A 42906-nucleotide genomic window follows, 5' to 3' on the forward strand; every position below is an offset into this window, starting at 1 on the left:
GCTGGACGCCGCGCGCGCCGCCGTCGACCAGCTGGCCGGGCTGCCGCCGGCCGCGCGCACGCCCGAGCGGCTCAAGCAGGTGATCGACCAGATGTTCGCGCTGGTGCCATTGGCCCTGGACGCCGCCGCCGGCTACACGCTCGATGCCGAGCGCGCCTATCCGCGCATCGCGCGCACGCTGATCAAGGCGCGCTACGCGGTCGAGCTGCGCGAATATGCGGGTCGTCTCGGCTCGGTGCTGACCGCGCCGCTGGCGACGCGCCAGCCGCTGACGCAGGACGAGCACGCGCTGCTGCAAACGCTGCGCGGCCGCCTGGCGCAATTGCGCCAGCAGATGCAGGCGCCGGGAGAAGACAATCCGCCCGACCTGGCGCCGGTGGCGCAGCGCGTGGACACGATCTATTTCGGCGACGGCCTGCGGCTGGTGGCCGCCATCGAACAGGCCAGCCGCGCCGGCCGCCCCTACGACATGGACACCGGCCAGCTGGCGCAGCGCTACGTGCCGACCATGGCGCCGATCCTGACGCTGCGCGACGAGCTGCTGAAGGAAGCGCAGACGCAGGCGCACAGCGACCACGAACTGGCGCGGCGCGAGCTGTGGATCGCCGTGCTGTCCGGCGCCGCCATCCTGCTGGCGCTGACGCTGCTGCTGCTGATCGTGCGGCGCCGCGTCGTGGTGCCGCTGCTGCGCGCCACGCGCGCGGTGATCCGCCTCGGCAATGGCGACTACTCGCGCGACCCCGGCGGCTCGCAGCGCGCCGACGAAATCGGCGACATGCTGCGCGCGCTGTCGACGCTGCGCAACAACAGCATCGAGCGCCAGCAGTTGGAGCTGGAACGGCAAAGCCTGATCGACGAACTGCGCTCGCGCGCCAACACCGACTACCTGACCGGCATCCTGAACCGGCGCGCCTTCACCACCGCCGGCAACCAGCGGCTGCACCGCGCACAGCAGAGCAAGGAAACGCTGGCGGTGCTGCTGTTCGACATCGACCACTTCAAGTCGGTCAACGACTCGCATGGCCACGAGGCCGGCGACCAGGTGCTGATCCGGGTGGCGGCGGTGATCCGCGACGCGCTGCGCGACGGCGAGATCGTCGCGCGCCATGGCGGTGAGGAGTTTGTGGTGATGCCGGCGCACTGCAGCCACGAACAGGCGTGCGCGCTGGCCGAGCGGCTGCGCGAGCTGATCGCGCGCGAGCCGCTGACGATGGCCGACGGCCAGGTGCTGCGCGTGACCGCCAGCTTCGGCGTGGCCAGCGCCACCGGCCCGGCGGCGGCGCTGGACGATCTGCTGCATGCGGCCGACCTGGCGCTGTACCGCGCCAAGCGCAAGGGCCGCAACCGCGTGGAGAGCGCCGGCTGAGGCTTACTTCTTCTCGGCCATCGGCGGTTTCACCGGCGTGAACGACAGGTCGCGGAAGTCGTAGCTGAAGTCCGTCTCGGTGGAGATCGGCGCCATCTTCATGCGCTCGATGCTGCCGTCCGGATTCAGCGCGAAGGTCACGTAGGCGTCGGCGTTGAAGTTGCGTTCCTTCCAGCGCACGATGAAGGTGTCGTGCTGGAAGTGCTCCAGTTCTCCGCTCAGGTCCGGCGTGCGCTCGAAACGCAGGATGCGCTTGCCGCCCTCCGCGCGGATGCTGGCCTTGCCGTACCAGGCGTCTTCATACTCGCCGTCGTAGGACGCCAGCGGCAGCGAAGGCTTGGAGGCGGCCGCGCGCGCGGTGTGCTCCTTGCCCTGGCGTTCCAGCTCTTCCTTGTGCATGGCCGCTTCCTGCTCGGCGTAGACCTTGATCCAGTCGGTTTTGGTCGGCGCCTCCAGCACCTGGTCCAGGATGGTGTAGTACAGCGACGCCATGGCCGCGCTGTTTTCCGCGTTGGTCAGGATGGCGATGCCGAACTTCTTCTCCGGCACCATCAGCACCGTCGAATAGAACCCTTGCAGCGCGCCGCCGTGCATGGCGACCTTGTAGCCCTTGTAGTCGCGCAGCTGGAAGCCCAGGCCATAGGCCAGGAAGTTCGGCTTGGTCGCCGCCAGCGCCGGCTTCGGATCGCGGATGCGCATCGGCGTCTGCTCGCTCCACAGCTCGGCCGCCTGCTTGCTGCTGAACAGCTGCTTGCCGTCTTCCATCTTGCCCTGGTTGAGCAGCAGGTTCATCCAGCGCGCGATGTCCTCGGCGTTGGTGTTGATGCCCACCGCGCCCACCGCGTTCGGCACCGGCATCGGCTTCACCACCGAGATCTTGTCGCGGATCTTGCTGTGCGGCGCCGAGTAGTCGCTGGTGGCCAGCATGTCGGTCACGCTGGTCCTGGTGCCGCTCATGCCCAGCGGCGTCAGGATGCGCTCCTGCACCGCCGCGCCCCATGGCTTGCCGGTCTTCTCGGCGATGATCTTGCCGGCCACGATGTACAGCAGGTTGTCATACGCGTAGCTGGCGCGGAAGCTGGTGGCCGGCTTGACGTAGCGCAGCCGCTCGATGATGTCGTCGGTGCTGAAATTGGTGCTCGGCCACCACAGCAGGTCGCCGGCGCCCAGGCCCAGGCCGCTGCGGTGCGTCAGCAGGTCGCGCACCGTCATCTGGCCGGTGACGTAGGAGTCGTACATCTGGAAGCCCGGCAGGTGCCTGGTGACCGGATCATCCCAGGCCAGCTTGCCCTCGTCGACCAGCATCGCCAGCGTGGCGGCGGTGAAGGCCTTGGAATTGGACGCCACTTCGAACAGCGTCTTGCCGTCCACCGGCGTCGGGTCGCCCAGCTTGCGCACGCCGTAGCCCCTGGCCTCCAGCACCTTGCCGTCGGCGACGATGGCGATGGCCATGCCCGGCACGTCGAAGGTTTTCAATGCGCGGTTGACGTCATCGCTGAACGACGGCAGCGCGCGGCTGGCGACATCGGCGGTGGCCGCCGGCGCCGCCATCACGGGCGCGCCGGCCAGCGCGCCCCACACCGCCAGCGTCATCGCGGCGGCGGCAAAAGTACGAACAGTTTTCATTGTTTTTTAAAGGCTTTGTCGACCGAAGTTTGGGTAACCGGATGATAGTGCGAACGCGCCTTGGCGTACACGCCTTTCGCCCAGTCTTTCTCGTTGGGGTTCTTCAGCAGCGCGGTGTACAGCGGCACCACGAACTTCTGGCGGCCCACGCTCATCAGGAATTTGTTGAGCGGTTCGCGCACGTTGTAGCCGGCGTGTACCGACGCCAGGAAGAAGCGGTAGGCGATTTCGTTGTTGCCGGTTTTACCCAGGCCGAAGGTCTGGTCCAGCTCCTGCATCTGCGCGGCGCTGGCCTTGCCGTCGATGTCGTTCAGGAAGTGCATCCACTCCAGCGCGATCCAGTTCTTGGCCGGCAGGTCGGCGGTCGGCGTTTCGCCTTTCAGCCACGTGGTGCGCAGCGCATCGAGCGCGGCCAGGCGCGGCGAGGCCGCGTGCTTGGCGGTGGCCGGAATGCCGGGACCATACAGCCATTCATCCAGCTCCGACTGCGACATGATTTCCGGATGGGCGTCCAGCAGGTTTTTCTTCAGGTAGTCGACAAATTCACCGGTGGTCGCCGACTGGAAGGCATGCTGGTCGAACCAGCCGCGCAGGAAGGGATCGAACACGTCGCGGCCGGCGCGCTGTTCCAGCGTGCGCAGCAGCCATGCGCCTTTCGGGTAGACCAGGCCGCCGTCGGTGTAGGTGGCGGAGCTGGTGTCCGGATCGCGCGAGACCAGGGCCTGCTTGGCCGGCGTGATGTGCGCCAGCGACGCCATCGCTTCTTCCTGCTCCACCTGCAGGTTCATCTCGGCCACTTCTTCGCCGTACAGCTTTTCGACGATGCGGGTGGTGACGTAGGTGGTGAAGCCTTCGTTGAGCCAGAAGTGCTTCCACGAGGCGTTGGTGACCAGGTTGCCGGACCAGGAGTGCGCCAGTTCATGCGCGATCAGGTCGACCAGGCTCTTGTCGCCGGCGATCATGGTTGGCGTGACGAAGGTCAGGCGCGGATTTTCCATGCCGCCGATCGGGAACGACGGCGGCAGCACGATCATGTCGTAACGCTCCCAGCGATACGGGCCGTACAGGCTTTCGGCGGCGGCGATCATCTTCTCGGTGTCGGCCATTTCGCTGGCGGCGGCGTCGATGCGCTGCGGCTCGGCGTACACCGCCGAACGCGGACCGACGTTGCGCACGTCGATCTCGCCGATGGCGATCGCCAGCAGGTAGGATGGAATCGGCTGCGTCATCTTGAACTTCCAGCCGCCGGCGCCGGTGGCCTGCTGGTCGTTCTCGGCGCTCATCACCACGCGCATGCCGGACGGCGCCTCGATGCGGGCGCTGTAGGTGAAGCGCACCGCCGGCGTGTCCTGCACCGGCGCCCACGAGCGGGCGTTGATTTCCTCCGACTGGCTGAACATGAACGGACGCTTGCCGGACATGGTCTGTTCAGGCGTCAGCCATTGCAGCGCGGTGGCCGACGGCGCGGTGCGGTAATAGACGCGCACCTTCTGCGGCTGGAACGGCAGGGCGATGCGCAGCGCGCGGCCCTTCTCCACGTCCAGCTTGTCGAGCATGAAGGAGACGGCGGTCCAGCGGCCATTGGCGGCCAGCACCTGCACCTTGGCGATATTCAGTTCATTGGTGTCGAGCACCAGCGTGCGGGCCGACTTGTCGATCCAGTTCAGCGACAGCTCGGCGTAGCCGGACAGGATCTTGTGGCTGAAGTCTGCTTTCAGGTCCAGATACAGGTCGGTGGTGCGCACCTGGTCATAACGGGCGTAGCTCAACGGATCGGCATGGGCGGACAGGGACAGGCATGCGGTCAGCACGAGCGCGGAAATGGTCTTCTTGATCATGTGGCGGTACTTTCAATGTTATCTTCAGCGCGGAGCAGAATACCATAGGGTTGTTTCTGGCATGTGTTGGCCGCTGTGGTAAAATCCCTGCCGTTAGTGGGGAGTAGTCGGCTTGCGCCGCCCCGGCGCAAGAACCTGTGTCAACATAATCGGTCCGCAGACCGTGGCGCAGGTGGCCGTGCAAACAGCACAGGCTTGGCGAGACCATGATCGAGGTGCGGCCATGATGGGCCGGAGTCGCGCCTGGGTCATTGGTTAACCGTTCCGGCCCGCGTACTTCACACATCATGGAAGCTTTCTTCGTCTCTACCGGCATCGTCGCCCTTGCGGAAATCGGCGACAAAACCCAGCTCCTCGCGTTCGTCCTCGCCGCCAGGTTCCGCCGTCCCCTGCCCATTGTTGCCGCGATCTTCGTCGCCACCATCGCCAACCACGCCTTCGCCGCCGCCATCGGAACCTGGATCACCAGCCTGATGGGACCGGACCTGCTGCGTTGGGTGCTGGGCGCGTCGTTCCTGGCCATGGCGGCATGGACGCTGATCCCGGACAAGCTGGATGAAGAAGACGCGCAGCTGGCGAAATACGGCGTGTTCCTCACCACGCTGATCGCCTTCTTCATGGCGGAGATGGGCGACAAGACGCAGGTCGCCACCGTGGCCCTGGCGGCCCGCTACCACAGCCTGACCGCCGTGGTGTGCGGCACCACGCTGGGCATGATGCTGGCCAACGTGCCGGCGGTCTACTTCGGCGACAGGATCGCCAACCGCGTCTCGCTCAAGCTGGTGCACGGCATCGCCGCGCTGATCTTCGCGGCGCTGGGCGTGGCCACCTTACTTGGCGCCGGCGCCAGCCTGGGCGTCTGACGACAAGGCCGCACCGGAGGCGCGCGGCAGCAGCAGTTCCACCTGGTGGGTGCTGCCGCTGTCGCGCAGCTCCACCATCTGGTCATGCTGCGGCACGCCGTCCACCGTCAGCAGCGCCGCATCGTCGTCGCCCTGCACCACCCGGATCACATAGCTCGCGCTGGCGTAGCGATACGTCAGCGTGAAGGTGGTCCAGCCTTCCGGCATGCGCGGTTCCAGCTTCAGGTGATGCGCGGTGCGCGTCAGCCCCAGCAGCGACTCCAGGATCAGGCGGTACATCCAGCCCGAGGAGCCGGTGTACCAGCTCCAGCCGCCGCGCCCGATGTGCGGCGCCACCGCGTACACGTCGGCCGTCACCACATACGGCTCCACCTTGTAGATCGCCGTGTCTTCCGGCGTACGGCCGTGCATGACCGGATTGATCATGCGCGCCAGCTCCCAGGCCCGTTCCGTCTCGCCGAGGCGGGCGAAGGCCATCGCGGTCCAGATGGCGGCGTGGGTGTACTGGCCGCCGTTCTCGCGCACGCCCGGCACGTAGCCACGGATGTAGCCGGGATTCGGTCCGGCCTTGTCGAACGGCGGGTCGAGCAGCTGGATGATGCCCGAGTCGCGGCGCACCAGGCGCTGATTGACCTGCTCCATCGCGCCGCGCACCCGCACCGGATCGGCGGAGCCGGACAGCACGCCCCAGCTCTGCGAAATCGAATCAATCTGGCATTCCTCGTTGGTGTGCGAACCGAGCGGCGTGCCGTCGTCGAAGTAGGCGCGGCGATACCATTCGCCGTCCCAGGCGTTCTGCTCGACGTTGGCGGCGATGCGGCGCGCCTGCTCGCGGCACTCGGCGGCGAACTCCGCGTCGTTGCGCAGGTCTGCCACCTCGGCAAAGCGCTTCAGCACTTCGCACAGGAAGAACGCCAGCCACACGCTCTCGCCCTTGCCGTGCTCGCCCACCTTGTCCATGCCGTCGTTCCAGTCGCAGGAACCGATCAGCGGCAGGCCGTGCTGGCCGAACCGCAGGCCGTTGCGGATGGCGCGCTGGCAGTGTTCATACAGCGTGCCATGCTCGCTGGAGCGGGCCGGCATGTCGTAGTAGGAATCTTCTTCCTGCTTGACCGCGCGCCCTTCCAGGTAAGGCGCGGTTTCATCGAGGATGCTCAGGTCGCCGGTTGACGAGACATAGCGCCAGGCGCCCAGCGGCAGCCACAGGTAATCGTCCGAGCAGTGCGTGCGCACGCCGCGGTCCGACGGTGGATGCCACCAGTGCTGCACGTCGCCTTCCAGGAACTGGTGGGCGGCGCACAGCATCAACTGGTCGCGCAGCAGCTGCGGTTGCGTGTGGATGGTGGCCATCGCGTCCTGTAGCTGGTCGCGGAAGCCGAAGGCGCCGCCGGACTGGTAGTAGCCGCTGCGGGCCCAGATGCGGCAGGCGATGGTCTGGTACATCAGCCAGCCGTTGGCGATGACGTCCAGTTCCGGCTCCGGCGTTTCGATGCGCACGGCGCCCAGGGTTTTCTCCCACTGCGCGTGGACGGCGGCCAGCGCTTCCTGCGCGGCGCCGGCGCTGCGGTGTTTCTGTACCAGGCTGCTGGCGTCGGCGTTGCGGCGGCCGGCCACACCCAGCACGAACACGATCTCGCGTTCCTGGCCCGGCAGCAGGTCGAACGGCGCCTGGATCGCGGCGCAGGCATCCAGCCCGGCGCCGATCTTGCCCGACAGGCGCGAGCGGCGCAGCGCGGCCGGCGCCGCCAGGCTGCCGTTGCGGCCCATGAACTCGGTGCGGTCGCCGGTGACGGTGCGCAGCGCGGCGTCGCAGTTGAAGAAGGCCACGCGGCCGCTGAACTCCGTGTTGTACGGGTTCTTGGCGAACATGGCGCCGCTGACCGGATCGGTCTCGGTGATGATGTGCATGCCCGACTTGGAGCGCATGTCGCCCAGCACCCACTCGACATAGCCGAAGGCCGACAGGCGGCGCTGCACCGCCGAGTCGTTGCGCACTTTCAGCACGGTGTACTTGATCGGCGCGTCGACCGCGACGAAGGTGGTCATCTCGCTGTGGATGCCGGCCTCCGTGTGTTCGAACACGCTGTAGCCGAAGCCGTGGCGCGTGATGTAGGCGCCGTTGCCGCGCGCCGGCAAGGCGGTCGGCGACCAGAACTGGCCGCTCTGCTCATCGCGCAGATAGAACGCCTCGCCGCTGGCATCGCTGACCGGGTCGTTGTGCCACGGCGTGATGCGGTATTCGTGCGCGTTCTCGTGCCAGGTATAGGCCTGGCCGCTTTCCGAGATCACGGTGCCGAACTGCGGATTGGCCAGCACGTTGGACCACGGCGCCGGCGTGCGCTGCGTATCGCTGGTGGTGATGACGTATTCGCGGCCGTCCGGCGTGAAGCCGCCGATGCCGTTTTCCAGCACCAGGCCGCGCGCCGGATGCGTGACCGGGCCGGCGTCCGCATACTCGCCGCGATTGTCCGCCAGCAGCGGCGGCATGCGCATGGTCGGCGGCGCCGGACGCTTGATCTGCTCGGACAGCGTGCCGCGCGCATCGCTGATGATGACGCGCGCCACCGACTGCATCAGCACCCGGTCCTCGTTCGGGATCTGATCCATCAGGCGCACGAAGATGCCGCCCGGACGGTCGATGGCCTGGGCGTCGATGCCGGAGGCGATCAGGCCCATGATCTGGTCGTGCAGCGCCTGGCGGTAGCCCGACTGGTCTTCGTACCAGATCACCAGGTCCACCACCAGCCCTTTCAGGCGCCAGTAGGCGTGCGCCTGCACCATCTGGCGCGCCAGTTCGATGTTGGACGGGTCCTTGATCTGCATCAGCACGATCGGCAGGTCGCCGGAAATCGCATACGCCCACAGGCCGGACTGGCCGCGCTGGTTCTTGATCAGCGTCGAGGCGTCGGCGCGCAGGCCGGCGTTCGGGTAGATCACCGAGTTGGCCAGGCGGCCGAACAACTGGCCGTCCGCTTCGCTGGCGTTCAGCTGGCGCAGCACCACCTGGCTGTGGGTCCACGCCAGTTCGAACACGCGGTCGGCCAGATGGCGGTCCTGGTATTTGTCGATCAGGTGCAGCGCCACGTCGCGCTGCTCGGTCATGCCGGTGACGATATCCACCGTCGCGAACTGGTCGGGTTTGAGCGTGATGGTGTAGCGGATCGCCACCACCGGATCGAGCACCGAACCTTCGCCGCCGCTGAGCGGACCGTCATCCAGCATGGCGCTTGGCGCCGCCATCGTGTTGCCGCGGCCGATGAAGCGCGAGCGGTCGGTTTCGTAGGAAACGTTCACCACCGGTGCGTCGTGCACCATCATCGAATGCATCATCCACGGCATCACCTCGGTCGCGCCGCGCGGACGGCGCGTGCACAGGATGGCGTTTTCGTCGCGCAGGATTTCGGTCTGCACGAATAGCTTGCTGAAGGCCGGGTGGGCGTTGTCGGCCGCCGCCGGCGCCATGACCACCTCGGCGTAGCTGGTCACCTCGATGGTGCGCACGCGGTCGGACTTGTTGGTGATGCGGGTGCGGCGCAATTCGATATCGTCCTCCGGCGACACCACGATTTCGGTGTACAGATCGATGTGACGGTCGCTGCGGCGGAACTCGGCGCGGCCTTCGGAGAAGATCACCTCGTGCTTGCGCGGATCGACCAGCGTTGGCTGGAAGGTGGTGGACCAGAACTCGCCGTCGTCCACGTCGCGCACGTAGCAGAAGTTGCCCCAGTTGTCGCGGGTGCTGTCTTCGCGCCAGCGCGTCACGGCCAGGTCTTTCCAGCGGCTGTAGCTGCCGCCGGAGTTGGTGACCATGACGTGATAGCGGCCGTTCGACAGCAGCTGGGTTTCCGGCACCGGCGTCGAATGCTGGGTCAGCACGCGCATCGGCGCCGACTGGTCCGGCGCGGTGGTGCGGATGGCCGCCATCTCGGTGGTGTTGGAGTAGAAGGCGCCGGCCTGCGGGCTGCGTTCCTGCAGCACCAGCAGCGTCGATTGCAGCAGCGGATCGGACTCGAAGCGGCGCTGCATCGGACGGTCGTGCAGCAGGTAGCTGAGCGACAGGAAGCCCATGCCCTGGTGGTGGACCATGAACGAGCGGATCACCGCCGCGCTCTGGCCGCGCGGCAGGCGCGATGGCGTGTAGTCGATCGCTTCGTAGAAACCGTAGCGGCCCATATAGCCCAGCTCCGCCATCTTCTGCAGATTGGCGCACGAGGCTTCCGGCTGCACCATCAGGCCCATCATGCTGGCGTAAGGCGCGATCACCAGATCGTCGGCCAGGCCGCGCTTCAGCCCCAGGCCCGGCACGCCGAAGGCGCGGTACTGGTAATTCAAACTGGCGTCGACGGTGTTGTAGCCGGATTCGGAAATCCCCCACGGCACGTTGCGCTGCTTGCCGTAGTCGATCTGCGCGTCGATCACGGAATTGTAGGTCTGGTCCAGCAGCGTGCTTGGATAGTTCGGCATCACCAGCAGCGGCATCAGGTACTCGAACATCGAGCCGCTCCACGACAGCAGCACCGGCTTGCCGGCGACGATGCACAGCTGGCGGCCCAGCGCGAACCAGTGCTCCTGCGGCAGCTGGCCCTGGGCGATGGCGACGAAGCTGGCCAGGCGCACTTCCGACGCCAGCAGATCGTAATAGCTGGCATCCAGGCGGCGGTCGCTGACGTTGTAGCCGATGGCCAGCAGGTTGGTGGTCTGGTTGAACAGGAAGCCATACTCCATCTGGGCGAAGGTGCAGGCGCGCTGCGCCAGGTCGGCCAGCGCGCGCATGCGTTCATGCGCGTTGCTGCTGCCCTGCTCGAACAGCTCTGCCAGGCGTTGCTGGCGGTCGCGTTCATCCGGCGCCAGGTCGTTGACGGCGATGCCGGCGGTGGCGCGCGCCAGGGCGGCCAGTTCGCGCAGGGTCGGCATGCGGGTCATGCTGGTGTCGAAGATGGCGTCGTCGGACAGCGCGGCCCATGGCGTCATGGCGGCCAGTTCGTCCAGCGCGGCGCGGCATTGCTGCACCAGGGCGTCGGCCCAGTGCGCGCCGGCTTCGCTGTGGGCGGCGGCCTGCGGCTGGAATACTTCCGCCGTGGCGCTGACGCGCGTCAGCCAGCCGTGCAGCTGCTGCAGGTTGCCGGCGTCCGGCGCCGGCGTCAGCGCGGCGATCAGGGTGTCGGCGCTGACCGCCACCGGGGCGGCGCTGCCGGCGGCGCCGGCGTCGTTCAGCGTTTCTTCCAGCACGCGTGCGGTGGTGACGATGCCGTCGACGATCTGCGGACCGATCACCGGTTCGTCATACAGGCCGGTCAGGCCGGGCTGCAAGGTCAGCAAGTGACCGGCCAGGTTGCCGCTGTCCACCGTCGAGACATACATCGGGTGCAGCGGCTTGAGGGTAATCGTGTCGTACCAGTTATAGAAGTGGCCTTGATGGCGTTCCAGTTGGTCCATGCTGTTGAGCGTATTGGTGGTGCGTTCCATCAGCTGGCCGACGGTGATGTAGCCGAAGTCGGTCGCGGTCAGGTTGGCCAGCAGCGCCATGCCGATATTGGTCGGCGAGGTGCGGTGCGCCACCACCTGCACCGGATGCTCCTGCATATTATCCGGCGGCAGCCAGTTGTCTTCCTGGTTGACGAAGCGTTCGAAGTAGGCCCAGGTGCGGCGCGCCAGTTTATTCAGGAACTGGTTCTGCTCCGGCGTCAGCTGCGCATGCTTGCGTTCGATCGGACGGCTGATCCAGTCGGCGATGGCGGGCGACACCAGCCACGCCAGCAGGAACAGCGCGGCGGCCGGCAGGCTGCCGGGACGCCAGCCCAGCAAGGCGCCGCCGATGAACAGCGCCAGCACCGGCGCGAACCACATGGTGCGCCAGGTACTGACGGTGCCGTCGGCCTGGCGCGCCAGTGCCGAAGCGCGCCATTCCAGCAGTTTGCGGTGCGACACCAGCGAACGCCACAGGCTGCGCAGGATGGCGTCCATGCTGAAGTAGGCTTCGTAGGGCAGGAAGGCCAGCATCAGGATCGCGTGCGAGAACTGCAGGCCGCCACGACGCACCGAGGCGCGGATATGCTGGCTCCACAAGGTGTCGCGCGGACGGCGGCACAAGTCGTACACCACGCTGACCAGCGGTGGCAGGAAGATCACGGTCAGCACGGCGCCGGTCCACAGCCATGGGTCGGGCAGCCAGCGCCACGCGGTGATCAGCGACAGCACCAGCGCCGGCGCGGTCAGGCTGCGGCGCAGATTGTCGAACAGCTTCCAGCGCGACAGCAGCGACAGCGGATTCTTTTCGCGCCGGCCGCTGCGGCCCGGTACGCGGCCGGCCAGCCAGCCGAGCAGCTGCCAGTCGCCGCGGATCCAGCGCTGGCGGCGGCTGACGTCGTCGCTGTACTGGGCCGGATATTCTTCGTAGAGCTGGGCGTCGCTCAACAGGCCGGCGCGCACATAGCAGCCCTCCAGCAAATCGTGGCTGAGGATTTTGTTTTCAGGCAGGCGGCCACCCAGCACCTGCTCGAACACGTCGACGTCGTAGATGCCCTTGCCGATAAAGGAGCCTTCGAAGAACACGTCCTGATAGACGTCCGACACGGTGCGGGTGTAAGGATCGATGCCCGGCTCGCCGCCGCACATTTTTTCGTAGCGCGAAGCGTTCTCGCTCGGCAGCGCCACCGCCACGCGCGGTTGCAGGATGCCGTAGCCTTCGGTGACGCGGCCGCGCTGGACATCGACGCGCGGACGGTTCAGCGGGTGCTGCATGGTGGCGATGAACTGCGCCGCCGCATCGCGCGGCAGCTGGGTGTCGGTATCGAGCGTGATGACGTAGCGGATGCTCTCCAGCTCCGAGGTGTCGCCCACCACCAGCGAGAACTTGTCGCGCGCGCCGCCGCGCAGGAAGCGGTTCAGGTCTTCCAGCTTGCCGCGCTTGCGTTCATAGCCCATCCACACGCCTTCCTGCGGATTCCACATGCGCGGGCGGTGCAGCAGCAGGAACGGCGCGTGCGACGATGCGTCGTTGGCATACTTGTGTTGCAGGTGCGCGAAGCAGCGTTTCATCTGCTCGACCAGCGCATCGTCGTTCGGCATTTTCTCCGACTTGGCGTCGGCGAAGTCGGTCAGCAGGCAGAACATCAGGTTGGGATCGCGGTTGGCCAGGAAGCGCACTTCCATCTGCTCGAACAGCTCCTCGATATTCTCCTTGCTGTAGACCAGCGTCGGCACCACCACGATGGCGCGCGCGTCGGACGGAATGCCGTCCTTGAAATCCATGCGCGGCAGCGGATTCGGTTGCGTCACCAGCGTGGCGACCCAGTTCACCAGGTTCAGCGCCAGCTGGCTGCTGCCCAGCAGCGCCAGCACGCCCAGCACCACCAGCACGAAGCCGTGCACGCCGTGGTAGGACGCGCGTTCCAGCAGCAACGCGGTGGACACCAGCGCGATGGCGGCGATGGCGCCCAGGTAGGACGTCAGCGGCGAGGCACGCGAGGTCTGCTGCATCGCCTCCAGCCATGGGCGGCGCATGCCGGTCTGTTTTTCCAGCGCGGCCAGGCCGCCGCCGATCAGGTAGAAGCCGACGTGGCCATGGCGCGAGTCGCCATTGCCGTGATGCGCCAGCGCCAGCTGCAAGGCTTGCTGCGCCACTTCCACTTCGCTGAAGCGCGAGCGCTTGGCGATCTTTTCGATCGCGTGCCGGTATTGGTCACGGGTGGCGAATTCCATTTTGCCGTAGATGCCGGCCGGGTCTTCGCGCAGCGTCTGCTCGACCACGCTCATGGTCTCGACAAACTCCTGCCAGTCCATGGTGCCGAGGAAGCGCAGGCTGCCGATGCTGTTGGCGATCGACACCTGCTCGGCCGCCTGCTGCTGGATCTCGGCCTGGATCTGCTGTTCGATGGTCTGGCCCGATTCGGCCAGGCGGTGCGTGATCCAGGTCAGCGCCAGCGTCAGCGCCGGGCTTTGCCCTTGCAGCCGGCGCGCCAGTTCGGCCACGAAGGCGCTGGTGATCGGCGGATTGGAGCGCGCCATGTCGGCCACCATCAGAATCAGGCCGCTCGGATTTTTTTCCGCGATCTCGGTCATCTGGTCGGCCCAGGTGTTGGCCAGGTCGCGCTGGATGCGGTTTTCAGCCACGCGCGCAGCCACGCGGCGCAGGTTCTCGATCAGCGCCAGGCGCAGCATGATGGGAATCGCCCACAGCTCGCCGAGCTTGAGCGTGGCGACTTCCTGGTAGGCGTCGACAAAGCGGCACAGCGATTCCGGATCGACCCGGCCATCGCCATGCGAAATAATTTCCAATGCGATTTTGTAGACGCGCGGGCAGCCGTCCGGCGCGCCCTTGCCCAGGCGCGGCAATTCCTTGCTGTAGTCCTTCGGCAAGTGACGGCGGGCAATGCGGATCTGCTCTTCGATCAGGTAGAAGTTGTCCAGCAGCCATTCCGATGCGGGCGTGATCTGGCGGCCGGCCTTGATGGCGGCGGTCAGCTCGTCACAGGTGGAATCGATGACGGCGGCGTTTTCCGCCAGCCGCGACAACAGCCGGTCACGGCCGCCGCGCTTGCTCAGTTCATGATGCTGGGCCAGCGTTTTGCCGTGCGCCGCCATCTGCGCGGCGCTGAACAGCTCCGCGCGCAAGGGCAGGTCTTCGTCGTCCTCGTCGGACATCAGGGAGCCGGCTGGAGATTCGCGGAAGCCGAGTGTCATCTCAGGCAGCAGGGGATTGGACTTGTTCAACGTGGGCCTCGCTTCTAATTCTGCGAATTGGAAATTATGTGTCAGAGAATCGTATGGGGGCGCACGCCATGTGACTGTACGCTGACGTACATAACGAGGTCAGCAAAGAAAAAGGCCGCTTGCGCGGCCTTCGAAAGGAAGAGAAAAATTTCAGGCCGCCAACGGCAGCGGCGACGCCAGCGCCAATCCACCGTTGAGGCTGTAGGCGTGCTGATGGCCGAGACGGCGCAGACACAGCGCGGCCTTCATGCTGCGGTTGCCGCTGCGGCAGAAGAACACCAGCGGCGTCTGCTCGGCGCGCAGCCATTCGCTGGCGTACTCGGCCAGGCGACTCAGCGGCACGCTCAACGCCATGCGGCCGGCCGGCAGCGGTGCGACGGTGGCGGCAAACTCATAGGGTTCGCGCACGTCGACCAGGCGCGCGTCGGGATGGGCTTGCAGGAATGCGTCCAGCGCGGTGCTATCGAGTTGCGCGTCAGCAGCGACGATTGCCGCTGGTGCAGACATCATGCTGGTGCAAAACTGATTCTGTTCATCGCGGGTTGGGCACAGCAGCGTTTGCCCGTTGCTGATGGCGCCCAGCGCCTGCTGCGCCGGACGCGCACTGAAGGCAAAGCGCACCGCTGCGGCCGGCAGGCTGCCGCCGTCGGCCTCGCCAAGCAGGAAGGCGCGCAGTTCGTCGCCGGTGCCGCATGGCACGCAGGCCAGCAGTTGCGCGCCGAGCCTGATGGCGCCGGCGCTGGCGCCGTTGTCGAGCTGGATGCTGATGGCGTTGGCCGGCCAACCATAGGCGTCGGCATCGGCGGCGCGGTTGAAGTGACGGCCCAGCGCCTCGACCAGCACGGCGCGGCCGGCGTTGGGCAAGGTGCTGACCACGGCCTGCACCTGGTAGTTCTGGCAGCGCACATAGGATTCGATGCGCGCGGTGTGCTCCGGCAAGGGATCGATGACGATGCAGCTGCGGCTGGCGGCGTCCAGCACCATCCAGCTGCACGCGCCTTCGACGCCGAGTTGCAGCAGGCCGTCGTGCGGCACGGCGGTGCGGTCCGACGGGATCAGGCAGCTGGCGCGCAAGGCGGCGCCGCAGCGCTCGATGCGCGCACAGGCGGCGGCGATGGTGGCTTCGTCGGCCAGCGGGCCGAACGACATGCGGATGGCGCCGGCGCTGCGCCACAGCGGCAGTCCCATCGCATCCAGCACATAACTCGGCGCGGCCTTGGACGAGGAACAGGCGCTGCCGGCGCTGACGCGCACTTCCGCTGCGTCGAACACATCCATCAGCTCGCGGCTCGACAGGCCCGGCACGGAGAAATTCAGCGTGGTCGGCAGCGCCTTGTCGAAGGGATTGTTGAACACCACGCCCGGCAGCGCGGCGCGCAGGCTGTCGGCCAGGCGGGCACGGAAGCTGCTCAGTTCCGCGGCGGTGCGGAAGGTGTCGCCACGCTCCAGCGCGGCCAGCACGGCGCCCAGCGCGGCGATGCCGGCCATGTTCTCCGTGCCGGAACGCTGGCCGGCTTCCTGGCCGCCGCCCATGATGAGGGCGGTGAACGGCGTGCCGGCGCGCACGTACAGCATGCCGATGCCTTTGGGCGCATACAGTTTATGGCCGGAGAACGGCGCGTAATCGATGCGGGTAGAGGACAGATCCAGCTTCAGCTTGCCCAGCGCCTGGACGCAGTCAACCATCCACAGCGCCTGGCTGCCGGTTTCCGCCAGCACCGCCTCGATGCCGGCCAGGTCGGAGATGACGCCGGTTTCGTTGTTGGCGGCCATGGTGCACACCATCGCCGCCTGCGGTGCGACGTCGCGCAGCGCCTTCAGGCTGTGGACGCCGTTGTGGTCGACCGGCAGCTTGTGCAGCGTCAGGTTCAGGCCCAGCAGGCGGTTCCAGTGCGCCAGGCTTTCCGGCACGGCCTTGTGTTCGGTGGCGCCGTAGACCAGCAGCGTGCCGATGGGCTCGCCGGCGTCGCGCCGTTCGCGCAAGGCGACCAGCGCCGACAGCACTGCGGTCTGGATGCCCTCGGTGGCGCCGCTGTTGAACATCAGGCGGCCATTGCCGACGCCCAGCAGGCGCACGGCGCAGGCGCGCGCCTCGTCGAGGATCACTTTCGCCTTGAGGCCGGTGCCGTGAGTGCTGCTGGGATTGCCGTAGCGCTGGCCCATGGCGTCGGTGGCGGCCGCGATGGCGGCGGGCAGGACAATGCTGGTGGCGTTGCTGTCGAGATAGATTTCAGTAGTCATCCGTATAGCTTACGCAAGTATGCTGAAATAGTCGTACCAAATTTCCACGCCCAGGCATAAGATGTAGGTAATACATCCTACTTTTTCCAAGATAATAGAATGAATCAACTTGACCGTTATGACTACGCCATCCTTGACGCCCTGCAACGGGATGGCACGCTGTCCGTTGCCCAGCTTAGCGAGCAGGTAGGCTTATCCTCCACGCCATGCTGGAAACGGCTGCGGCGGCTGGAAGAGGACGGCTATATCGAGAACCGCGTCGCCATCATCAACCGCCGCAAGGTGGGCCTGCCGGTTACGGTGTTCGTCAGCGTGCGCACCACCCAGCACGACGAGAAATGGTTTGCGCGCTTTGCCGCTGCGGTGGCGGCGCTGCCGGAAGTGCAGGAGTTCCACCGCATGAGCGGCGACGTCGATTACCTGCTGAAGGTGGTCACCAGCGATATCGAAGGCTATGACCGCTTTTACAAGAAGCTGATCAAATCCGTGCAGTTGACGGGCGTATCGTCGGCGTTCTCGATGGAACAGATCAAGATCACCACCTCCCTGCCGCTGGGGCTGGTCTCGCACCAGGAGAGTGCATCCATGAGATAATGCTCATTCCAAATACTTGATTTAAACACATGCGCGCCTTCTTCCAAAGCTGGCTGCCCAGCGCCCCCACCGCCAACAGCCGCGAGCAATTGCGGGCCGCCATCGGCGCCTTGTTGGGCATCATGCTGACCGCCCTGGTCAGTCATCTGCTGTTGCAACATACACATGCGTCCGCCTTCCTGGTGGCGCCGATCGGCGCGTCGTCGGTGCTGCTGTTTGCGCTGCCGGCCAGCCCGCTGGCGCAGCCGTGGTCTGTGATCGGCGGCAACATCATCAGCGGCCTGGTGGGCGCGGCCTGCGTGCGCTGGCTGGGCGCCAGTCTGCCGCTGCCCTTGCTGGCGGGCTTGGCCTGCGGCGGCGCGATTGCCGCCATGTTCCTGGCGCGCTGCCTGCATCCGCCCGGCGGCGCGGTGGCGCTGACCACGGTGATCGGCGGCGCGGCGGTGCAGGCGGCAGGCTTTGAATTCGTGCTGATGACGGTGCTGGCCGATTCCGTGCTGCTGGTGCTGATGGCCGTCACCTATAACAACCTGACCGGACGCAGCTACCCGCACGCGCAGCAGAACGCCCATCCCAATCCGCACGCCACCGGGGATGCGGTGCCGACCGTGCGGCTGGGCTTCAAGCCCGAGGATCTGGACGCCGTGCTGTTGCAGCACAACCAGGTGCTGGACATCAGCCGCGACGATCTGGCATCGCTGTTCATGCAGACCGAGCAGCGCGCCTACCAGCGCCGCTTCGGCATTATCAGCTGCGCCGACATCATGTCGCGCGATATCGTCAGCGCCGAGTTCGGCACAGGGCTGGCCGAAGCGTGGCAGCAGATGCGCGAACACCGCGTGGCGGCGCTGCCGGTGCTGAACCGCGCGCGGCGCGTGATCGGCATCGTCACGCAGACCGACTTCCTCGAACACGGCGGCCTGGACGATTACGGCAGCATCCGCCAGCAGCTGCAACGTTTCCTGCGCAAGAGCGGCGTCACCCACACGGAAAAGGCCGAGGTGGTCGGACAGATCATGACCCAGCATCCGACCACCGCGCGCACCGACACGCCGATCGTCGATCTGGTGCCGCTGATGGCGGACTCGGGTTTTCATCACATCCCGATTGTCGACAACGAGCAGCGATTTGTCGGCATCATCACGCAATCCGACCTGGTGGCGGCGCTGTACGAAAGTCGTTTCGCGGAAGCGGCGGCCTGATACAAAATTTGTTCCTGCCGGCCGGTGCAATGACTTATGCTATCGGCCAACTTTGTCAGACAAGGAACCTTTTATGACGTATTGCCGCGCCCTCCTCCCCATCGCCGCCGCCGTGGCCTTTGCCTTCGCGTCCATCGGCCCTGCCGCCGCCGCGCCTGCCGGCAAGGTCAGCGCTGAAGTCGCCGCCTCGGCCGACAAAGCCGTGCTGGCGATTGCCAATGAATACTATGACGCGGTTGCCCGCTTCGAGCCGATCGGCGCCACCGAAAACGGCGACAACCGTTTCGACGACCAGCTGGGCCTGAGCATCGCGCCGGCCAAGCGCGCCGCGCAGTTCAAGCTGTACCGCGGCTTCGCCAAGCGCCTGCAGGCCATCAAACCGTATCAGCTGGACGTCAAGGGCCGCATCAACTACGACATCCTGGCCTATGAGCTGCAAGGCCTGATCGCCATGGAGCGTTTCCCTGAACACCTGCTGCCAGTCAACCAGATGGACAGCGTGCCGGTGACGCTGGCCAACTATGCGGGCGGCGAAGCGTCGCAGCCGATCGGCACCGTCAAGGAATACGATGCCTACCTGAGCCGCGTGTCGCAAATGCCGGCGTGGATCGACCAGGCCATCGCCAATATGCGTGAAGGCATCAAGAAAGGCGTGACGCAGCCGCAGGCCATCATGATCTCGGCGCTGCCGCAGTTCCAGCACCTGGTCAGCGATACCGCCGAGAGCAGTATCTTCTACACGCCAGTCACCAAGCTGCCGGCCAGCTTCTCCGACGCCGACAAGCAGCGCCTGACCGCCGCCTACCGCAAGGTCATCGCGGACAAGGTGATCCCGTCGCTGAAACGCCTGGCCATGTTCGTGGAGAAGGAATACATCCCGGCCTGCCGCACCTCGACGGGCCTCGGCGCGCTGCCGGACGGCGCCGCCTGGTATCAGGCCCGTGTCGCCAACGCGACGACAACCACGCTGAAACCGGATGAAATTCACGCCATCGGCCTGAAGGAAGTCGCGCGCATCCAGGCCCAGTTTGAAGTGCTGGGTCCGAAACTGGGCTATACCGGCCCGGCCGCCGGTCTGCCGGTATGGGTGGCGGCGCAACCGAAGTTCTACCCGTTCAAAACCGAAGAGGAAGTCCAGGCCGTCTATCACAAGCTGAACGACGTGCTGGACACCAAGCTGCCGTTGATGTTCACCTTGCAGCCAAAAGCCAAGCTGGACCTGCGCCTGGAACCTGAACTGAGCCGCGCCACCGCTTCCGACCACTACACCGCGCCGGCCGGCGACGGTTCGCGTCCGGGCGTGTTCTGGTCGGTGGTCAACGATCCAACCAAGTACGGCAGCCCAGGCATGACCACGCTGTTCCTGCACGAAGGCAAGCCAGGCCACCACTTCCACATCGCCCTGATGCAGGAACTGAACCTGCCGAACTTCCGCAAGTTCGGCGGCAACAACGCCTTCACCGAAGGCTGGGCGCTGTATGCGGAAACGCTGGGCAAGGAAATGGGCCTGTTCGACGATCCGGCGCAGTACTTCGGCCACCTGAACGACGAACTGCTGCGCGCCGTACGCCTGGTGGTGGACACCGGCATGCACGCGCAGGGCTGGACCCGCGAGCAAAGCATCCAGTACATGAAGGACACGCTGGGCTATGACGTGGTGGCCAAGAGCGAGACCGAACGCTACATGGCGTGGCCGGCGCAGGCGCTGGGCTACAAGGTCGGTTCGCTGAAGATCCAGGAACTGCGCGCCCGCGCGCAGAAGGCGCTGGGCGACAAGTTCAGTCTGCCGGCCTTCCATGCGGTGGTGCTGAGCGACGGCACGCTGCCGTTGGCGCTGCTGGAAGCCAAGGTCGACCGCTGGATCGCCTCGCAACAGTAAGCGCCCAGGGCGGGCCGCCCGGCCCGCCTTTTTCCCTCCTTATTTGCTGTAGCGCTTGATGCGCGCGATCACCGCCTCAGGCAGCGCGGTGATCTGTTTGGCGTGATTGGCAAAGACGATCTGCTGACGCCCCACCGAAACCGGCTTGCCGCCCGCATAAAAGCGAAACTCCAGCCAAAATGAGCACTTCTTGATGTCATAGGCGTTCAATTCACAAGACACCTCCTGGAATGGGAAAGTTTCCTGCAAATAGTCCTGCTCCGCGTGCTTGGTGATGAACACGCCCTCTTTCTGCAGCATGTCGCTCGCGATGCACTCGTAGAACCACTTTTCGCGGCAGATGCCCTGCCACTCGAAGTAGCGCGCGAAGTAGGTATTGCCGTAGGCGTTGGAATCCTTCAGGTAGATGGTCAGCGCGTGCGTGAAGGTGGGGGCGGAAACTTGCATCAGCATGATGGTGCTCCTTAAGTGAGTGGTTACCCGGCAACCGGGCAACCCCACTAGGCGGGAGTTGGCATGGTGGAAGTTTGATCTGCCGCAAACGCTGTTGCGAAATCCAAGCGGACTGGTTCTGCCCGCGCAATACTTGGCTTTTCCGACCACTTTTCCGGAACAGCGCCATGCACTCCCTCTTGCCCGCCGTGGTCTCCCTGCTCTTTCTATGCTACGGCGCGTATGTGCTGCAATCGCGCGGCGTCAACCGCATCAGCCTGACGTTCTTCCTGCTGTGCCTGACCACTTTCTGCTGGCAATTCACCTGGGCCATCCTGTTCCAGATGCGCGACGAGCACGAGGCGCTGTCGCTGGCCAAGCTCGGCTACCTGCTGATCCTGTTCCTGCCCACCACGCTATACCACTTCATCACCGAACTGACGGCGCAGCACGCCGAGCGGCGCTGGGTCGCCGTCTCCTACGCCGTGGCCGGGCTGCTGGGCGTGCTGCTGCTGGCCAGCGACCAGGTGGTTGGCGGCGTCTACCCCTACTTTTTCGGCTACTACCCCAAGGCGGGACCGCTGCATCCGCTGCACTTGCTGCAAACGGCGCTGGTGGTGGGACGGGGGCTGTGGCTGCTGTACCGGCGCCAGCGGCAGGCGGTGTCCACCGAGAAGGCGCGGCTGCGCTATTGTCTGGTCAGCCTGCTGATCTATTTCTTTGCCGCGGTGGATTACCTGTGCAACTACGGCGTGCAGTTCTATCCGCCCGGCGTGCTGTTTGTCGCCACCAGCCTGGGGCTGATCGCGCAGGCCATGGTGCGTCACAACCTGCTGGCCGATCCGCTGGAGGTGGCGGCCACCATTGCCCATGAGATGCGCACGCCGCTGGCGACCATCCGCAACCAGTCGCGCATTCTCGGCAACTGTCTGCCGGAGTTGCTGGCGGGCTATCAGAGCGCGGTCGACAGCGGTCAGGTCAAGGCGACGCTGCCGGCGGCCCAGCTGCAATACCTGCGTGGACTGAACCAGCACATCCAGGCGGAGATCAGCCGTTCCAACTTTATCGTCGACATGATGCTGGCGTCGGCGCGCGCCGGGTCGCTCGACCGTGGCGATTTTGCCAACCATTCCATCATGAAGTGTATCGACGAGGCGCTGGCCAGCTACCCGTTCGAGACGGCGATGCGCAACAAGGTGCGGGTGCACGACAGCCACGACTTCACCTTTTTCGGCTCGGACGTGTTGCTGGTTTACGTGCTGTACAACCTGTTCAAGAATGCGCTGCACGCGATCAAGGTGGCTGGGCGGGGCGAGGTGGAGATTATGCTGGCGGACCGCCAGTTATTATTCACGGATACCGGTTCGGGTATTCCGGACGATGTATTGCCGCATGTATTTGAACCGTTTTACAGTACCGGCGGCACGGGTATCGGTTTGGCGTTTTGCCAGAAAGTGATTACTGCGTTTGGCGGAAAGATTCAATGCGAATCAAAAGCCGGCGCTTATACCCGGTTTAGTTTATCGTTTCCGCTTTGGATTAATTACCCGACCAATTGATTAGAATCTTCACCGCTGACTTTTTCCAGATCCAGTTCATCGCCCAGCACATAAATCTTTTGACCGCGTAAAACTTCCAGAATAAATGGCTGTTGTTCACGCAGGCGGCGTTTAAAATCGGGAATCGAATACAGGTTGGGATTAATTTTACGACGTAATAAACGTTCGGCCACCGGCAGGCGGGATAATAATTCGCCATAGCTCGTATTATCGCCAATCAGCAATAATTCAACGGCGGTGTCCATGCCTTCCTGTTCCTTGGCGGTGGCGCCGTAGACGAAGGCTACGTTCAGCACATGCTGCAGCGGCGCCAGCGCCGAGTTCAGCACGCTGACCAGGCCGAAGGTTTTCTTGACCAGGCCGCTCAATTCGCCGAACACGATGCAGTCCTGGTTCGGCTTGAAGCGCCGCACATTGCCGATCCGCTCCGACACGATCACGCCCGACTCATGCAGCCGCTTCAACTCGCGCTGCGCCGATGCGCTGCCCAAGCCGGTCAAGCGCATGATCTCATTCAAGTGGAATCCTTGATTGACACGTACAAACAGCAAGCCCAGCAGTTTCTGCTGGGCGGGAGTGAAGAGGGCTTGAGCAATCATAGCCAAATCTTAGCATGAACGAACTATTTGCTGGCATGTAAAAGTAGGGGGATACACAGCGGGCGTTCGCAGCGTCGGCCACGCAGCCAGGCGCGGGATGGGGGCAAGGTCTGCAAGAAGTATATTGGAGAAGACCGCAAGGAGGCGCACATGAAGACCGATCCTGGTCACCACCGGTCCGGAGCAACGTGGCGCACGGGCCTGCATCGCCATTTGCGAATTCGTGTCGGCGGCACTCTTGGCTTGCTTTGACTGGCGCGTTATATTCAGCAAAATAATTTTATTATTAGTAAGGATAGTGATTTTATTCGGCGAACTCGACTTGATGGTTCAATGCCTTAAAGAAATATCTAATCCAGCAAAAAAAAACGGCACCCGAAGGTGCCGTTTTTATTGCTGCTTGAAGATTACGCTTCGTCGCTGTGCGGGGCCACCGATTCGATGGCTTCCACGTCGCCACCGGACATGGCAGCTTTTTCGGCTGCCAGCAGAGCTTGACGCTCTTCGACTTCCCACTGCTCTTTCTCTTTGCGAGCGCGGTGGAATGCCAGACCGGTGCCGCCTGGAATCAGACGACCCACGATGACGTTTTCTTTCAGACCACGCAGACCATCGCGTTTGCCCATGATGGCGGCTTCGGTCAGAACGCGGGTAGTTTCCTGGAACGATGCGGCCGAGATAAACGAATCGGTCGACAGCGATGCCTTGGTAATACCCAGCAGAACGTTTTCGTAGGTTGCAGGGATCTTGTTCTCTGCATTCACACGATCGTTTTCATCCAGCAGTTCCGAACGCTCAACCTGCTCGCCAACGATGTAGTTGGTGTCGCCGGCATTGACGATCTGAACACGACGCAGCATCTGACGCACAATTACTTCAATGTGCTTGTCGTTAATCTTCACGCCCTGCAGACGGTACACGTCCTGCACTTCGTCAACGATGTAGCGAGCCAGCGCTTCGATACCCAGCAGACGCAGGATGTCTTGTGGATCGGCCGGGCCGTCGACAATCATCTCGCCTTTATTCACCACCTGGCCGTCGTGGACCAGCACTTGTTTATCCTTGGTAATCAGGAACTCGTGCTTGTTACCGTCCATGTCGGTAATTTCCAGACGCTGCTTACCTTTGGTTTCTTTACCGAAGGCAACAGTACCAGTAACTTCCGCCAGCATGCCCGCATCTTTCGGCGAACGTGCTTCGAACAGTTCGGCCACGCGTGGCAGACCACCGGTAATGTCACGGGTTTTCTGCGATTCGGTTGGGATACGTGCCAGCACTTCACCCACCGATACCGCCTGGCCGTCTTTCACCATGATCAGCGCGCCGACCTGGAAGCCGATCGCTACGGCGTGTTCGGTGCCGGCGATCTTCACTTCATTGCCGTCTTCGTTCAACAGTTTGACCTGTGGACGCAGGGTCTTGGTCAGCGAACCACGACGCTTCGCATCGATCACCACCAGGGTGGCCAGACCGGTCACTTCGTCCACCTGACGGGCTACGGTCACGCCTTCTTCGACGTTCTCGAAACGTACCGTACCGGCGTACTCGGTAATGATCGGACGGGTCAGCGGATCCCAGGTTGCCAGGGCGGTGCCAGCCTTGACGGTCAGGCCATCCTTGACGATCAGGGTCGCGCCGTACGGCACCTTGTGACGCTCGCGCTCACGGCCGTGGTCGTCGGTGATCAGTACTTCGCCCGAACGGGAAATGACGATTTGCGCGCCCTTGCCGTTGGTCACATAACGCATGGTCGAGGTGAAACGAATCACACCGTTCGACTTGGCTTCGACCGACGATGCCACTGCTGCACGCGATGCCGCACCACCGATGTGGAAGGTACGCATGGTCAGCTGGGTACCCGGCTCACCAATCGACTGCGCTGCCACCACACCGACGGCTTCGCCGGCGTTGACCAGCAGACCGCGGCCCAGATCGCGACCGTAGCACTTGGCGCACAGGCCGAAGCGGGTGTCGCAAGTCAGCGGGGTACGGACTTTGACTTCGTCGATACCAACGCGTTCGATCTCTTCGACCATGTCTTCGTCCAGCAGCGTGCCGGCTTCGTACAGGGTGGCCTGGGTCTCTGGGTTGACGATGTCGGTGCCCGCCACGCGGCCGAGGATACGGTCGCGCAGGGCTTCGATCACTTCACCGCCTTCAACCATCGCCTTCATCACGGTACCGTTGCTGGTGCCGCAATCATCTTCGATGACGACCAGATCCTGGGTCACGTCGACCAGACGACGGGTCAGGTAACCCGAGTTTGCCGTTTTCAGTGCCGTATCCGCCAGACCTTTACGAGCGCCGTGGGTCGAGATGAAGTACTGCAACACGTTCAGACCTTCGCGGAAGTTCGCGGTAATCGGCGTTTCGATAATCGAACCGTCCGGTTTCGCCATCAGACCACGCATACCCGCCAGCTGGCGGATCTGTGCGGCCGAACCACGCGCGCCCGAGTCGGCCATCATGTAAATCGCGTTGAACGATTCCTGGGTCGACTTGGTGCCGTCACGCTTGATGACGTCTTCCACTTTCAGCTGGTCCATCATGGCCTTGCCGACTTCGTCGGAAGTCTTGCCCCAGATGTCGACCACTTTGTTGTAACGCTCGCCAGCGGTCACCAGACCCGAAGCGTACTGCTGCTCGATCTGTTTGACTTCCGACTCGGCGGTCGAAATCAGGGTGACTTTTTGTGGCGGTACCAGCATGTCGTCCACGCAGATCGAAATACCGGCGCGGGTTGCCAGGCGGAAGCCCGACTGCATCAGTTGGTCAGCAAACACGACCGTCGCGCGCAGACCGCACTTACGGAACGAGGTGTTGATCAGCTTGGAAATTTCTTTCTTTTTCAGCGCGCGGTTCAGCACCGAGAAAGGCAGACCTTTCGGCAGGATTTCCGACAGGATGGCGCGGCCAACCGTGGTTTCGTAACGGGTCACGGTGCGAACGAATTCGCCCGTCGCTGGATCTTTTGGATTCTCAACGATACGTACGGTGATACGGGTGGTCAGTTCCACTTCCTTGTTGTCGTAGGCACGGATGACTTCCGACACGTCCGGGAACAGCATGCCTTCGTTTTTCGCATTGATCGCTTCGCGGGTCGCGTAGTACAGACCCAGCACGATATCCTGCGAAGGAACGATCGACGGTTCGCCGTTCGACGGGAACAGGATGTTGTTCGACGCCAGCATCAGCGTGCGCGCTTCCATCTGTGCTTCGATCGACAGCGGCACGTGGACTGCCATCTGGTCACCGTCGAAGTCGGCGTTGAATGCCGCGCAAACGAGTGGGTGCAGCTGGATCGCCTTACCTTCGATCAGGACCGGCTCGAAAGCCTGGATGCCCAGACGGTGCAGGGTTGGTGCACGGTTCAGCATGATCGGGTGTTCGCGGATCACGTCTTCCAGGATGTCCCAAACCACTGGTTCTTGAATCTCAACCAGTTTTTTAGCAGCCTTGATGGTCGTAGCCAGACCCATCAGTTCCAGCTTGTTGAAGATGAACGGCTTGAACAGTTCCAGCGCCATCAGCTTCGGCAGACCGCACTGGTGCAGTTTCAGCTGTGGACCCACCACGATGACCGAACGGCCCGAGTAGTCGACGCGTTTACCCAGCAAGTTCTGACGGAAGCGGCCGCCCTTACCTTTGATCATCTCGGCCAGCGATTTCAGCGGACGCTTGTTGGCGCCGGTCATCGCTTTGCCGCGACGGCCGTTGTCCAGCAGCGAATCGACCGCTTCTTGCAGCATGCGCTTTTCGTTGCGCGTGATGATCTCTGGAGCGCGCAGCTCCATCAAGCGTTTCAGACGGTTGTTACGGTTGATCACGCGGCGATACAGATCGTTCAGATCCGAGGTCGCGAAACGGCCGCCGTCCAGTGGCACCAGTGGACGCAGTTCCGGCGGCAGCACCGGCAGCACTTCCATGATCATCCACTCAGGCTTGATGCCCGAGCGCTGGAACGCTTCCAGCACTTTCAGACGCTTGGCGTATTTCTTGATCTTCGCTTCGGACTTCGATTCCTTCAGTTCCACGCGCAGGGTCTCGGCATCGCGGTGGATGTCGATCGAGCGCAGCAGTTCACGGATACCTTCGGCGCCCATGAAGGCGGTGAAGTCGTCGCCGTACTCTTCGTACTTGGCGGCGTAGTCGTCTTCCGACATGATCTGGCACTTCTTCAGCGGGGTCATGCCCGGATCGGTCACGACGTATGCTTCGAAGTACAGCACGCGTTCGATATCGCGCAGGGTCATGTCCAGGACCATACCCAGACGCGACGGCAGCGATTTCAGGAACCAGATGTGCGCGGTTGGCGACGCCAGTTCGATGTGGCCCATGCGCTCACGGCGCACCTTGGCCAGCGTGACTTCCACGCCGCATTTTTCGCAGATCACGCCGCGGTGTTTCAGGCGCTTGTACTTGCCGCACAGGCATTCGTAGTCCTTGATCGGGCCAAAGATCTTGGCGCAGAACAGACCATCGCGCTCAGGCTTGAAGGTACGGTAGTTGATGGTTTCCGGTTTTTTAACTTCACCGTAGGACCACGAACGGATTTTTTCAGGCGAAGCGAGACCGATCTTGATCGCGTCAAAGGTCTCGTTCGTCTGTACTTGCTTGAATAGATCGAGCAGTGCTTTCATGTATCACTCCAGGTAGTGATGAATTCTTCAAATTGTCCCGCTGGCAGGGCCAGCGGGACGGTGCTTGTGTCTTAGTTGCGTTCCAGGTCGATATCGATACCCAGGGAACGGATCTCTTTCACCAGCACGTTGAACGATTCCGGCATGCCGGCATCGATCACGTGGTCGCCCTTGACGAGGTTTTCGTACACTTTGGTACGGCCATTCACGTCATCGGACTTCACGGTCAACATCTCTTGCAGCACATACGATGCGCCGTATGCTTCCAGTGCCCACACCTCCATCTCACCGAAACGCTGACCACCGAACTGGGCTTTACCGCCCAGTGGCTGCTGCGTGACCAGCGAGTATGGACCGGTCGAACGCGCGTGCATCTTGTCGTCGACCAGGTGGTGCAGCTTCAGCATGTGCATCACGCCGACGGTGACCTTGCGCTCGAACGCTTCGCCGGTACGGCCGTCGTACATGGTGACCTGATTCTTCGACGGCGTCATGCCCAGCTTGGCAGCGATGTCGTCAGGGTAGGCCAGGTCCAGCATGCGGCGGATTTCCGACTCGTGCGCACCGTCGAACACCGGCGTTGCGAACGGCACACCTTTTTTCAGGTTGTGCGCCAGGTTCATGATCTCTTCGTCGTCGAAGTTGTCCAGATCTTCCGGACGACCCGATTCGTTGTAGACCGTGGTCAGGTACTTGCGCATCTCCTGCACTTTGATCTGCTGCGCCAGCATCTCGCCGATACGGATACCCAGGCCTTTTGCTGCCCAGCCCAAGTGGGTTTCCAGGATCTGACCGACGTTCATACGCGACGGCACACCCAGCGGGTTCAGCACCACGTCGGCCGGCGTACCGTCCGCCATGTAGGGCATGTCTTCCACCGGCACGATACGCGAGACCACACCTTTGTTACCGTGGCGGCCTGCCATCTTGTCGCCCGACTGCAGGCGGCGTTTGACGGCCAGGTACACCTTGACCATCTTCTGCACGCCAGGTTGCAGCTCGTCGCCCTGGGTCAGCTTCTTGCGCTTCTCTTCGAAGGCCAGATCGAACTGGTGACGCTTCTCGTTGATCGATTCCTTGATCGCTTCCAGCGCGGTAGCAGCGGTGTCGTCCGCAGGGCGGATGTCGAACCAGTGGTACTTGTCCAGATCGGCCAGGTATTCCTTGGTGATCTTGGCGCCTTTGGCCAGCTTCTTCGGACCGCCGTTGACCACCTGGCCAATCAGCATTTTTTCCAGACGCTGGAAGGCATCGCCTTCCACAATACGCATCTGGTCGTTCAGGTCCAGGCGGAAGCGTTTCAGTTCATCGTCGATGATCTGCTGGGCGCGCTTGTCGCGCACGATGCCTTCGCGGGTGAACACCTGGACGTCGATCACGGTGCCGACCATGCCCGACGGCACGCGCAGCGAGGTGTCTTTCACGTCCGAGGCTTTTTCACCGAAGATGGCGCGCAGCAGCTTCTCTTCCGGCGTCAGCTGGGTTTCGCCCTTCGGCGTCACTTTACCGACCAGGGTATCGCCGGCTTGCACTTCGGCGCCGATGTACACGATACCGGATTCATCCAGACGAGCCAGCTGGTTCTCAGCCAGGTTCGAGATGTCGCGGGTGATTTCTTCCGCGCCCAGTTTGGTATCGCGCGCCACCACGCTCAGCTCTTCGATGTGGATCGAGGTGTAACGGTCGTCTTTCACGACGTTTTCCGAGATCAGGATCGAATCCTCGAAGTTCAGACCATTCCATGGCATGAAGGCCACGGTCATGTTCTGACCCAGCGCCAGCTCGCCCAGGTCGGTCGATGCGCCGTCGGCGATCACGTCGCGCTTGGCCACACGGTCGCCTACCTTGACGATAGGACGCTGGTTGATGTTGGTGTTCTGGTTCGAACGGGTGTACTTGATCAGGTTGTAGATGTCCACGCCGACTTCGCCAGCGGTGGCTTCGTCGTCGTTGACGCGGATCACCACGCGGCCGGCATCGATGTAATCGACGATACCGCCACGCACAGCCTGCACGGTGGTGCCCGAGTCGACCGCCACGGTGCGTTCGATACCGGTACCGACCAGCGCCTTTTCAGGACGCAGGCAAGGCACAGCCTGACGCTGCATGTTGGCGCCCATCAGTGCACGGTTCGCATCATCGTGTTCCAGGAACGGAATCAGCGACGCGGCGACGGACACGATCTGGCCTGGGGCCACGTCCATGTACTGCACGCGCTCCGGCGACACCAGGATGGTCTCGCCGGCTTCGCGCGACGACACCAGCTCGTCGACCAGCTGACCGCTTTCATTGATCTTGGCATTCGCCTGAGCAATGATGTAGCGGCCTTCTTCGATCGCCGACAGGTAATCGATCTGGTCGGTGATCTTCGAGTCCACCACCTTGCGGTACGGGGTTTCCAGGAAGCCGTATTCGTTCAGGCGGGCATACAGTGCCAGCGAGTTGATCAGGCCGATGTTCGGGCCTTCAGGCGTTTCGATCGGGCATACGCGGCCGTAGTGGGTCGGGTGCACGTCGCGCACCTCGAAGCCGGCACGTTCGCGGGTCAGACCGCCAGGGCCCAGGGCGGAAACGCGGCGTTTGTGCGTGATTTCCGACAGCGGGTTGGTCTGGTCCATAAACTGCGACAGCTGCGACGAACCGAAGAATTCACGGATCGCGGCCGAGATCGGCTTGCTGTTGATCAGGTCGTGCGGCATCAGGTTGTCGGCTTCCGCCTGGCCCAGACGCTCCTTGACGGCGCGCTCAACACGCACCAGACCGGCGCGGAACTGGTTCTCGGCCAGCTCGCCGACGCAACGTACGCGACGGTTACCCAGGTGATCGATATCGTCGACTTCGCCGCGGCCATTGCGCAGTTCCACCAGGATCTTGATCACGGCCAGCACGTCTTCGTTCGACAGCGTCATGGCGCCGGTCAGTTCGTCACGGCCGATGCGGCGGTTGAACTTCATGCGGCCCACGGCCGACAGGTCGTAGCGGTCCGGGCTGTAGAACAGGCCGTTGAACAGCGCTTCGACCGAGTCTTCGGTTGGCGGTTCGCCAGGACGCATCATGCGGTAGATCGCGATGCGCGCGGCCATCTGGTCGGCGGTGTCGTCGATGCGCAGGGTTTGCGAGATGTAGCCGCCCTGGTCCAGATCGTTGGTGTACAGGGTCTGGATGTCGCTCACGCTGGCGTCGCGCAGGCGGCCCAGCACGTCTTCGGTCAGCTCGTCGTTGGCGCTGGCGATGACTTCGCCGGTGTCGCCGTCAACGATGTTCTTGGCCAGCACGCGGCCCAGCAGGTAATCCTCTGGCACCGAGATGTGTTTCAGGCCGGCGGCGTCGATGTCGCGTACATGCTTGGCATTGATACGCTTGTCTTTCATGACGATGGTCTTGCCGGTCTTCGGATCGACGATGTCGAAGCGCGCGACTTCGCCGCGCAGGCGTTCGGCGACGAATTCCATTTCCGCGCCTTCCGAGCGCAGGTGGAAATTGTCGAACACGAAGAAGTTGGCCAGGATCTGTTCCGGCGTCATGCCGATGGCCTTCAGCAGGATGCTGACTGGCATCTTGCGGCGGCGGTCGACGCGGAAGTACAGGATGTCTTTCGGGTCGAACTCGAAGTCCAGCCACGAACCGCGGTAAGGAATGATACGGGCCGAGAACAGCAGTTTGCCGGACGAGTGGGTCTTGCCGCGGTCGTGCTCGAAGAACACGCCAGGGGAGCGATGCAGCTGCGAAACGATAACGCGCTCAGTACCATTGATGACGAACGAACCGGTGGAGGTCATCAGGGGCAGTTCGCCCATGTAGACTTCCTGTTCCTTCATCTCTTTGACGACCGGCTTGGTCGGCGATTCCTTGTCCAGGATCACCAGACGTACCTTGGCGCGCAGCGGCGACGCGAACGTCAGGCCACGCAGTTGGCATTCCTTGACGTCAAAGGCGGGATCGCCCAGCACGTACGACAGGAATTCGAGACGCGCAAAGCCATTGTGCGAAACGATAGGGAAAATCGAGGTAAAGGCCGACTGCAGGCCATCGTTCTTGCGCGTCGACGGTGCGATGTCTTCTTGCAGGAAGCTGTGATAGGACTCGAGCTGGGTAGCCAGCAGGAACGGAACGTTGTGAACGTTGGCGCGCTTCGCGAATGATTTGCGAATGCGTTTCTTCTCAGTAAATGAGTAGTGCATGGACACTCCGTGAGTGACAGAAAGGGAAAAAATTTCAGGTTTAGCCTGTGTGGCTAGGCAGTCTGTCACACAGACGAAACCTGAAACTTCTACCATTTCCAGCTGATTCAATTGGAACTGCAACGTCGGGAAAACGCTACAAATACGACACAGACGACAAAGGAGCCAAAGCCGGATATTTCCCCTTTTTCAAGGAGAACCATCCGCTGCTTTGGCTCATGGCGCTAACTGTAAGCTGTTAGCTGCCGGTACAACTGATTACTTCAGGTCGGCCTTGGCGCCAGCTTCTTCCAGCTTTTTCTTAGCGGCTTCAGCGTCAGCTTTCGACAGAGCTTCTTTTACGGTTTTTGGTGCACCATCAACCACGTCTTTGGCTTCTTTCAGGCCCAGACCGGTGATTTCGCGAACTGCTTTAATCACGCCAACTTTGTTCGCGCCGACTTCGGTCAGAACCAGGTTGAATTCGGTTTGCTCTTCAGCAGCAGCAGCAACAGCGCCGCCAGCAGCAGGAGCAGCCATTGCTGCAGCCGATACGCCGAATTTTTCTTCGAAAGCTTTGACCAGTTCGTTCAGGTCCATTACGGACATTTCGCTCACTGCGTTCAGGATGTCGTCTTTGCTAATTGCCATTTGAAACTCCAATAATTTTTTGATTCGTTAATACATCAGAATGCTACTTGAGAAAAAACCCGGCCGCTTAGGCTGCTGGGGCTTCTTCTGCTGCAACTTCAGCAGCAGGAGCGCCTTCGGATTTTTTCGCTGCCAGAGCAGCCAGACCACGTGCAAAGCCCGATACCGGAGCCAGCATAACGCCCAACAGCTGCGAGATGAGGACTTCACGGCTAGGAATGCTCGCCAACGCGGTAACAGCTGCTTTATCCAGCTGTTTGCCTGCGTAGTTACCGGCAGTGATGACCAGTTTGTCGTTGGTTTTAGCGAAGTCGTTGATGACTTTAGCTGCTGCAACGGCATCGTCCGAGATCGAGTAGATCAGCGGACCGGTCATGCTGTCTGCCAGGGCGGCAAATTGCGTGCCTTCAACGGAGCGACGTGCGAGGGTGTTTTTCAACACTCGCAGGTACACGCCTTGAGCGCGCGCTTTGGCACGGAGTTGCGTCAAGTGAGCAACCTGGATGCCACGATACTCGGCCACGACGATAGTTTGCGCAGTTGCTACTTTTGCGGAAACTTCGGCGACGACGGCCTTTTTGTCATTCAGATTGAGACCCACGGTCAATCTCCTTAAATGATGGCTAGCTGAATTGCCGGCCATCGGTTCGAACAACGGCGTCCGAGGTTAGGAGTCCAATGGACTGCAAAACTTGATCGGGAACACCATCTGCGTTGGGTGAAACATTCAATTAACCGGATGCCTACCTGATGCACCTGGCCCAACGGTCTTTGATTGCGGCCGCCGCTTGCGCGGCGACCATCCCAAAGAACTGCGCCAAGCTTTCCAGCTCAGCGACTTAATACTTGAAACTTAGGCTGCCAGGCTGGCCTGGTCGACACGGACGCCAGCGCCCATGGTCGACGACAGGGAAACCTTGCGCAGGTACACACCTTTGCTCGATGCTGGCTTGGCTTTGTTCAGCGCGTCGATCAGGGCAACCAGGTTGGTTTTCAGATCGGCGTCAGCGAACGACTTGCGGCCGATCGTGGCGTGGATGATACCGGCTTTGTCGGTACGGTACTGAACCTGACCGGCTTTCGCGTTTTTCACGGCGGTAGCGACGTCAGGGGTCACGGTGCCCACTTTCGGGTTAGGCATCAGGCCGCGTGGGCCCAGGATCTGACCCAGGGTACCAACGATACGCATGGTGTCTGGCGACGCGATGACGATATCGAAAGGCATGTCGCCGGCTTTGACGCGCTCGGCCAGGTCTTCCATACCAACGACGTCGGCGCCAGCGGCTTTCGCCTGCTCGGCCTTGTCGCCCGAAGCGAACACGGCGACGCGAACGGTTTTGCCGGTGCCAGCTGGCAGCACGACGGAACCGCGGACAACCTGGTCCGACTTCTTAGGATCCACACCCAGTTGGACCGACACGTCGATCGATTCGTTGAACTTGGCGGTGGCCAGTTCTTTGATCAGAGCAACAGCGTTGTCGAACGAGTAGTTCTTGGTGCTATCAACTTTGGCTTTGATAGCTTGTGCGCGTTTGGACAGTTTTGCCATGATTACAGACCTTCCACCGTGATGCCCATCGAACGTGCGGAACCAGCGATGGTGCGTACAGCAGCATCCAGGTCGGCAGCGGTCAGATCAGGGGTTTTCAATTTAGCGATTTCTTCAGCTTGCGCACGGGTCAGCTTACCGACTTTGTCGGTATGTGGCTTCGGCGAACCTTTTTGCACGCCCGAGTGCTTCTTGATCAGGAAGGTTGCTGGCGGGGTCTTCATCACGAAGGTGAACGACTTGTCAGCGAACGCGGTGATCACGACTGGAATCGGCATGCCTGGTTCCATACCTTGGGTCTGCGCGTTGAACGCTTTGCAGAATTCCATGATGTTCAGACCGCGCTGACCCAGAGCTGGACCGATCGGTGGGGATGGGTTTGCTTTACCAGCTGGCACTTGCAGCTTGATAAAACCAATGATTTTCTTTGCCATGATGGCTCCTATCTTGGATATGAGTAGTAGCGCCCCACCATGCGTGTTCTGCAGGGCGGGGCTCCTCTTGCGCCAGATTTGCGGAGGTTTTTACACCGTCGCCCGTTCTGGCGAACGGTGCTGCTTATACTTTTTCGACCTGGCCGAACTCAAGTTCCACCGGCGTCGCGCGGCCAAAGATGGTGACCGAGACGCGCACTTTCGATTTCTCGTAGTTGACTTCCTCGACGTTGCCGTTGAAGTCGGTGAACGGGCCATCCTTGATGCGGACTTGCTCGCCCACTTCGTACAGCACTTTCGGCCGTGGCTTCTCGACGCCTTCCTGCATCTGCTGCATGATCTTGTCGATCTCGCGCGCAGGAATCGGGGTCGGCTTGTTCGATTTGCCGCCGATGAAGCCGGTCACCTTGCTGGTGTTTTTCACCAGGTGCCAGGTTTCGTCGGTCATTTCCATCTCGACCAGCACGTAGCCAGGGAAGAAACGACGCTCGGTGACCGATTTCTGGCCATTGCGCACTTCGACCACTTCTTCGGTCGGCACCAGGATCTGGCCAAACTGTTCTTGCATGCCGGCGCGTTCGACGCGCTCGGTCAGCGCACGCTGCACGCTTTTTTCCATGCCGGAGTACGCATGCACAACGTACCAGCGCTTATTGCTTACTGGTACGCTGACGGGCGCCGCGTCTTGAGCGGCTTCGACCGGGATTTCACCGGTCGCATCATCTTGCACGTTTTCGCTCATTATTTTCGTATGCCCAGAATGACGTCGTACAACAGGAATTCCAGAGTCTTATCCGTGCCCCACAGGAACACTGCCATCACCAGAACAAAGGCAAACACGATGCCGGTGATCTGGGTCGCCTCGCGACGGGTCGGCCAGACGACTTTCTTCGTCTCGCGGACGGCTTCTTTGGCAAAATTCAGGAAATCACGGCCAGTCGACGAAGTCCACAAGATCAAAACGGCAAAAGCCAAACCAGCCACAAGTGCGCCTGCGCGTACCAGAGCTGGTTTGTCCGACAGGTAGTAGAACCCTATCACGCCCACGATTGCAACGACAATTGCCAGTGCAACCTTAATCTTGTCATTCGACGTGCTGACGGTCTGCACGGATTGATTAGACATTTATATTTTACTTTCGGTGCCCTGCACCAGATTCGGTGGCAGGGGCGGAGGGCCTCGAACCCCCAACCTTCGGTTTTGGAGACCGACGCTCTGCCAATTGAGCTACGCCCCTACATAAAACTACAAAGGAGTGGGATTATACCACCCGGACACCCGGGTGGCAATCTCACATCCTGTTAGGCCAGGATCTTGGCAACCACGCCTGCGCCTACGGTACGGCCACCTTCGCGGATTGCGAAGCGCAGACCTTCTTCCATCGCGATCGGGTTGATCAGCTTGACGGTGATCGACACGTTGTCGCCTGGCATAACCATTTCTTTGTCGTGTGGCAGTTCGATCGAACCGGTCACGTCAGTCGTACGGAAGTAGAACTGTGGACGATAGTTGTTGAAGAACGGGGTGTGACGACCGCCTTCGTCTTTCGACAGCACGTAGATCTCGCCGGTGAAGTGGTTGTGCGGCTTGATCGAGCCTGGTTTTGCCAGAACTTGACCACGTTGCACGTCTTCACGCTTGGTGCCGCGCAGCAGCAGACCAACGTTGTCGCCTGCCTGACCCTGGTCCAGCAGCTTGCGGAACATTTCCACGCCGGTGCAGGTGGTTTTCACGGTGTCGGTGATGCCGACGATTTCGATCTCTTCGCCGACTTTGATGATGCCGCGCTCAACACGACCGGTCACCACGGTGCCGCGACCCGAGATCGAGAACACGTCTTCCACTGGCATCAGGAAGGCGCCGTCCACTGCGCGCTCTGGCGTAGGGATGTACGAATCCAGTGCATCGGCCAGGGCCATGATGGCTTGCTCGCCCAGCGGACCGGTGTCGCCGTCCAGTGCTTTACGTGCCGAACCTTTGATGATTGGCAGGTCGTCGCCTGGGAACTCGTATTTCGACAACAGCTCGCGAACTTCCATTTCCACCAGTTCCAGCAGCTCTTCGTCGTCGACCAGGTCGCACTTGTTCAGGAACACGACGATGTATGGCACGCCAACCTGGCGGGCCAGCAGGATGTGTTCGCGGGTCTGTGGCATTGGGCCGTCAGCTGCGGAGCACACCAGGATCGCGCCGTCCATCTGCGCGGCACCGGTGATCATGTTTTTGATGTAGTCGGCGTGGCCTGGGCAGTCAACGTGAGCGTAGTGACGGCCAGCGGTTTCGTACTCGACGTGCGCGGTGTTGATGGTAATGCCGCGTGCTTTTTCTTCTGGTGCAGCATCGATCTGGTCGTAGGCCTTCGCTTCGCCGCCGAATTTTTTCGACAGAACGGTTGCGATTGCAGCGGTCAGGGTGGTCTTGCCGTGGTCGACGTGGCCGATGGTGCCGACGTTAACGTGCGGCTTGGTCCGCTCGAATTTCTCTTTTGCCATTTTAGACTCCTAACGATTTGTGTGATTGGCAGGGAACCTGCCCGACTGTCTTGATAATGCTGCGTAGTGCGTACTGCGAATTCTGGTGCCCTTTACGTGGATTGAACACGTGGCCTCTCCCTTACCAAGGGAGTGCTCTACCACTGAGCTAAAAGGGCTGATTTGGGTACTGCAGGGTACTACCTTCGATGCTTGCGCATCTGCATTGCAACAACACTGGAGCGGGTGAAGGGAATCGAACCCTCGTCATAAGCTTGGAAGGCTTCAGCTCTACCATTGAGCTACACCCGCGAGGTATTGGTTCAATTCAATTCATTTTTACTGCGCCACTCAGTCTTTTTGCAAAAACTTGGTGGAGGGGGCTGGATTCGAACCAGCGTACTCATAGAGAACGGATTTACAGTCCGTCGCCTTTAACCACTCGGCCACCCCTCCGCGAGGAACCGCAGAGTATGAAGCAATTTTCTCGAACCGTCAACTCTTTTTCTCACCTTGTCGGTGCAGTGTTCACAGTTCGTCTGCTTCGGGGCGAGATTTTAAACGCACCAACTGCAAAAGTGCAAGTGTTGTTTTTACGTTGCATGTTTTCCTATACAATCGGTCGAACCAATGAGACTCCTGGAGCCCTGCGTTTGAATAATCGAAGCGGTCGCTGGCGCATCGTCCTGCTCGCCAACCTGGCCCTGTGGGCCGCCTACTTCCTGACCGGCCGTCTCGGCCTGCTGCTGGCGCTGCCGCCCGGCTATGCCTCCCCGATCTTCCTGCCGGCCGGCATCGCCCTGGCCGCCTGCGTGGTGGGCGGCGCCCGCCTGCTGCCGGGCGTGGCGCTGGGCTCGCTGGCGGTCAACCTCGTCTATCCATGGCTGAGCAGCACCGGCGTCACCGCCACCGCCCTGCTGGGCGCCGGCGCCCCGGCCTGCGGCGCAGCCCTGCAGGCCTGGGTCGGCAGCACCCTGTTCCGCCGCTACATCGATCCCGCCATCGGCTCCGGCCGCGACGTGGTGCGCTTCATCCTGCTGGCCGCCTGCGTCACGCTGGTGTCGAGCACGGTCTCGCTGTCCGGCATGATGGCGCTCGGCATCCTGCAACGCGACACCCTGGCCGCCGACTGGCTGGCCTGGTGGATGGGCGACACCATCGGCATCCTGCTGGCGGCGCCGCTGACCTGGATCGCCATCGGCCGCCCGCGCGCGCTGTGGGCGCGCCGCCGCCTGCTGGTGGGCCTGCCGCTGCTGCTGTCGGCCGCCGCCTTCATCGCCATCTACCTGCAGGCCGACCGCTGGGAAAACAACCAGCAGCTGCAAACCTTCCGCCTCAAGGCGCAGCAGACCGGCGACCTGCTGCAGGCCCAGTTCAGCGAACACGAACGCTTCATCTACGCCATGGCCAAGGCGCTCAACGACCCGCGCCGCTCGATCAACGCCGAGGACTTCGGCAACCTGTCGCACGGTTACCTGGACCAGCGCCCGGAACTGATGTCGATGGCCTGGCTGACGCCGGTGGCCGGCAGCGAGCGTTCCGCCTTCGAGGCCTGGGCGCGCCAGCACGCCGCGCCCGACTACGCCATCCGCGAGCGCGACGACGCCGGCCACTTCAGCGTCACCGGCCAGCGCGAGCGCTATTTCGTCACCACCTTCGTCGAACCGGCCGCCTCCCGCGTCTACCTGGGGCTGGACTTCCTGCACGACCCGCTGCGCCGCGCCGCGCTTGAACGCGCCATCCAGTCCGGCCAGCCGACCGCCACCGCGCCGCTGCAGCTGATCCCCGGCGCGCCCAGCACCGGCCTGCTGCTGCTGCAGACCGTCTACCCGCCCAGCAGCCGCCACCAGGCGGTCGGCTCGCTGCTGATCTCGATGCAGTTCGACGCCTACCTGAACCAGGCGCTCAAGCGCTCCGAATTCCCCTACTTCCTGGTGCGCTTCGAAGACACCGACGACGACGGCCCGCGCCGCGTGGTGCAGGACACGCTGCACCGCGCGGTCGGCGACAGCGACTTCCAGCGCCAGCTGCACTTCGGCGGCCGCATCTACGAGCTGACGCTGGCGCCGACGCCGGCCTACCTGCAGCAGCAGCGCGGCTGGCAAAGCTGGACCGTGCTGACCTGCGGCCTGCTGCTGACCGGCCTGCTGGGCACGCTGATGATGCTGATCAGCGGCGAGCGCGCCCGCATCCAGGCCGAGGTCAAGGATTCCACCTCGCGCCTGCGCCAGCGCGAAGCGCGCCTGCAGGCCATCCTCAACAAGGCGGCCGACGCCATCCTCACCGTCGACAGCAGCGGCACGCTGATGTCGGCCAACGCCGCCGCCGGCCGCCTGTTCGGCTATGCGCCGGAAAAGATGGGCGCGCTGCCGCTGGACAAGCTGATTCCGGTCGGCGTCGGCGACGCGGCCGGCCTCGACGCCGCCGGCCTGCTGCGCATGATCGCCTGCGGCGTCACCCACGAATACGAGCTGCCCGGCTGGCGCAGCGACGGCAGCGAATTCCCGCTGGCGATGTCGGTGTCGGAAGTGGAGCTGCCGGACGAGCATTTGTTCGTCGCCATCCTGCACGACCTGACCGAGCAGCACCTGGCGCAGGAACACATCCACCGCCTGGCGCACCACGACACGCTGACCGGCCTGGCCAACCGCCTGTCGCTCAACCTGCGGCTGGAGCAGCTGCTGGCGCAGACGCGCCGCAGCGGCGGCATGGCGGCGGTGCTGTTCATCGACCTCGACCACTTCAAGAAAATCAACGACACCCACGGCCACGCCACCGGCGACATGCTGCTGGTGGCGGTGTCGCAGCGGCTGCAGGAACTGCTGCGCGAGGTCGACACCATCGCCCGCCTGGGCGGCGACGAATTCATCGTCGTCACCGACGGCGCCGTGACGCCCGACGAAGCGTCCAACATCGCGGTGCGCATCGTCGACGCGCTGACCGCGCCCTACCACCTGAACGGCAAGACCGTGCACAGCGGCGCCAGCGTCGGCGTCGCCATGTTCCCGACCGACGGCGAGGACGCCGGCACGCTGATGCGCCACGCCGACACCGCCATGTACGCGGCCAAGAGCCAGGGGCGCGGCAACTTCCAGTTCTTCTCGGAGGCCATGAACAGTGCCACCCACGAGCGCCTGATGCTGGAGAACCGCCTGTGGCAGGCGCTGGAACAGAACGAATTCGAGCTGTATCTGCAACCGCAGATCGAGCTGGCGACGCAGCGCATCATCGGCGCCGAGGCGCTGCTGCGCTGGCACCATCCGGAGCTGGGCATGGTGGGACCGGACCGCTTCATCCCGATCGCCGAGGAATCGGGCCTGATCCTGCCGCTGGGCGACTGGGTGCTGCAACGCGCCTGCACCCTGCTGCATGCGTGGCGCGCGCCGGGACTGTCGCATCTGCGGCTGGCGGTCAACCTGTCGGCGCGCCAGTGCCACGGGCCGGGCCTGCTGCCGCACCTGGACCGCATGCTGCTCAGTCACGGCATCGACCCGGCGCTGCTGGAACTGGAAATCACCGAATCGGCGGCGATGCAGGATCCGGAACGCAGCCGCGCGCTGCTGATCGAACTGCGTTCGCGCGGCATCAAGGTGGCGATCGACGACTTCGGCACCGGCTACTCGTCGCTGAGCTACCTGAAGCTGTTCGAGATCGACCGCATCAAGATCGACCGCGGCTTCGTCAAGGACATCGAGAGCGACCCGAACGACGCGGTGATCGTCGCCGCCACCATCGCGCTGGCGCATTCATTGGGACTGGAAGTGATCGCCGAAGGCGTGGAAACCGAAGCGCAGCGCGACTTCCTGCGCGCCAAGCAGTGCGACGAAGCGCAAGGCTACCTGTTCGCGCGACCGATGCCGGTCGCGCAATTCGAAGCCATGGTCCGCGCCGCCGAAGTGCCGGCCTGACCCCGGTTTTTAGTCGGGGGTGCGGCCCACGGTGGGGTCGCGCTCGATCATGTCCAGCAGCGCCGCCACCACTTCCGGATCGAACTGCTTGCCGGCGCGGTCGCGGATGTAGTTCACCGCTTCGGTGTGCGGCCACGGCTCCTTGTATGGCCGCTCGTGCAGCAGCGAGTCGAACACGTCGACCACCGCCACGATGCGCGCCGCGATCGGAATCGCCCGCTCCTTGAGCTGGTTCGGATAGCCGTTGCCGTCCCAGTGCTCGTGGTGGCCGCCGGCGATCTCCGCGCCATAGGTCAGGTAGCTGACGCCGTCGACCATATTGGCCGCGCGCTCCAGGATGGTCCGCCCCACCGCCGCGTGCGTCTGCATCTCGGCGCGTTCCTCCGGCGTGTGGATGCCCGGCTTGAGCAGGATGTGGTCCGGCGTCGCCACCTTGCCCACGTCGTGCAGGATCGACGCCAGGCCGATCATCTCGAGCAGCTGCGGCGTCACCTCGTCCGCATACGCGCCGCGCTCGTGCAGGCGCTGGGCCAGCGACGACGACAGCATCTGCACCCGCCGCACATGGCCGCCGGTGCCGCTGTCGCGGAACTCGGCCAGGTCGGCCAGCGCCACCACGGTGGCTTCCTGCGCCTTGCGCAACTGGCCGAACATGTACAGGTTGTCGAACGCCGCCGCGATGCGCTGGCAGAACACTTCCAGCAGATCGCGCTGGATCTGCGCCAGCGGCCACGGCGGCGTCACCGAAATCGCCACCTCGCGGTTTTCCTGCGTATGGATGAACAGCACATTGGCCGGATGCTCGAACTGCGATTTTTTCTCGGCAAAAGCCTTGGCGATGGTCGGCCACAGCGGATGCGCGGCCGGCATCAGCTCGGCCTCGTTGAGCGCCGAATAATGGCCGGTGGCGGCCACCACGGTGGTGACGCCGGTGTCGCCCTGCATCAGGCACAGCACGCCGTCCGAGCCGACGTCGAGGATGGCGCTGACCTGGTTCAGCACGCCCGAGGCGAACTCGCGCAGCGAATGGATCTGGTACAGATTGGTGGCGCCGGCCAGGATCTTGCCGAGGCCGACACGACTGCGCTCGAGCATGTTCAGGCTCTCGTAGGCGCGCAGCGCCGAAATCACCGTGGTGAACAGCTTCTGCGTGGTCAGCTCGGTCTTGGCCTTGTAATCGTTGATGTCGTATTCGATGATGACGCGCTGCTCGGGCGCCTGGCCCGGCTGGCCGGTGCGCAGCACCACGCGCACGATGGCGTTGTGCAGTTCCTCGCGGATGCGGCGCGCCAGGATCAGGCCGGCGTCGTCGGTTTCCATCACCACGTCCAGCAGCACCAGCGCCACGTCGGGCGTGTCGCGCAGGATGTCGAAGGCTTCGCGTCCGCTGTAGGCGGAGAACAGTTCCAGCTCGCGGCCCTTGAAGCTGACATTGCGCAGCGCCAGCCGGGTGACGGCATGCACATCCACATCGTCATCCACGATCAGCACGCGCCACAAACGCTGGTCCGGGGCGCCGAGACCACTGGCAGGAAGCTCGTCCTCGTCTTCGTCGATCAGCCAGTTGTCGTCTGCGGCGTTGGAATCGGTCATTACACATCTCCTGTTGTTACCTTCAGGATAATCAGATTCCACCACCCTGACAACTCTTATCGAGGATGCGCTGCGGCATTAGTTGTTGACGGGAGATGCCCCCGGGTCGACGCTGGCGGCGGCAGTGCGGCTGGGGCCGCCGCAGGCGCCCGGATTGGCGCCGACATCCAGGTTCTGATAGCGGATTTCGTACTTGCCATTGCTGAGTTTGTCGACCAGCAGCTTGTCGTGCGCCTGCACGTAGGCGTAGCGCACGTTGGAGCGGCGGTCCATGTCATACACCTTGATGAACACCGCCGAGGCATTGCCGCCGTTGTCGAGGGTCAGCTGCATGTCGTCGCCGTGGTTACCGACCGGGAAACCTTCCATGTAGCCGGAACGGGTCGGCCACGGCTCGCCGTTGGGCGCGAGCAGCGTCTGGGTCTGGGTTTCGCTGTCGCACTCGGCGCCGGCGCCCGGCAACACCACCTGCGAGGCCGACACCACCTTGATCGGCGACGGCTTGGCCAGCGGCGCGTCGGCCAGCCGCACCGTGGCCCAGGCGTCGTGCTGCTCGGCCCGGGCCTCGCTGCGGCTGTCGCGCCCGCGC

The 42906-nt window shown here is 63.1% G+C and carries 23 protein-coding genes, 4 tRNA genes, 1 pseudogene and 1 riboswitch; of the genes and pseudogenes, 7 read left to right on the top strand and 21 right to left on the bottom strand.

What is annotated here, in order from left to right; translation table 11 throughout:
- Positions 1-1366 (top strand): GGDEF domain-containing protein (locus GJ695_RS26455; protein ID WP_154370118.1); only part of this gene is annotated, 1366 nt, incomplete at its 5' end.
- A 3-nt stretch (positions 1367-1369) separates the two neighbouring features.
- On the opposite strand, the gene GJ695_RS26460 is transcribed toward GJ695_RS26455, so the two are convergent.
- Entirely contained in the window at positions 1370-2992 is a 1623-nt protein-coding gene (locus GJ695_RS26460; RefSeq protein ID WP_154370119.1) for a serine hydrolase, read from the bottom strand.
- Entirely contained in the window at positions 2989-4830 is a 1842-nt protein-coding gene (locus GJ695_RS26465; protein WP_154370120.1) for a M1 family metallopeptidase, read from the bottom strand. Before GJ695_RS26465 ends, GJ695_RS26460 begins: the two co-directional genes overlap by 4 nt.
- Before the next feature lie 86 nt (positions 4831-4916).
- A riboswitch (yybP-ykoY riboswitch) is annotated at positions 4917-5100 on the top strand.
- A gap of 17 nt (positions 5101-5117) precedes the next feature.
- On the opposite strand from GJ695_RS26465, the gene GJ695_RS26470 reads away from it, so the two are divergent.
- Entirely contained in the window at positions 5118-5693 is a 576-nt protein-coding gene (locus GJ695_RS26470; protein WP_154370121.1) for a TMEM165/GDT1 family protein, read from the top strand.
- On the opposite strand, the gene GJ695_RS26475 is transcribed toward GJ695_RS26470, so the two are convergent.
- A complete protein-coding gene (locus GJ695_RS26475) occupies positions 5661-14375 on the bottom strand; it encodes a GH36-type glycosyl hydrolase domain-containing protein (RefSeq protein WP_154370135.1) in 8715 nt (2904 codons plus the stop codon). The genes GJ695_RS26470 and GJ695_RS26475 overlap by 33 nt on opposite strands.
- A gap of 180 nt (positions 14376-14555) precedes the next feature.
- The gene (locus GJ695_RS26480; protein ID WP_154370122.1) at positions 14556-16646 is read right to left on the bottom strand and encodes an aminotransferase class V-fold PLP-dependent enzyme; all 2091 of its coding nucleotides are present in this window, start codon (positions 16644-16646) and stop codon (positions 14556-14558) included.
- A 99-nt stretch (positions 16647-16745) separates the two neighbouring features.
- Here GJ695_RS26480 and GJ695_RS26485 point away from each other — a divergent pair, with 99 nt between their 5' ends.
- From GJ695_RS26485 to GJ695_RS26495, 3 genes are all read left to right on the top strand, one after another.
- Entirely contained in the window at positions 16746-17240 is a 495-nt protein-coding gene (locus GJ695_RS26485; RefSeq protein ID WP_154370123.1) for an Lrp/AsnC family transcriptional regulator, read from the top strand.
- Positions 17241-17269: 29 nt separating this feature from the next.
- Entirely contained in the window at positions 17270-18442 is a 1173-nt protein-coding gene (locus GJ695_RS26490; RefSeq protein ID WP_154370124.1) for an HPP family protein, read from the top strand.
- A gap of 73 nt (positions 18443-18515) precedes the next feature.
- The gene (locus GJ695_RS26495) at positions 18516-20321 is read left to right on the top strand and encodes a DUF885 domain-containing protein (RefSeq protein WP_154370125.1); all 1806 of its coding nucleotides are present in this window, start codon (positions 18516-18518) and stop codon (positions 20319-20321) included.
- Positions 20322-20360: 39 nt separating this feature from the next.
- Here the strand turns inward: GJ695_RS26495 and GJ695_RS26500 are convergent, their stop codons facing one another.
- Entirely contained in the window at positions 20361-20774 is a 414-nt protein-coding gene (locus GJ695_RS26500; RefSeq protein ID WP_154370126.1) for an acyl-CoA thioesterase, read from the bottom strand.
- 167 nt (positions 20775-20941) lie between these two features.
- On the opposite strand from GJ695_RS26500, the gene GJ695_RS30540 reads away from it, so the two are divergent.
- A complete protein-coding gene (locus GJ695_RS30540) occupies positions 20942-22312 on the top strand; it encodes a sensor histidine kinase (RefSeq protein WP_154370127.1) in 1371 nt (456 codons plus the stop codon).
- Here the strand turns inward: GJ695_RS30540 and GJ695_RS26510 are convergent.
- The 14 genes from GJ695_RS26510 to GJ695_RS26575 form a co-directional block, all read right to left on the bottom strand.
- Positions 22297-22911, bottom strand: coding sequence for a helix-turn-helix domain-containing protein (locus tag GJ695_RS26510; protein WP_154370128.1), 615 nt, complete (start codon positions 22909-22911; stop codon positions 22297-22299). The genes GJ695_RS30540 and GJ695_RS26510 overlap by 16 nt on opposite strands.
- 407 nt (positions 22912-23318) lie before the next feature.
- A complete protein-coding gene (gene rpoC / locus GJ695_RS26515) occupies positions 23319-27551 on the bottom strand; it encodes a DNA-directed RNA polymerase subunit beta' (protein WP_154361333.1) in 4233 nt (1410 codons plus the stop codon).
- A gap of 71 nt (positions 27552-27622) precedes the next feature.
- On the bottom strand, positions 27623-31732 hold the full coding sequence (gene rpoB, locus GJ695_RS26520; protein ID WP_154370129.1) for a DNA-directed RNA polymerase subunit beta: 4110 nt from the start codon (positions 31730-31732) through the stop codon (positions 27623-27625).
- A 258-nt stretch (positions 31733-31990) separates the two neighbouring features.
- Complete coding sequence (gene rplL / locus GJ695_RS26525) at positions 31991-32362, bottom strand: 50S ribosomal protein L7/L12 (RefSeq protein ID WP_154370130.1); 372 nt, start codon at positions 32360-32362, stop codon at positions 31991-31993.
- Between the two features lie 67 nt (positions 32363-32429).
- Positions 32430-32963, bottom strand: a complete 534-nt coding sequence (rplJ, locus tag GJ695_RS26530; RefSeq protein WP_166455007.1) for a 50S ribosomal protein L10 — start codon at positions 32961-32963, stop codon at positions 32430-32432.
- 252 nt (positions 32964-33215) lie between these two features.
- On the bottom strand, positions 33216-33911 hold the full coding sequence (gene rplA / locus GJ695_RS26535) for a 50S ribosomal protein L1 (RefSeq protein ID WP_154361335.1): 696 nt from the start codon (positions 33909-33911) through the stop codon (positions 33216-33218).
- 2 nt (positions 33912-33913) lie between these two features.
- Positions 33914-34345: a 50S ribosomal protein L11 gene (gene rplK / locus GJ695_RS26540; protein WP_154361336.1), complete on the bottom strand. Its 432-nt coding sequence runs from the start codon at positions 34343-34345 to the stop codon at positions 33914-33916.
- A gap of 124 nt (positions 34346-34469) precedes the next feature.
- Positions 34470-35087 carry a transcription termination/antitermination protein NusG gene (gene nusG, locus GJ695_RS26545; RefSeq protein WP_154370131.1) on the bottom strand — a complete coding sequence of 206 codons (618 nt, stop codon included), beginning with the start codon at positions 35085-35087 and terminating at the stop codon, positions 34470-34472.
- Positions 35087-35470, bottom strand: a complete 384-nt coding sequence (gene secE, locus GJ695_RS26550) for a preprotein translocase subunit SecE (protein WP_154361338.1) — start codon at positions 35468-35470, stop codon at positions 35087-35089. The genes nusG and secE overlap by 1 nt, the downstream gene beginning before the upstream one ends.
- Before the next feature lie 36 nt (positions 35471-35506).
- Positions 35507-35582, bottom strand: a tRNA-Trp gene (locus tag GJ695_RS26555).
- Between the two features lie 64 nt (positions 35583-35646).
- A complete protein-coding gene (gene tuf / locus GJ695_RS26560) occupies positions 35647-36837 on the bottom strand; it encodes an elongation factor Tu (RefSeq protein ID WP_154370132.1) in 1191 nt (396 codons plus the stop codon).
- 83 nt (positions 36838-36920) lie between these two features.
- Positions 36921-36995 (bottom strand) — tRNA-Thr (locus tag GJ695_RS26565).
- A gap of 59 nt (positions 36996-37054) precedes the next feature.
- Positions 37055-37128 (bottom strand) — tRNA-Gly (locus GJ695_RS26570).
- Positions 37129-37187: 59 nt separating this feature from the next.
- Positions 37188-37272 (bottom strand) — tRNA-Tyr (locus tag GJ695_RS26575).
- Between the two features lie 197 nt (positions 37273-37469).
- Between GJ695_RS26575 and GJ695_RS26580 the strand changes: the two genes are divergently transcribed.
- Positions 37470-40724, top strand: coding sequence for an EAL domain-containing protein (locus GJ695_RS26580; RefSeq protein ID WP_154370133.1), 3255 nt, complete (start codon positions 37470-37472; stop codon positions 40722-40724).
- Positions 40725-40733: 9 nt separating this feature from the next.
- Here the strand turns inward: GJ695_RS26580 and GJ695_RS26585 are convergent, their stop codons facing one another.
- Positions 40734-42317: a DUF3369 domain-containing protein gene (locus GJ695_RS26585; RefSeq protein WP_154370134.1), complete on the bottom strand. Its 1584-nt coding sequence runs from the start codon at positions 42315-42317 to the stop codon at positions 40734-40736.
- 78 nt (positions 42318-42395) lie between these two features.
- A pseudogene (locus tag GJ695_RS29720) lies at positions 42396-42906 on the bottom strand (J domain-containing protein); the annotation flags it as partial.

Origin of the sequence: Duganella alba (assembly GCF_009674495.1) — a bacterium.
In the GTDB taxonomy this organism is placed as follows: Bacteria; Pseudomonadota; Gammaproteobacteria; order Burkholderiales; family Burkholderiaceae_D; genus Rugamonas; species Rugamonas alba.

Bases quoted from the DNA above. Each gene is read 5' to 3' on its own strand.
- rplK (WP_154361336.1), bottom strand. From the start codon at position 34,345: ATGGCAAAGAAAATCATTGGTTTTATCAAGCTGCAAGTGCCAGCTGGT.
- rplL (WP_154370130.1), bottom strand. From the start codon at position 32,362: ATGGCAATTAGCAAAGACGACATCCTGAACGCAGTGAGCGAAATGTCC.
- GJ695_RS26490 (WP_154370124.1), top strand. From the start codon at position 17,270: ATGCGCGCCTTCTTCCAAAGCTGGCTGCCCAGCGCCCCCACCGCCAAC.
- GJ695_RS26500 (WP_154370126.1), bottom strand. From the start codon at position 20,774: ATGCTGATGCAAGTTTCCGCCCCCACCTTCACGCACGCGCTGACCATC.
- nusG (WP_154370131.1), bottom strand. From the start codon at position 35,087: ATGAGCGAAAACGTGCAAGATGATGCGACCGGTGAAATCCCGGTCGAA.
- secE (WP_154361338.1), bottom strand. From the start codon at position 35,470: ATGTCTAATCAATCCGTGCAGACCGTCAGCACGTCGAATGACAAGATT.
- GJ695_RS26475 (WP_154370135.1), bottom strand. From the start codon at position 14,375: ATGACACTCGGCTTCCGCGAATCTCCAGCCGGCTCCCTGATGTCCGAC.
- GJ695_RS26585 (WP_154370134.1), bottom strand. From the start codon at position 42,317: ATGACCGATTCCAACGCCGCAGACGACAACTGGCTGATCGACGAAGAC.
- rplA (WP_154361335.1), bottom strand. From the start codon at position 33,911: ATGGCAAAACTGTCCAAACGCGCACAAGCTATCAAAGCCAAAGTTGAT.
- rpoC (WP_154361333.1), bottom strand. From the start codon at position 27,551: ATGAAAGCACTGCTCGATCTATTCAAGCAAGTACAGACGAACGAGACC.
- GJ695_RS30540 (WP_154370127.1), top strand. From the start codon at position 20,942: ATGCACTCCCTCTTGCCCGCCGTGGTCTCCCTGCTCTTTCTATGCTAC.
- GJ695_RS26480 (WP_154370122.1), bottom strand. From the start codon at position 16,646: ATGACTACTGAAATCTATCTCGACAGCAACGCCACCAGCATTGTCCTG.
- GJ695_RS26485 (WP_154370123.1), top strand. From the start codon at position 16,746: ATGAATCAACTTGACCGTTATGACTACGCCATCCTTGACGCCCTGCAA.
- tuf (WP_154370132.1), bottom strand. From the start codon at position 36,837: ATGGCAAAAGAGAAATTCGAGCGGACCAAGCCGCACGTTAACGTCGGC.
- GJ695_RS26470 (WP_154370121.1), top strand. From the start codon at position 5,118: ATGGAAGCTTTCTTCGTCTCTACCGGCATCGTCGCCCTTGCGGAAATC.
- GJ695_RS26465 (WP_154370120.1), bottom strand. From the start codon at position 4,830: ATGATCAAGAAGACCATTTCCGCGCTCGTGCTGACCGCATGCCTGTCC.
- GJ695_RS26460 (WP_154370119.1), bottom strand. From the start codon at position 2,992: ATGAAAACTGTTCGTACTTTTGCCGCCGCCGCGATGACGCTGGCGGTG.
- GJ695_RS26510 (WP_154370128.1), bottom strand. From the start codon at position 22,911: ATGATTGCTCAAGCCCTCTTCACTCCCGCCCAGCAGAAACTGCTGGGC.
- rpoB (WP_154370129.1), bottom strand. From the start codon at position 31,732: ATGCACTACTCATTTACTGAGAAGAAACGCATTCGCAAATCATTCGCG.
- GJ695_RS26495 (WP_154370125.1), top strand. From the start codon at position 18,516: ATGACGTATTGCCGCGCCCTCCTCCCCATCGCCGCCGCCGTGGCCTTT.